The 57,671-nt window shown below is 43.8% G+C and carries 43 protein-coding genes and 3 pseudogenes (2 of these 46 cut by a window edge); 15 read left to right on the top strand and 31 right to left on the bottom strand.

Features of this window, described 5'->3' with window-relative positions; translation table 11 throughout:
- The 4 genes in view from sufD to A3K86_RS16610 are tightly spaced (at most 8 nt apart) and all read right to left on the bottom strand, a layout consistent with a single transcriptional unit that may run on beyond the window.
- Positions 1-833, bottom strand: partial view of a Fe-S cluster assembly protein SufD gene (sufD, locus tag A3K86_RS16595; RefSeq protein ID WP_068333646.1) — the 5' portion only. Its footprint begins 442 nt before the window's first position; the window shows 833 of its 1,275 coding nt (coding positions 1-833); its start codon is at positions 831-833; the stop codon falls past the left edge of the window.
- Complete coding sequence (sufC, locus tag A3K86_RS16600; protein WP_068333648.1) at positions 808-1,554, bottom strand: Fe-S cluster assembly ATPase SufC; 747 nt, start codon at positions 1,552-1,554, stop codon at positions 808-810. Before sufC ends, sufD begins: the two co-directional genes overlap by 26 nt.
- An 8-nt stretch (positions 1,555-1,562) precedes the next feature.
- Positions 1,563-3,080, bottom strand: a complete 1,518-nt coding sequence (gene sufB / locus A3K86_RS16605) for a Fe-S cluster assembly protein SufB (protein ID WP_068333978.1) — start codon at positions 3,078-3,080, stop codon at positions 1,563-1,565.
- Between the two features lies 1 nt (position 3,081).
- Positions 3,082-3,450, bottom strand: a complete 369-nt coding sequence (locus A3K86_RS16610) for an iron-sulfur cluster assembly accessory protein (RefSeq protein WP_068333651.1) — start codon at positions 3,448-3,450, stop codon at positions 3,082-3,084.
- A gap of 186 nt (positions 3,451-3,636) precedes the next feature.
- Between A3K86_RS16610 and nrdH the strand changes: the two genes are divergently transcribed.
- The 5 genes from nrdH to A3K86_RS16635 all read left to right on the top strand — a co-directional run bounded on the left by nrdH (position 3,637) and on the right by A3K86_RS16635 (position 8,462).
- Positions 3,637-3,861, top strand: a complete 225-nt coding sequence (gene nrdH, locus A3K86_RS16615; protein WP_068333654.1) for a glutaredoxin-like protein NrdH — start codon at positions 3,637-3,639, stop codon at positions 3,859-3,861.
- Positions 3,858-4,361, top strand: coding sequence for a class Ib ribonucleoside-diphosphate reductase assembly flavoprotein NrdI (gene nrdI / locus A3K86_RS16620; protein ID WP_068333658.1), 504 nt, complete (start codon positions 3,858-3,860; stop codon positions 4,359-4,361). The genes nrdH and nrdI overlap by 4 nt, the downstream gene beginning before the upstream one ends.
- A 17-nt stretch (positions 4,362-4,378) precedes the next feature.
- A complete protein-coding gene (nrdE, locus tag A3K86_RS16625) occupies positions 4,379-6,517 on the top strand; it encodes a class 1b ribonucleoside-diphosphate reductase subunit alpha (protein WP_068333661.1) in 2,139 nt (712 codons plus the stop codon).
- 11 nt (positions 6,518-6,528) lie between these two features.
- Positions 6,529-7,518, top strand: coding sequence for a class 1b ribonucleoside-diphosphate reductase subunit beta (gene nrdF / locus A3K86_RS16630; RefSeq protein WP_068333665.1), 990 nt, complete (start codon positions 6,529-6,531; stop codon positions 7,516-7,518).
- Between the two features lie 479 nt (positions 7,519-7,997).
- The gene (locus A3K86_RS16635; RefSeq protein WP_068333668.1) at positions 7,998-8,462 is read left to right on the top strand and encodes a MarR family winged helix-turn-helix transcriptional regulator; all 465 of its coding nucleotides are present in this window, start codon (positions 7,998-8,000) and stop codon (positions 8,460-8,462) included.
- Between the two features lie 96 nt (positions 8,463-8,558).
- Here the strand turns inward: A3K86_RS16635 and A3K86_RS16640 are convergent, their stop codons facing one another.
- Positions 8,559-9,179, bottom strand: coding sequence for a LysE family translocator (locus A3K86_RS16640; RefSeq protein ID WP_068333672.1), 621 nt, complete (start codon positions 9,177-9,179; stop codon positions 8,559-8,561).
- Positions 9,180-10,029: 850 nt separating this feature from the next.
- Between A3K86_RS16640 and A3K86_RS16645 the strand changes: the two genes are divergently transcribed.
- Entirely contained in the window at positions 10,030-10,944 is a 915-nt protein-coding gene (locus A3K86_RS16645) for a VirK/YbjX family protein (RefSeq protein WP_068333674.1), read from the top strand.
- Positions 10,945-11,066: 122 nt separating this feature from the next.
- Here A3K86_RS16645 and A3K86_RS16650 read toward each other — a convergent pair whose 3' ends face one another.
- Genes A3K86_RS16650 through A3K86_RS16660 form a run of 3 tightly spaced genes read right to left on the bottom strand, consistent with a single transcriptional unit; the run spans position 11,067 to position 13,199 of the window.
- On the bottom strand, positions 11,067-11,837 hold the full coding sequence (locus A3K86_RS16650; RefSeq protein WP_068333677.1) for an ABC transporter permease: 771 nt from the start codon (positions 11,835-11,837) through the stop codon (positions 11,067-11,069).
- Positions 11,834-12,556, bottom strand: coding sequence for an ABC transporter ATP-binding protein (locus A3K86_RS16655; protein WP_068333680.1), 723 nt, complete (start codon positions 12,554-12,556; stop codon positions 11,834-11,836). The genes A3K86_RS16650 and A3K86_RS16655 overlap by 4 nt, the downstream gene beginning before the upstream one ends.
- A gap of 16 nt (positions 12,557-12,572) precedes the next feature.
- A complete protein-coding gene (locus A3K86_RS16660; RefSeq protein ID WP_068333683.1) occupies positions 12,573-13,199 on the bottom strand; it encodes an HD domain-containing protein in 627 nt (208 codons plus the stop codon).
- Positions 13,200-13,405: 206 nt separating this feature from the next.
- Between A3K86_RS16660 and A3K86_RS16665 the strand changes: the two genes are divergently transcribed.
- Positions 13,406-14,407, top strand: a complete 1,002-nt coding sequence (locus A3K86_RS16665; RefSeq protein WP_068333686.1) for a S66 family peptidase — start codon at positions 13,406-13,408, stop codon at positions 14,405-14,407.
- A 242-nt stretch (positions 14,408-14,649) separates the two neighbouring features.
- Positions 14,650-15,459, top strand: coding sequence for a sugar-phosphatase (yidA, locus tag A3K86_RS16670; protein ID WP_068333689.1), 810 nt, complete (start codon positions 14,650-14,652; stop codon positions 15,457-15,459).
- 95 nt (positions 15,460-15,554) lie between these two features.
- On the opposite strand, the gene A3K86_RS16675 is transcribed toward yidA, so the two are convergent.
- The 4 genes from A3K86_RS16675 to A3K86_RS16690 all read right to left on the bottom strand — a co-directional run bounded on the left by A3K86_RS16675 (position 15,555) and on the right by A3K86_RS16690 (position 21,240).
- Entirely contained in the window at positions 15,555-17,468 is a 1,914-nt protein-coding gene (locus A3K86_RS16675) for a DUF3857 domain-containing protein (RefSeq protein WP_068333692.1), read from the bottom strand.
- Entirely contained in the window at positions 17,465-18,598 is a 1,134-nt protein-coding gene (locus A3K86_RS16680) for a hypothetical protein (RefSeq protein ID WP_068333694.1), read from the bottom strand. The genes A3K86_RS16675 and A3K86_RS16680 overlap by 4 nt, the downstream gene beginning before the upstream one ends.
- 193 nt (positions 18,599-18,791) lie before the next feature.
- The gene (locus tag A3K86_RS16685) at positions 18,792-19,883 is read right to left on the bottom strand and encodes a tetratricopeptide repeat protein (protein WP_107270275.1); all 1,092 of its coding nucleotides are present in this window, start codon (positions 19,881-19,883) and stop codon (positions 18,792-18,794) included.
- A gap of 34 nt (positions 19,884-19,917) precedes the next feature.
- Positions 19,918-21,240 carry an anaerobic sulfatase maturase gene (locus A3K86_RS16690; RefSeq protein WP_068333697.1) on the bottom strand — a complete coding sequence of 441 codons (1,323 nt, stop codon included), beginning with the start codon at positions 21,238-21,240 and terminating at the stop codon, positions 19,918-19,920.
- 235 nt (positions 21,241-21,475) lie between these two features.
- On the opposite strand from A3K86_RS16690, the pseudogene A3K86_RS16695 reads away from it, so the two are divergent.
- Positions 21,476-22,183, top strand: a pseudogene (locus tag A3K86_RS16695) (formylglycine-generating enzyme family protein); the annotation flags it as partial.
- 37 nt (positions 22,184-22,220) lie between these two features.
- Complete coding sequence (locus A3K86_RS16700) at positions 22,221-23,204, top strand: HAD family hydrolase (protein ID WP_068333703.1); 984 nt, start codon at positions 22,221-22,223, stop codon at positions 23,202-23,204.
- Between the two features lie 54 nt (positions 23,205-23,258).
- Here A3K86_RS16700 and A3K86_RS16705 read toward each other — a convergent pair whose 3' ends face one another.
- The 10 genes and pseudogenes from A3K86_RS16705 to A3K86_RS16745 all read right to left on the bottom strand — a co-directional run bounded on the left by A3K86_RS16705 (position 23,259) and on the right by A3K86_RS16745 (position 35,559).
- A complete protein-coding gene (locus A3K86_RS16705; RefSeq protein WP_068333706.1) occupies positions 23,259-24,167 on the bottom strand; it encodes a LysR family transcriptional regulator in 909 nt (302 codons plus the stop codon).
- 188 nt (positions 24,168-24,355) lie between these two features.
- Positions 24,356-25,849 carry a BatD family protein gene (locus A3K86_RS16710; protein WP_068333709.1) on the bottom strand — a complete coding sequence of 498 codons (1,494 nt, stop codon included), beginning with the start codon at positions 25,847-25,849 and terminating at the stop codon, positions 24,356-24,358.
- Entirely contained in the window at positions 25,842-27,617 is a 1,776-nt protein-coding gene (locus A3K86_RS16715) for a vWA domain-containing protein (protein WP_068333713.1), read from the bottom strand. The genes A3K86_RS16710 and A3K86_RS16715 overlap by 8 nt, the downstream gene beginning before the upstream one ends.
- The gene (locus A3K86_RS16720) at positions 27,614-28,753 is read right to left on the bottom strand and encodes a vWA domain-containing protein (protein WP_107270234.1); all 1,140 of its coding nucleotides are present in this window, start codon (positions 28,751-28,753) and stop codon (positions 27,614-27,616) included. Before A3K86_RS16720 ends, A3K86_RS16715 begins: the two co-directional genes overlap by 4 nt.
- Positions 28,750-29,352: a DUF4381 domain-containing protein gene (locus A3K86_RS16725; RefSeq protein ID WP_068333717.1), complete on the bottom strand. Its 603-nt coding sequence runs from the start codon at positions 29,350-29,352 to the stop codon at positions 28,750-28,752. Before A3K86_RS16725 ends, A3K86_RS16720 begins: the two co-directional genes overlap by 4 nt.
- Complete coding sequence (locus A3K86_RS16730; RefSeq protein WP_068333720.1) at positions 29,352-30,350, bottom strand: DUF58 domain-containing protein; 999 nt, start codon at positions 30,348-30,350, stop codon at positions 29,352-29,354. Before A3K86_RS16730 ends, A3K86_RS16725 begins: the two co-directional genes overlap by 1 nt.
- A gap of 11 nt (positions 30,351-30,361) precedes the next feature.
- A pseudogene (locus A3K86_RS23140) lies at positions 30,362-30,724 on the bottom strand (AAA family ATPase); the annotation flags it as partial.
- Between the two features lie 77 nt (positions 30,725-30,801).
- Positions 30,802-31,381 (bottom strand): annotated as a pseudogene (locus tag A3K86_RS23145) (AAA family ATPase); the annotation flags it as partial.
- Positions 31,382-31,503: 122 nt separating this feature from the next.
- Positions 31,504-33,846 (bottom strand): multiheme c-type cytochrome, encoded by a 2,343-nt coding sequence (locus tag A3K86_RS16740; RefSeq protein WP_068333726.1) that lies wholly within the window; start codon positions 33,844-33,846, stop codon positions 31,504-31,506.
- 165 nt (positions 33,847-34,011) lie between these two features.
- Positions 34,012-35,559 carry an arylsulfatase gene (locus A3K86_RS16745; RefSeq protein ID WP_068333729.1) on the bottom strand — a complete coding sequence of 516 codons (1,548 nt, stop codon included), beginning with the start codon at positions 35,557-35,559 and terminating at the stop codon, positions 34,012-34,014.
- A 422-nt stretch (positions 35,560-35,981) separates the two neighbouring features.
- On the opposite strand from A3K86_RS16745, the gene A3K86_RS16755 reads away from it, so the two are divergent.
- Positions 35,982-37,547, top strand: coding sequence for an arylsulfatase (locus tag A3K86_RS16755; RefSeq protein ID WP_068333735.1), 1,566 nt, complete (start codon positions 35,982-35,984; stop codon positions 37,545-37,547).
- Positions 37,548-37,646: 99 nt separating this feature from the next.
- Here the strand turns inward: A3K86_RS16755 and pulA are convergent, their stop codons facing one another.
- Both pulA and A3K86_RS16765 read right to left on the bottom strand, forming a co-directional pair.
- Positions 37,647-40,946, bottom strand: coding sequence for a pullulanase-type alpha-1,6-glucosidase (gene pulA / locus A3K86_RS16760; RefSeq protein ID WP_068333738.1), 3,300 nt, complete (start codon positions 40,944-40,946; stop codon positions 37,647-37,649).
- Between the two features lie 338 nt (positions 40,947-41,284).
- Positions 41,285-43,336 (bottom strand): DUF885 domain-containing protein, encoded by a 2,052-nt coding sequence (locus A3K86_RS16765; protein ID WP_068333741.1) that lies wholly within the window; start codon positions 43,334-43,336, stop codon positions 41,285-41,287.
- Positions 43,337-44,232: 896 nt separating this feature from the next.
- Between A3K86_RS16765 and A3K86_RS16770 the strand changes: the two genes are divergently transcribed.
- Positions 44,233-46,293: a TonB-dependent receptor gene (locus A3K86_RS16770; protein WP_068333744.1), complete on the top strand. Its 2,061-nt coding sequence runs from the start codon at positions 44,233-44,235 to the stop codon at positions 46,291-46,293.
- 115 nt (positions 46,294-46,408) lie between these two features.
- Here A3K86_RS16770 and A3K86_RS16775 read toward each other — a convergent pair whose 3' ends face one another.
- Positions 46,409-48,406, bottom strand: coding sequence for a methyl-accepting chemotaxis protein (locus A3K86_RS16775; protein ID WP_068333747.1), 1,998 nt, complete (start codon positions 48,404-48,406; stop codon positions 46,409-46,411).
- A 566-nt stretch (positions 48,407-48,972) separates the two neighbouring features.
- Between A3K86_RS16775 and A3K86_RS16780 the strand changes: the two genes are divergently transcribed.
- Positions 48,973-49,878 carry a chemotaxis protein gene (locus A3K86_RS16780; protein ID WP_068333750.1) on the top strand — a complete coding sequence of 302 codons (906 nt, stop codon included), beginning with the start codon at positions 48,973-48,975 and terminating at the stop codon, positions 49,876-49,878.
- Positions 49,879-49,959: 81 nt separating this feature from the next.
- On the opposite strand, the gene A3K86_RS16785 is transcribed toward A3K86_RS16780, so the two are convergent.
- The 6 genes from A3K86_RS16785 to A3K86_RS16810 all read right to left on the bottom strand — a co-directional run bounded on the left by A3K86_RS16785 (position 49,960) and on the right by A3K86_RS16810 (position 55,030).
- On the bottom strand, positions 49,960-50,214 hold the full coding sequence (locus A3K86_RS16785; protein ID WP_068333753.1) for a hypothetical protein: 255 nt from the start codon (positions 50,212-50,214) through the stop codon (positions 49,960-49,962).
- A gap of 79 nt (positions 50,215-50,293) precedes the next feature.
- The gene (locus tag A3K86_RS16790; RefSeq protein ID WP_068333756.1) at positions 50,294-51,433 is read right to left on the bottom strand and encodes a serine hydrolase domain-containing protein; all 1,140 of its coding nucleotides are present in this window, start codon (positions 51,431-51,433) and stop codon (positions 50,294-50,296) included.
- Positions 51,434-51,699: 266 nt separating this feature from the next.
- Positions 51,700-52,215 carry a GNAT family N-acetyltransferase gene (locus A3K86_RS16795; protein WP_068333760.1) on the bottom strand — a complete coding sequence of 172 codons (516 nt, stop codon included), beginning with the start codon at positions 52,213-52,215 and terminating at the stop codon, positions 51,700-51,702.
- A gap of 117 nt (positions 52,216-52,332) precedes the next feature.
- Positions 52,333-53,223: a DMT family transporter gene (locus tag A3K86_RS16800; protein ID WP_068333762.1), complete on the bottom strand. Its 891-nt coding sequence runs from the start codon at positions 53,221-53,223 to the stop codon at positions 52,333-52,335.
- Positions 53,224-53,371: 148 nt separating this feature from the next.
- A complete protein-coding gene (locus tag A3K86_RS16805; protein WP_068333766.1) occupies positions 53,372-54,139 on the bottom strand; it encodes a DoxX family protein in 768 nt (255 codons plus the stop codon).
- A 468-nt stretch (positions 54,140-54,607) separates the two neighbouring features.
- Positions 54,608-55,030, bottom strand: coding sequence for a GFA family protein (locus A3K86_RS16810; RefSeq protein ID WP_068333769.1), 423 nt, complete (start codon positions 55,028-55,030; stop codon positions 54,608-54,610).
- Positions 55,031-55,417: 387 nt separating this feature from the next.
- Between A3K86_RS16810 and A3K86_RS16815 the strand changes: the two genes are divergently transcribed.
- Both A3K86_RS16815 and A3K86_RS16820 read left to right on the top strand, forming a co-directional pair.
- Positions 55,418-55,795 carry a hypothetical protein gene (locus A3K86_RS16815; RefSeq protein WP_146145587.1) on the top strand — a complete coding sequence of 126 codons (378 nt, stop codon included), beginning with the start codon at positions 55,418-55,420 and terminating at the stop codon, positions 55,793-55,795.
- Positions 55,796-55,843: 48 nt separating this feature from the next.
- Positions 55,844-57,671 carry the start of a DUF4132 domain-containing protein gene (locus A3K86_RS16820; protein ID WP_068333776.1) on the top strand. 2,195 nt of this gene lie beyond the right edge of the window, so only the first 1,828 of its 4,023 coding nucleotides appear in the window; the start codon lies at positions 55,844-55,846; its stop codon lies beyond the right edge, outside the window.

Raw genomic sequence — 57,671 nt, forward strand, 5'->3', positions numbered from 1 at the left:
GGCAATGCCAAGCTATTCATCTCGGCATAACCATTGTCAGCAGTTAATGTACTGCTTGTTTGGTGGCGAACTTGCGCCCCGCTCAACATCACCACAGTACTTTGCATCTGACTATCACGCGCTAATGCGACATCATTATGTGCATAATGTGCTTGATGATCGCCTTCTTCGATGAGCTTGGTATGGTTTAAACTCGCATTGTCGGCCACCTTGGCGCTGAATCGCGACAGACTCACACCACCACCGTGTTGGGCACTTTGCTGCAATGATAGGTGATGCTCTATCACCTCACACTGCGCCATTTCACCAACTTCAATATGATGGCGATAGCTCGCCACTTCACCTTTATTGCCAGAACTTAAGTGGAACAAATATATCGGTTTGTCGATCTTCGCGCGCGGCTTCACTGTCATCCAAACACCCGCGCTCGCTGTGGCGTCAATCAACAGCGACAATGCATCCCCATTTACGGACTGACGCAAACCTTGTTGCGCCTCCTCTGGCATTTTCTTAACTGGCGTCACCTCAACATTCGGGATCCAATCAGACAGACGTGTACTGAACTTGCCATCGAAAAAGACCAAACGGTAACAATCAAAACTTAGGCTTAAACTTTCATAAGAGAGGCTATCAATATGGTAATGCGCGGTTTCGCTAATAGGTGACGTCGCTAAAGCAGATAAAGGGGTATACAACCAATCTTGATGCTGTTGGCTAGGTAAACCCATTGCGACCAATTGCTGCCACTGTGCTTGTTGCCAAGTGACTTCTTTCGCCAAATTCGCAAATTCAAACAATGCCATGTGATTATTCTTCACCAATGAGCCAGCCATAGCCTTTTTCCTCAAGGGTTGCTGCTAAAGTATGATCGCCTGATTTAATGATTTTTCCTTTGTAGAGCACATGTACAAAGTCAGGCTTAATGTAATCAAGAATGCGCTGATAATGCGTCACCATAATAAAGGCGCGCTTACCATCTCGCAGCGAGTTCACCCCATGAGAAACCGCCTTTAAGGCATCAATATCTAACCCAGAATCTGTCTCATCCAGCACGCAAAGTTGAGGCGATAACACTGCCATTTGCAAAATATCGTTACGCTTTTTTTCACCGCCAGAAAATCCCTCATTAACAGAACGCTCAAGCAAGTCCATCGGCATTTTGAGCAAGGCCGCTTTTTCTTCTAGCAAATCTTCAAATTCAAAACGATCGAGCTCATCTTTGCCTTGGTATTGGCGAATGCCGTTTAGTGCCGTTTTTAAAAAGAGTTTATTACTGACGCCGGGAATTTCGACCGGGTATTGGAAAGCAAGAAAGACCCCTTCTCCAGCACGTTCATCAGGATCTAATTCCGTAATGTCTTTACCGTTAAAGCTTATTTCCCCCTCAATAACTTCGTAATCCTCCTTGCCTGCTAGCGTCGCAGATAAGGTACTTTTTCCTGAGCCATTTGGCCCCATAATGGCGTGTACCTCTCCGGGTCGTACCGTTAAATCAATGCCGTGCAAGATGGGATTATCTCCAACCTGCACATGTAAATTTTTTATATTTAACATGGTGTTATTTATCCTACGCTGTGTTCTAAGCTAATTGATAGTAGCTTTTGCGCCTCAACCGCAAACTCAAGCGGCAGCTCTGAAAAGACGTCTTTACAAAAACCGTTCACAATCATGGAGATCGCATCATCTTCACTGATCCCTCGTTGGCTACAGTAGAAAAGCTGATCTTCGCCAATGCGGGAAGTGGTTGCTTCATGCTCAATTTGGGCGGTAGGGTTTTGAACTTGAATATCAGGGAAGGTATGCGCGCCACACTGAGTGCCAATTAACATTGAATCGCATTGAGTGAAGTTTCGAGCCCCTTTTGCGTTCGGCAGTACCTTGACTAAACCTCGATAGCTATTTTGGCTTTTCCCCGCTGAGATCCCTTTCGAGATAATGGTCGAACGAGTATTTTGACCAATGTGGATCATCTTAGTCCCGGTATCGGCTTGCTGATCACCGCTGGTTAAAGCAACGGAGAAAAACTCCCCTACCGAGTTATCACCTTTCAAAATAACGCTTGGGTATTTCCACGTGATCGCCGAGCCTGTTTCTGACTGCGTCCACGACATCTTGCTATTGTCACCTTCGCAAACCGCTCGCTTGGTAACAAAATTCAAAATGCCACCTTGTGAATTTTCTTCTCCAGCAAACCAGTTTTGCACCGTGGAATACTTTACTTCAGCATCTTTGTGGACAATCACTTCTACCACTGCCGCATGCAGTTGATAACTATCACGCACTGGCGCTGAGCAACCTTCGATATAACTGACATACGCGCCTTCATCAGCCACCAAAATGGTGCGCTCAAATTGACCCGTTTTAGACTGATTAATACGAAAATACGTAGAGAGTTCGCGAGGACAGCGCACACCAGGCGGGATGTAGACAAACGTACCATCGGAAGCAACTGCGGCGTTAAGGGCTGCGAAGAAGTTATCTTTAGGTGGCACAACAGTCCCTAAGTATTGTTTCAATAACTCAGGGTAATCTTGAATTGCCTCACTGAAAGAGCAAAAGATAATCCCTTGTTGCTGCAGTTCTTCACGGTAAGTCGTGGTCACCGAAACGGAATCGAAAATCGCATCCACTGCGATTTCTTTACCTTCACGAACAGGCACCCCCAGCTGTTCAAAGGCCTCTTCAACTTCCGACGTTAAATAAGCATTTGCTCCGTCATGCTTTTGCTGAGTCTGCACCTGAACATGGGATTGGCTTGAATCAGAATCTGATGACTCATCATCGCCATCACAAGAAGCGCAGCTAGGAGCTGAATAGTAACTGTAGTCTTGGTAATCAAGGGGAGGATACTCAGCTTTTAGCCAATGGGGTTCTTCCATCTGACACCACAAGCGATAAGCTTCTAACCGAAAAGCCAACATCCATTCAGGCTCATTGCGCTTAGCAGAAATAGCGCGCACGACCTCCTCGTTTAAACCTTTACTGAAGGTATCGCTCGCCAGTTCGGTATAAAACCCTTCTTTGTAGTGGCTGGAATCGATCATTGCTTCCACTTCGGGTTGGACGTCTAATTTATCCATCTCATACCCCAAAGCTTTCACCACAACCACAGACATTTTTCACATTTGGGTTGGTATAAATAAACACTTGATTAAGCCCCTGACGAACATAATCAATTTCAGTTCCATCAACAAAAGGCATCGCTTTTAGGGCAACAAAAATGGTCACCCCGTGTGACTCGAACGTTAAATCGTCATCCTTTGGCTGCTCAATCATCTTGATATCGTAGGCATAGCCAGTACAACCCGATGTTCTCACCGATAAGTAAAAGCACTGACCTGCTTTCGTTAAACTCGCCACCTGCTTGGCTGCTGACGGTGTCAGTGTGACTCCTTGCCAAGTCATACTTGCCAACGAAACCTCAGTGGTAACCCCTGCATTGTTTTCCATTTTTCCTACCTTGATGCTGGCGAAAACAACCAAATGATAATCATTATCAAAATGTATTCAACCTTAACTTTAGTATGGAAATGACCTACCAACACCACATATTGATCACAAAGCAAATTAAAACACCACATATTGACATACGGATGATAATAATTATTATTACCATGAATTTAAAAGGAGTAAATTATGGACATCATTGTGTATTCAAAGCCTGCTTGTGTGCAGTGCACGGCAACTCAAAGAGCACTGGAGAGCAAAGGGATTCAATATCGCTATATTGATTTATCGACAGACAGCGCAGCCCAAGAGCACGTACTTTCATTAGGTTATCGTCAAGCGCCAGTCGTGGTAGCAGGAAAAGATCATTGGTCTGGTTTTCGTCCTGATTTAATCAATAGGATCACACAATGATCGTTTATTACTCTAGCTCTTCTGGTAACACGCACCGCTTTGTTGAACAGCTCCAAATGCCCGCGATAAGGCTACCTGAACCGCCCGTCGGTGAACTTTCTATAATCAACCAGCCTTTTATTTTGATCTGTCCAACGTACGCCGATGGTAAAGGTATCGGAGCAGTGCCTAAAGCCGTGATCCATGCTATCAACAACACCAAGGTTCGACAGCAAATAAGAGGTGTTATTGCCTCTGGCAATCGTAACTTTGGTCACTTGTTCGCTCAGGCTGGCGATATTATTGCCAGCAAATGCCACGTCCCCATTTTGTATCGCTTTGAACTCTCAGGCACAGCAAGTGATGTCGCGACGGTACGCCGTGGGATCACACAATTTTGGCATCATCAACGCCAGACAGAGCCGCAAAATAGCGCACCGAGCCAAAGCAAACAGATACAAACTCCGCCTTTACAAGAACCTCTGACTACACACCCAGAAAGGGATCTTTCGTTGCCTTAACCGAATGAGTACTCGCTATGAACCATTTTGACCAAACGTTCGATAACAACTTGGACTATCACGCGCTAAACGCGATGCTGAACTTACTCGATAGCCAAGGGCAAATTCAGTTCGATGCCGATAAACATGCAGCGCGGCAATACTTCCTCCAACACGTAAACCAAAACACGGTTTTCTTTCACAACCTACGGGAAAAACTCGATTATTTAATTGATGAAGGCTACTACGATGGCGACGTATTAGCGCAATACTCCACCGATTTTCAAACCGCTATCTGGGCTGATGCTTACGAATATAAGTTTCGGTTTCGCACGTTCTTAGGGGCTTATAAGTTCTATGCCTCTTACGCCCTAAAAACATGGGATGGCAAACGTTACTTAGAGCGGTTTGAAGACCGAGTCGTAATGGTGGCTCTAACACTGGCGAAGGGTGATGAAACAGCGGCAAAGAAGCTGATGAGCGAAATCATCACTGGGCGCTTCCAACCCGCGACGCCAACCTTTCTTAATGCAGGTAAAAAGAGTCGTGGTGAGCTGGTCTCATGCTTTTTATTAAGAGTTGAAGACAACATGGAAAGTATCGGGCGAGCGGTGAATTCATCGCTACAGCTGTCACGACGCGGCGGTGGTGTAGCCCTGATGCTAACTAACCTTCGAGAACAAGGTGCACCAATTAAGGGGATCGAAAATCAATCGTCAGGTGTCGTCCCCGTCATGAAGCTGTTAGAAGACAGTTTCTCGTACGCCAACCAATTAGGGGCAAGGCAAGGGGCTGGCGCCGTTTATTTACACGCACACCATCCTGATATTTTGCGCTTCCTCGATACCAAACGTGAAAATGCTGACGAGAAAATTCGGATCAAAACCTTGAGCCTTGGTGTCGTGATCCCAGACATTACTTTCGAACTCGCCAAGCAAAATAAAGAAATGTATTTATTCTCACCCTATGATGTTGAGCGTATTTATGGGGTGCCTTTTTCTGAAATCAGCATCAGCGAGTATTACCACCAAATGGTCGATGATGTGCGCATCCATAAGCGCAAAATCAATGCCCGTGCCTTTTTCCAAACCTTGGCAGAGATCCAATTCGAGTCAGGCTATCCCTACATTATGTTTGAAGACACAGTTAATCGTGCGAATCCAATTGAAGGGCGGATCAGTATGTCGAACCTCTGCTCAGAGATCTTGCAAGTTAACCAAGCCTCAACCTTTAATGATGATCTTAGCTATGCCGAACTAGGCAAAGATATTTCGTGTAACTTAGGTTCGATCAATATTGCAAAAGCCCTTGATGGCAATGCACTCGCCAATACCGTAGAAGTTGCGGTAAGAGCCCTCAATAACGTGTCGGAAATGAGTGCTATCGCCAGCGTGCCTTCCGTACAACATGGTAATGACGCTAGCCATGCCATTGGCTTAGGGCAAATGAATTTACACGGGTTTCTAGCTCGTGAGCAGATCCATTACGGAAGTGAAGCCGCACTGGATTTTACTAATGTCTATTTTGCTACTGTGCTCTACCACTGCCTGCGAACCTCAAATCAACTCGCAATTGAGCGTGGCACCAGCTTTGATGGCTTTGCACAATCGAGTTATGCCTCTGGCGCATTTTTTGATAAATACCTTAAGCAAGCGTTTATCCCTCAAACATCAAAAATCAAAGCCCTGTTTGAGCGCTTTAAACTCATCCCTCCTAGTCAGCAAGATTGGCAAATATTACGCCAAAAGGTAATGGATCACGGCCTTTACAACCGTAACTTACAAGCCATCCCACCAACAGGCTCAATCAGCTATATCAATGATGCAACAGCCTCTATCCACCCTATCACCGCCAAAATTGAAATCCGTAAAGAAGGCAAAATTGGACGGGTCTACTTCCCTGCCCCATATCTTAATCATCAAAACGCCGAATATTACCGTGACGCTTATGAAATTGGCCCTCAAGCCATTATCGATACCTATGCCGCTGCCACCCAGCATGTTGACCAAGGGTTATCGCTGACTTTGTTTTTTAATGACGATGCAACCACCCGCGATATCAACAAAGCTCAGATTTACGCATGGAAAAAAGGGATAAAAACGCTCTATTACATTCGCTTACGCCAAAAAGCACTCGAAGGTACTCAAGTCGATGGCTGCGTCTCTTGCACACTTTAAAAGGAATCATCATGGAAACGAAAGCCCCTGTCAGTCAGGACAACAAGCATAGTGTTAAGGCTATCAACTGGAATCGACTAGAGGACGACAAAGATCTTGAGATTTGGAATCGCCTGACAGTGAATTTCTGGCTACCAGAGAAAATCCCACTATCTAACGACATCACTACGTGGGAACAACTGACAGACGCAGAGCAAAGCTTAACCATTCGCGTGTTTACTGGGTTAACGCTACTCGATACCATCCAAAATACTGTCGGAGCACCATCGCTTATTCACGATGCAATCACCCCTCATGAAGAAGCGGTACTCACCAATATTGCATTTATGGAAGCGGTACATGCTCGGAGCTACTCTTCGGTATTTTCAACCCTTTGTACTACACCGCAAATAGACGAGGCTTTTCGTTGGTCGGAAGAAAACCCGTATTTACAGCAGAAAGCACAGAAGATATTAGATTATTACCATAACCATGCTAGCCCACTGCATAAAAAAGTAGCCAGCGTGTTTTTAGAAAGTTTTTTATTTTACTCTGGTTTCTATCTACCTATGCATTGGTCAAGCCGTGCCAAACTCACCAATACCGCCGACCTAATACGCTTAATTATTCGCGATGAAGCCGTGCACGGTTATTATATTGGCTATAAGTTTCAAATTGGCTACAACCAATTACCTGAAACCGAGAAAACAAGAATAAAAAATACCACTTATGAGCTTCTATTAGATTTGTATGAAATAGAGGTTGCTTACACTGAATCACTTTATGATGATGTTGGTCTTACTGAAGACGTTAAACAATTCCTTCATTACAATGCTAATAAAGCATTAATGAACTTAGGGTTTGAACCTTTATTCCCCGATGAGACTTGCCAAGTCAATCCAGCCATTATGGCTGCCCTGTCACCGAATGCAGATGAAAACCATGATTTCTTTTCAGGCTCAGGCTCCTCTTATGTTATTGGGCAAGCAGTAGCGACCGAAGATGAGGATTGGGACTTTTAACTTCCAGACTTAACGTCATGATAAAAAAGAGGAATACAACAAATAGACTGTCGATAACATAACTTCATCTGCTATCATTTTTCTAGACCGATTAGGCTGCTAAATGCAGCCTAATTGCTCCTATCACTTACTCGTTGTGATCGATTTACAAACAAGACAAACACCAATCGTTATTTAATCGAGTCTTAAACAAAACAATATAATAAAGTGTTAAAACTATACCAAACACGAATAAAATCGAGTTTTGAATTACAAACCACATATTCAAAATCACAACAAACATATATTCCAAACCTGCCTTTAATATTTTACTTTCATTGTTTTTACCACCTTAGATGAAGTGAAGCATCATAAGTCATTCTTATTACTTTTTTTCAAAAACAACATAAAATAAATCATTGCAAATAATACACTAAAGGCATTGTTTAACTACAAACCTTGAGTTATTATCCTTGGCATCAGTTTTCTTGAGAATTTCTATGAGCAATTTCCCTGAGCCTCATGATACAGCAGCAGGTGCTAGCTGGATCGCTACTCGTCTAATTTATAATCGTATTTCAGCTCGCATAGCCGAAGTTCATGAGTCAGTTAACATCGAGCAGCTTTTCCTATTAATGGAATTAGATAAAGAGACAGGGCTTCGTCCATCGATGTTGGCTGATCGTATGTTACGAAGCAAAGGAACAATTTCCAGCTTAATTAAACATGCGCAGAAGAATGACTTGATCTGCTCGACCCCAGATCCTTTACACAAAAACGCAAAAAAGCTGCACTTGACTGAGTACGGTAAAAAGTTGCTTGATGAATTGAATCCGATTATTTATCAAGAACTAGAAGGAAGCATGGAAGGAGTGCCGCCTGAACATCAAGCGATGATCATCAAAGTCATGCAAAACATTATCAAAGCTGAGCATCCTGACTACCTCAGCTACTACGCTAGTTAATACAATAAGCCATTGTATTAACAGCTCTCACTTCAGGTGCTGCTATGCTTTACATCAGTTCAGCGACTGCCCATTCAATACAGTCGCTGAATTGAGTTAGCTCAGTAGTAACCACACCGCAACCCCAAACATCAAGCTGCCCGCAATACGGTTCATCATTTTGACATTCTGCTGATTCAGTAGTAATTGACGTAAGGCTTTCCCTCCTGCCGCGTAAATCGACATGCAGATAAACTCTGACAACATAATAATGCTAACTAGCAAGCTCAATTGAACAACAAAATCATTTTGCGGGTTAATAAACGGTGGCAGCAACGAAATCATAAATGCCCACCCTTTCGGATTAGCAATCGCAGTAACAAAACCTTGAAGGATCAGCCCAACATTACTGCTGGTTTCAGTTTGAGGTTCGAGATCACTTAGCGCCATTTTGCCGCGAGATTGCCACATTTCGTAGCCTAAGTAAGCCAAGTATGCAGCACCAATGATTTTAAAAATCACAAACAACCACGGCAACTTCACCATAATGGCGGCTATCCCTAACACCGCACTAACAGCAACCACAGCTACGCCTACGACTTCACCAAGCATCATCCAAAGTGTTCGCTTAAAGCCAACACTCATGCCAAGTCCCAGTGCTAATGTCATGCACATACCTGGGGTAATAGAGACAAAGAAAAAGGTGGGTATAAACACCAATAAAATTTGATAATTCAAGCTGATATCCTTTTCGCTGTTACCATTTACAAGAGCAACCTAATCAAACGTTCTAGGCTAATCCGAGTCTAATCTTTAAACATCTATCGATAAGTCACCACAAACTAAACTAACGCTTATGGCTACTGACTGTAAAGTCATCAAGCTTTGTAATTTATGGTTGTGAGTAAAAATCGCTACCACAATTTACTTCATTCTTAGTCAATGAAAGTATTAAGGATTATCTTGATTAACTAATAAATGAAGTGACATTTTTCACTCTTTCTTATTCCCAAATAAACAATTAAAAAAGAAGCATAAACCCTGAATTTAAATAAATCGCTTATGTTTATGATATTAACACCCATGCATTTTTTATTATCTACACAAGCCAGTTATTGAAATTCAATATCAATTTATAAACTTCACCATTATTGGCTTAGTGAGATGTTATTATTTTCAATGCAATCAGAGTGAAGAAGAAACTTAATTTCATTAACTATCAAACAAAGAGGTTTGACGACAATCTATTATTATTTGTTGAATTTCACCCCTCAAAATACGCAACAAAAAGCATAGCGACAAATTGCTTACAAAATGAAAATATACATATATAACCTATGCTTACCACAAAAAACGCATACAAGTGCAATAATGCTCTTATTGATCCACCCAATGATACGCAATAGAACATCCCTTAAGGATTATATTGAGATATTTTTAAAATAGTATTTGAAATAGTACAACCCCAAAAATAAAATATCGTTTTATTCCAATTAGACAAGCGAGAACGCAGTTAAATTGGAGAATGGAATTTATAAAATAAATATTACATCTTAATTTATAACTTGCGTATTTTAGAGATAAGCCGATGAATACATTACCAAACACAGCATGGGGCTTTGCCACTTGTCTATATCCAAAGAATTCCTTCAAAGAGCAACTGAACCGCATCAAGTTTGTTTCCCGAGCGACAATTCAATACTCAAACTACCGTTTGCTTAAATCTCAAATCAATAGTCATCCTTTAATTCCTACGGTACTAAAAAATTACCCTCGAATTATCGAAAAGCCACTCCGTAGCTTCCTTAATACGCAATTCTCCTCACGTGATCGTATCCACCTTATCGTGGAACACTACGATCGTTTGTGTCAGCTTGTTAGCCTGCAGCAGCTTGAGAATATCTATACTCAACGATTCAGTGTCGCCCAATTTGAATGTCGCGAAATCCCTTTTGATCTGACACTATCGTACGAAAACTTCCACGAGCGGGAAGGTGAGCTTACTCTAGCCCTACGCCAAAATGACCAACGCATTTACTCTGCGCCTGTTACTCTAGGAACAGATGAAAAACGTCAACCTTGTCTTTACTTAGGTACGGTACAAGGTTCACGTGATAAGAACGAAATTACGAAAAGCCTGACTCGTGGTTGCCATGGTCTACGCCCTAAATCACTGATGATCGAATACGTAAAAATCATGGCTCGTCACTTTGGGTGTGAAAACATTTACGCGGTATCAAACTCGCACCACGTATATCAATCAAAGCGTAAAACTCAAAGCCGTCGTAGCTTCGACCTTGATAGCCTAATCACAGAGCACGGCGGTGAAGCATATAACGCCGCTTGGTCTATCATGACTTCACAATCTGTTCGTCATGATTTTGCCGATGTCGTATCACGCAAGCGTAAAATGTATCGTCTTCGCTACGAGTTCATCGACGATTTAGAGCAACAAGTTCAAACCAATCTACCACTGCTACCGCAAAACAAGCTAAACGCATAAACCATCTTTGTTTAGCCCTCTTTGTTACCGAAAGGCAGCCAAAGCAGATACAAAAACAGCGCTTAAAAGCGCTGTTTTTGCTACTCACACTTGTATTTCTAGCCTCAACATTGGCGCAATAACTACAACCGTAATTGCCCATAAGCATTAAATGCAAAACGGTTGACCAAAGTTAAAGTTGTAGCAACAGAAAATACCGCAGCAAGAAAGATCGCAACCATGATCACTAATTGATATTTCACTGCCAGCAATGGCGCGGTTCCTCCTAGAATTTGCCCCGTCATCATGCCGGGTAAGCTCACAATCCCCAGCGTCGTCATCGAAGCAAGTTGCGGCATCAGTGCGGTTTTAAGCGCTTCTTTAACAAAGGGTTGCGCAGGATGTGGCGCTCCTAAAGCTAAATAATATTGGTATTCATTCATGCGGCTTTTTAAACTGCTATGCCAACGTTCTAATGCCAACACATTGGCCGCTAAACTGTTACCTAACAGCATACCTGCTACAGGAATCAAATATTGCGCCTGCCACCAAGGCTCTAACTGAATAGCAACCATCAACACCATTGGTAATACCACGCCAAGCGAAACAATTTGCCCTGTAAGCACCGTAGGCAGCACTTGCTTTAGCGGCAAGCCGGCACGCTTACAAATACTCGCTCCAGCCACTGTCGCCATTACGCCAAGCCACACTAGATTTAAAACTGGGCTTTGAAAATCGAACAAGGTTTGTAAATAAATACCAACCACAGCAAGCTGCAGGGTCATACGCAGTACAGCAGTCACTATGCTACGTGATAATCCAAGCTGCCAACGAGAGAATAAAGCCAATGGAATAAGTAAGAGAAGGTAGAAACTGCCCATCCCCCATGCGCTAATAGCTACGGTTTCACTCATGACAAGCCTCCCGCACGACGCGAAGTACCCTGCTGACTAGCCTCGCCTGATTTAGTATCTCTATTATCGCTAATTTCTTTCTTTTGAGTATCAGGCTCGCTATTTATCTGTTGCATGTCATACACATGATCACAATGGATCAACCAATGCGGATCGTGAGATACCGATATTTTGATCACCTCAAGATCCGCTAACAGTGCGATCACCCGATCTCGACTCGCCAAATCCAGCGCTGACGTCGGCTCATCAAGTAACCATACGGGGCGTTTCATTAATATTGCCCGTGCTATCGCCAAACGCTGTTTTTCTCCTCCAGATAACGGCTCAACGTCCTTATCTAGCCCATGCCGTAGCCCTACTTTCTCAAGAGCATGTAAACACTCAGCCTCAGAGGGAGCCTGACTTTGCATGGCCTGCATTGTCCACGGTAAACAAAGCACATTGAAGATCGTTTCACCGCCCATTACGGCTTGTTGAGGCAAATAACAAATCTGTTGCCGCCACCAGCGAATATTGTCCGCAGTAATCACTGTGTCTTGCCAGCGAAACTGACCCGACTTGGGTGCGGCAAGTCCTGCCAATATGCGTAATAGGCTGCTCTTCCCACACCCTGACGGGCCTGATATTGCCAAATGCTGAGGCGCTGATAATTGAAAGCTCGGCGCAAGAATGGCACTCGCTTCAAAGCCAGAGGTCAAGTTATCAATCACTAATGCCATACTTGTTGTTACCCTGTCACACAATTTCGCGTTCAAGTTGATCAAGATAGCACTTCATGAAGCTCACACGTTGCTCCGCTTCTTGTTTTGCTGCTTGAGTATTTAGTGTTTCTGCAATCTTGAATAACTTAACGTAGAAATGATCTATGGTAAAAGTCTTGTCGTCGGGTTGACGTTCTCGACAGAAAGGATCGTCTGAGCTATACAAGGCTGAACCCAAAATACCGCTAATTTGCATGCAACGGCTAACCCCAATCGCCCCAAGCGCATCTAATCGATCGGCATCTTGCACCACTTTAGCCTCTAGAGTTTCAGGCACAATATTGGCGCTAAAACTGTGTGCCATGATTGCATGATGGATTGGCGCCAAATACTGCTCGGGATAACCTTGTTTAACTAAGAATTCGATTGCCGCGTCAGCGGCGAATTGTGAACTTAAATGGCGCTCAGGATGATCTTTCGGCATCGTAATACAATCGTGTAACCATGCGGCGGGTAGCACGATATTAAGATCGGCCAACTCTTGCTGACCAAGTTGTCGAGCCAGTTTCACCACCCGTTGAATATGGGCTTTGTCATGCGCGGCATCGGTTTGGGCTAAGCTATCTATCCATGCTTCACACTGGGCTTCAATCGCTAACATCTTCTCTCCTTATCCATGAAGCTCCATCATAGCAAAGCCGTACAAATATATTTTATTTCGCTTGTGATAAACAAAGAAAAAACAACTGAAAAAGAGACAAAGATGGAATAGCTACTGACTCTTGACGGTGTGGCAATAACTGCAATACTGTCAGTAAGTTACTTATTTTGACATAGTAACCAAACACAAGAATAAAAGGATTTATCATGATTAAGCCACCACCATTACAACTCGGTGATACCATTGGATTTTTCTCACCTTCTTCACCAGCAACTGCCTTTGCTCCCACACGTTTCGCCCGCGCCAAAACTTTCCTAGAAAGCAAAGGTTACCAGCTTAAAGCTGGGGCATTAACGGGACAATCCGACTACTACCGTTCTGGCAATATTAAAGAACGTGTTGATGAGCTTAACGCACTAATCCGCGATCCACAGGTTCGCTGCATCATGTCGACAATTGGTGGCATGAACAGTAACTCATTGCTCCCCTACATTGATTACGATGCCTTAATTCAAGATCCAAAGATCATCATTGGATATTCAGATGTTACCGCTCTGCTGCTTGGCATTTATCAGCGTACTGGGCTTATTACGTTTTATGGCCCAGCCCTCGTAGCCTCTTTCGGTGAACTGCCGCCGCTAGTTGAAGAAACCTTTGCCGCTTTTCAAGCTGCCACTCAGCCACAACCTTTACCTTTCACTTATCAGCAACCTCAACTCTGGACTGATGCCTTTATCGATTGGGAGAGCCAAACCGAGCCTAAACCTTTAGTAGCGAACAACTGTGAATTCTTAGGCACTGGTAAGATCTCCGGACATTTGATCGGTGGTAACCAAAATACGATGACCGCAATCATAGGCTCCGATTATTTCCCTGAAATTAAGCAAGGCGATATCTTACTGGTAGAAGACTGCTTATCCGATATGGCAACCGTTGAGCGCACCACAGCACAGCTAAAACTAGCTGGTGTCTTTGATCGCGTCAGCGCCATTATTTTAGGTAAGCACGAACAATTCAAAGACCAAGGAACAGGTCGCCAACCTATCGATATTTACCGCGAGATCTTAAACGGTCAAGATATCCCCATCATCAATGGTTTTGATGCTTGCCACACCCACCCTATGCTAACGATGCCGATTGGTTGCCAAATCGAAATTGATTTCGACCAACAGCAAGTTGCCATAACAGAACCTTGGCTAAGCCGCTAGCAAGTTCTTACTACCCACTGCGACACAGCATCAAAGAAGCCACACTCGGCTTCTTTGATTTATCTAGCCTCCCTACTTTCGACCTAATTAACAAAGCATTAGCGTAATAAGCCAAAAATCCTTTACTCAAGATGACAATAATCACCGTGTAACACACATACTATGTGCTCATAAAATTGTCGTTTCTGTCACAAACTTTGGGTACTATACCGCCTCAAAATTTTCACGGTTGGAAAGGTTACATGTACAAATTAGTTGCTTTAGATATGGATGGCACTCTGCTTAACTCTCAAGGTGAAATCTCACCACGCACCAAGGAGGCCATCGCCCAAGCACGCCAACAAGGCGTACATGTAGTGCTGGCATCAGGTCGTCCACTTGAAGGTATGACCAAATATCTTGCCGAATTGGATATGAATAGCGATCAAGACTATGTGTTGAGCTACAACGCATCACTTGTTCAACGCGTCGCGAGTAAAGAAGTGATCCGTAGCCAAATTCTTAAAGGCAGTGATGCAAAAAACCTTGCCAGCCTAAGTCAAGATCTTGGTGTGAATGTTCATGCATTTTCACGTCGCTTTGGCTTAATCACACCGCAAAACAACGAGTACACTCGCCATGAGGCCGAGATTAATGGGCTGACCATTACCGAACTTGATTTTGTAGAATTAGATAACAACGAAGACATCATGAAAGTGATGATGATTGACGAGCCAGAGCGTCTATCTGCAGCAATTGCAAAACTACCGCCACACGTTTATGAGCAATACACTGTCGTGCAAAGCGCACCGTTTTTCTTAGAGTTCCTAAACCCAAAAAGTAACAAAGGCACAGGTGTTGGCATGCTAGCAGAACACCTTGGTATTGATGCGAGCGAAGTCATTTGTATGGGTGATGCGGGCAACGACAAACACATGATTGAATACGCGGGCTTAGGTGTTGCCATGGCCAATGCTACCGACGATATCAAAGCGATTGCTAACCACATTACCGACAGCAACAACGAACACGGTGTCGCAAAAGTTATTGAAGATTTTATTCTTAACCGTTAATTAATTTAGTTTTTCAGTACTTCCCTACACAAAAAAAGAGCTGATATCAGCTCTTTTTTTGTGGCTAATTTAGAGTGAATATGACTTAATCCAAATCAAGCCGACGATTCTGCCAACTTACCTTTAAACTGAATTAAAGACTCACGACGCATAACATCCAGAAAATGATTAAAAGACTGAATCTCGCTAGCTTTTATTAACTGCTGAGGGATTAATAAAAATGTCGCAATTTTCAATTTACCATCGTCTGTTACATGAATTTCACGGTGCATTGATCCAAATTTATGATCAAACCTCAATGTTGGCGATACTTTTTGAATCTTCCATATCTCGCTAAGATCATAAACATACTCTGACTGTATTTTTAACCCAGGAAAATGCTCCTCATAGTGCTTATTATCCAAGCGAAGAAGTTCAAGTTCATCCTTAAGCCATGCATCATTTTCTTCATAAATGAGATCGCTTTTCACATCCAGAAATGGGCTCAACTTAGCTTCAGATTTAATAACCAACTCTGGCGCCATATTTGCCAACTTCACAATATTAAATTGCGGATCAGCATATGTTGATACTTCGTTATGATACTGTTGAGTAAGCCATTCATCACGCTCCGATGGTGATTTTTGTAACAACAGGCGACGATACGACGAAGCATACTCTCCATAATAAGTTCGTTTTTGATGTTCTTCTTGTCCCCCTAACAAATCAAACTCAACACTCGTCGATACATGCATTTTCCAACGGTATTTATTATTCAATATTTGTGACGGTTGCTGATTGGATTTTAATACAAGAGATACTTTATTTTGAATCCAAGACGGTGTAAATTTCCAAAATGTATCTTGATCTGTAGCGTCCAAGCAATATTGCTTTCCTAAATAGTCAAAACACATCACAATATGATCAAAATACCTAAAGGTCGGAATAATAAGCTGATCCGCACGAGTTCGATCTGTTGCTATTAATACGGGATAAGACTCTATACCAATACGCTCTAGCAAAGCATGCAACAAGGCTGACTTATCCTTACAATCACCGTATCTATTTTTAATAATCGACGCGATATCATGAGGGGTAATAGTATGACCTAACTCAGACATTGAAACATAACGAATGTCTCGCGCAACAAACTCATGGATCAGTTTAATTTGATCTTCAATATTTTTATTATCACCAATAATTTGTTCTAACAAAGCTTCAAGCCCTGTAGTATCACTGAGTGCAGAATTTACTTCATCATTAATGATACTTACAACCTGCTGCCATTCTTTAGACTCACCAATTGCAACTTGACCAATGTAGTCACGCCAAAAAATAGCTTTGTCATTTTTAAAAGCAGCAATATCTTGACCAGTGCAGTAAAGTTGACTTTCCGTTTGATTGCATTCCACATTGTTACTGTTTGATGACCAATAAAGTGGTTCATCAAGTTGCCAACTGACATTAATATCTAAGTTTGCAATTGGATAACGGCCTTGTGTATAGAAGATTTGTGACCAATCACCTTGCAGCTTCAGCCTATCACTACTAATTTCATACTCTATAACAGCAAGGCTACCTTCACTTAAGCCAGGAATAGTAAGGACAACTTCTTTGTCATCAGTAAAACTCCTGTAATTATCAGTATCCAATATTTGTAATGACGATGCTTCAATTGACTTTATACTGCCTTGCTTATCAATTGATGAGGCCGATATAATCGTCAACCTTTCCACTCTATCATTAAAGTAAATTGAATGGTCTGCATGATTACCAATATCTCTTGAACTTGGGTAAAACCATATTTCTTTAACGTGTTCAGTTATATTGTCACCAACAACACTCACATTTTTAGACTGCAATATTTGTGTTACTTCTTCAGGCTTTTCTATTTGACGCTGAAACTCACGTGCTCTGTTAAACAAATCTCCCGATTCAGAAACTTTCCATTTTATTTCTTCATTAGCAAACACATTACCACAGATAAACACAGAAAAAACAAAGAAAGGAATAAAACCAGTCATCTTCATAGTGGATAAAACTCCCCTGCCATTTTATTAATTTTTTCTGCGTACTTAACATAAGAATGCTTTGATGTACTTAAATCACCTAATAACTCATAATAATGTTCACCTGATTCAAAAACAGTGATTGTATAAAGTCTAGGCCCAAAGATTTCTTGACCTTTACATGTTACATGAGTAATTACATTTGCAGTTGAGTTAAGTAATACTCTCTTTTCATGACACTTAGTAGAAGGAGTAGTAGATTGAATATCATTAACTCTAAAATTTACTATATCATTAATCGTTGTGGATTTTCCTGAGATAAACACAAGAAAATTAGCATCATTACCCATACCTGCTAACTCTAAATCCGCAGAGCCGTCCGAAAAAGTACCTGACTTAACTTCTCGCCAACTGTCACCGTGGATTTTTAATCGATAAGCATTATCCGGTGAAATATAAACATCTTGATCAGCGAAAGATTCCACTCCATCAATCGGCGTATATGGAAATATACTTGAGTAAAAGAGTATCAACATAACAAAAGGAAAGCCTAACAGTACAAGCAACCATTCCCAAAAGGCGTAACCCGATTGCTTACCTTTAAATTCGACTCCTACTAATTTTCGCTTTAGAGCGTTAAACCGTACTCCCAAAACACAATAGGCTACCGACCATAGCAAAAGCCCTACAACCCAATAACCACTACTGACTGTATACTCTGAATCCAACCACAAATAAGCCGATAGCACCATTGTAGATAGCGCCCAAATCCAAAAGGAACTCACTGGATAATAGCTATCGTTATCTTTTTCTAATTGCTGAAGCACACGATTCATTCGGCGAAAAGCGAATGGCTGAATAGGTACCAGATTTGGCACAAAAAACCATGTCCAAGAAATTAAAGGCTGTTTAGAAAGTAAAGACAATTCCTTGATACGCTTCACAAACCAAAAAGCGGTATATATACCAAAGGTAGAAAAATGAAGGAAAAATTCCCACCCAGCAGAGCGAGGAGATCGAAGAATAATTACATCGTCAATTGGAACCTGTGGCTCTTCATGTGATGATTGACTTACCAGATGCTCAGTATCGTTAAGCTCAGGTTCTGGAACGGAAATACCAGAAGTAGATGATGAGGTACTATGTGCCATTATGTTGATATTAAAGAAAATTTGAACGGCATGATATGAAACTACATCCAGTTAGAGTATCACCTCCTCTCTCGAATGTGACAAACATCGCATAATGGAGCTTTTTCGCTTTCATTATATTTATAATAACAAGCTCTAAGACAATAGAGGAGAGTTCACCTCTCCTCTAAAGTATCTATTTCATTCGCTACAGTTATTTTTTTCGCTTTGCTTCAAGCTGCTCTATCACATAATCAGGGGCGATTTTGCCAAGCTCGGTTAAGCATGCTTGGGTTTTGCTATTTTGGGTTCGAACATAAATATCGCACACCGCATAGAGTTGTTCTGGAGCCCCTGAGATTAAATACGCTTGCTCAAATGACGTCACCGACTTTTCAATATCAAGCGGCTCTTGAAGGACACCATTGAGATACCAAAAATAGCTGTTGGTTTGTGCCATTTGGGCCGCTTGCTCAATGGCCTTGGCCGCTTTTTCCTTCTGCTCTAAACGTACTAAGGTTAGCGCTTTCGAATAATAGAGATTGGCTTCATTAGGTTGTAATGCTATCGCTTTATTTAACGCATCTAAGGCTTGGCTATCTTCGTCTTGCGCACGGAGATTATCTGCCACACTCAACCAAACTTGCACATTCTGAGGTTCAGATTTAAGCAATTGCTCATACAATGATTGCGCTTTATCCCAGTCTTGATGCCAGCGATAAACATCGGCCAATAACAACATCGACTTAGGGTTCGTTTGCGCTTTTAGGTAGTTTTTCAGCTCCTCAAACGGCACAGTCATGCTCTGCTGTTGATCTGGCGTCATCTTGCCAAAGTCACGGATCAAATTCGCCGTCGTCGTCACTCTCACTTGCTGACTTTGATCTTGTAATAGTGGCGACAACATACGCCAGCGATGAGCAAATTGATAAGGTTCTGCGGCAATAACTGCCGCCTCGCGTACTAAATCACTGTCATCTTGAAGTGATCTTGCTACCGCAACCAAACTGTTCTGACTTGGATAAGGCGCCAATTGACGTAAGGCCTTGGCACGCACTTGCGCTGTTTGTCGCTTATCCTGTGCGATATAGACCCACTGTTGCACCTGCTCTGCACTTGCAGTGGAAGGCGTCATACTCGCCTTATCTGATACCGCTTGTTGTGATTTAGTGCTATCAGACGCACCTGCCCCTATATCAGCCTGCGAAAGCAACACATTTTGCTGTTGATTTATGCTGGTTTGGCTCACTTGCTCGGACACATCATTCGTAGCGGCATACGCTTGTGAGGTTAATACTGCAGCCATAGTTAATACCGTTATTAGCTTCATCACCTAACTCCTAAAACTGGGTTGGAAATACTGGTGAGCGTCGCGCATTTGCCGCCACCAACTCATCACGATATTTGCCATGAGCAACCGGATTACCTGTCATCCGCAAGATATAAGCAATCACCTTGTCTGCATGTCGGAAGAACTTATGCCAACCAGAGCACAAATAATTAAGGCCAGGTTCACCGTCTTTCGTGCGAATAAAACGATTCTTAGGACATTCTCCGTAGCAGGCAAACCGATAATCACATTGCTGGCATTGCGTAGTTAAAGTACGCGATTTCGCGAAACCAAACTTCTGTTGTTGTGAGGAATACGCCATCTCATCCAGCTTTTGATGGTGAATATTGCCCACTTTGTATTCTGGATAAACGTAATGGTCACAAGTAAACACATCCCCATTCGGCTCCATCGCTAAGCCTTTACCGCAGATCTCGCCCAAGGTGCACAACGGGTTCTTCCTTCCCATCCAAGTTTCAACGCTGGCTTCGAAATATTGCACAAACACTTTGCCGATATCTTTGCTCACCCATTCATCGAAAATAGCGATCAGGAAATCCCCCCACGCCTCAGCAGAGACACACCAAGGTTCCACCACGGATGCTTTATGACTTGGCTGTAAGCGCACATCACCTTGAACAAGTTGATCGTTCGGGTGCCACTTTTGCGGAGCGGTCGTGCGGAACGTCTTTTGCTCGACAATTGGAATAAATTGCATTTGCGGCGACTTCACCACATCGCGCAAAAAACGATAAACTTCTAGTGGGTTTTGGCTGGTTAAATTATTCACACAAGTCAAAGTGGCAAAATTCACTTGGTGTTTGTGTAGCAACGCGACCGCTTTCATTACTTGCTTAAAAGTGCCACGCCCCGCTTTATTGGTGCGATAGGTGTTGTGAAGTAATTCGGGACCATCAATGCTTAAACCAACCAAAAACTGATTTTCAGCGAGAAACTGGCACCACTCATCAGTCAATAATGTGCCATTCGTTTGCAAGTCATTGGAGATCTTGATGCCATCCGGTTGGTATTTTTGCTGAAAAGCGACAATCTTCTGGAAATACGCCAAACCAAGCATGGTTGGCTCACCACCTTGCCACGAAAAGATAATCTCTGGCGTATTTTGCCCTTCGATATATTGCCGAATATATGCTTCCAAGGTGTCGTCATCCATCATTGGCGAGCAGCCTTTCTTATACTCAAGCAAATCCTGTTTGCTCAAGTAATAACAGTAAGTGCAATCAATATTGCAGGCAGCACCAATAGGCTTTGCCATCACATGTAAGCGCTTAGACGCCTTACCATTAAACTGTGGACCTTGAGTGACTAACATATCTCACCTTTCAAGCGACATTCGAGGAGCAAGCATAATAAAACCTGCACTGCGCCAAGGCTTGTTATACCCCTTATAACCAATGGGTATGGAGGGATCACATAGAATGGGTACTCATTCGATTTGGTTATGATTTGAGGTGTTCATGTCAGTATTAGGTTCCAAATATACGCTTGCCGCGATAGTAATAACTGCCGTGTCTGCCACAGGGATTGTTGCTTGCAGCATGTCATCCACACCTCACCCCATTGCTCAGCAGATCAATACCGACATGGTGCTAATTGATGGCGGTCGCTTTGAAATGGGCTCTAATGCGGATAATGCTAAAAAAGCGGAGAAACCTGCACGCGTCGTGACGGTTGACAGCTTCTACCTCGCCAAATTTGAAGTCACTCAAGCACTATTTAACGCCGTAATGGGCTCATCACTCAGCTATTTCCAAGGTGATGACATCCCTGTTAACAACCTAAGTTGGCAACAAGCCAATTTCTTTATCAGCCAACTTAATGAACTCACTGGCGAGCACTACCGCTTACCCACCGAAGCTGAGTGGGAGTTTGCAGCGCAAGGGGGCAACCAAAGTCAAGGCTTTATCTATAGCGGTTCAAACAACATTAGTGATGTGGCTTGGTACGCAGGCAATGCTGACAACCGCGCCCACCCGGTGGGACAAAAGCAAGCCAATGAACTTGGACTGTATGACATGACAGGTAACGTCGGGGAATTCGTCAGTGACGCTTTCGATGACACCTTCTACCGCTACGGACCAACAGATAATCCCAACAATGCAAAAGATGAAAAAGCGGGCTTAGCGCATAAATCCGTTCGCGGGGGCAGCTTTGCCTATGACCCTGATGAATCAGAGAATTTCCGTCGTGACTTCGCCAGCCAGTCTATAATTATGTCCGATATGGGGCTTCGACTGGCTAAAGACGCAGATTAGCGTTCAACTTATGCACTCAAATGTAGGTACTCATGATATGAACAAAAAACACCTCTGCACCCTCGCTATTTTATCCGGACTCTCGTTTTCAACTATGGCAATGGACTGCGATCCTAATTTGCTTCCCTCATGGAAAGATGGCGATAGCAAAAATGCGATTATAAATTTTGTTAATCAATCAACAGATGATGCAAAAGCGACCTTTATTCCCGTAACCGATCGCATTGCGGTATTCGATAATGACGGTACTTTATGGTCAGAAAAGCCGTATTACTTCCAACTCGCTTTCGCCCTTGACCAGGTGAAAGCAATGGCAAAAGATCATCCTGAGTGGAAAACGCAGGCCCCTTTCAAGTTTGTATTAGAAGATGATATCGACAGTGTTTTTGCCGGTGGTGAAAAAGCACTACTTAAAATAGTAAAAGCCACGCACAGTGGGATGACAGTCGAAGAGTACCAACAAACCGTTGCTCAGTGGCTAACAACGGCGAAAGACCAGCGCTTTAACAAAGCTTATACCGAGCTCACTTACAAACCGATGCGAGAAATGCTGGCATACCTACAAGCCCATGATTTTAAAACCTACATAGTGTCAGGTGGTGGCGTCGACTTTATGCGCGTTTGGGCACCTGATATTTATAATATCCCCGCAGAGCAAATTATTGGCAGCGCCTTAAAGTACGAATACAACTTCAATGACGGTCAGCCAACTATTACCAAACAAGGTGAAATTCTCACCATTGACGACAAGGCAGGCAAACCTGAAAACATTCAACATATTATCGGCAAGAAACCCGTGCTTGCGGTCGGTAACTCAGATGGTGATCATGCGATGATGCAATGGGCCACAAGCCAAGCTAACTCGATGGCAATGATAGTGCATCACACCGATGCAGAACGCGAATGGAAGTATGACCGTAAATCGAGTGTCGGCCACCTAGATAAAGCCATGGATGAAGCCAAGACCCGTGATAATTGGCACTTAATCGACATGAAAAACGAATGGTGCAGCGTGTACTAATTTAACCTCTACTCATTTTGCTCACTCCCCGCAAAGCGCGGGGAGTATGACCAATTAAGCTCTTTTTACCACTTTTCCCGCTTGTTTAACCTGATTTCGCAACCATTTATGCGCACTTTCACTCGTGCGGCTTGGATGCCAAATAACGCATAAATCATGTTCTTTATCAGCAAAAGGTAAAGGCAGTCCTTTTACGTTGTAGGTGTGCTCAAACGCTTTGATCGTTGATTCAGGCAACATCCCTATGTATTCACTGTCGTTGATCACCGGCAGCATTTCCACGACTCCTGGCGCACGGTAAACGATATTACGCTTATCAAGATCCGCGATATCTTCATCGCTAAGTAAACTTTTTCGGCTCTGCCAACGAGACACCACCACATGTTGCTCCGCTAAAAACTGCTCTTGGCTAATACTGTCTTTAATTCGTGGGTGAGTAGCACTACACACCACCAGCAAGCGCTCAGAGAATATCGGCTCAACCTTGAGCACGGTTCGACCTCGCGGTGCTAAGTCCACAATCAAATCATAGCGCTGAAGTCGCAAATCACTTTCAAAGTCTTCGGTAAACAAAGGATGCACTTCTAGCGAAATTTGCGGTGCTTGCTCACGAATTTGTTTCATCACTTGCGGCATTAATTCGTAACTAGCGGCAGATACACAGGCAATCGAGAAAATACGATTGGAAACCTTAGGATCAAAAGCGCGCGAGGCCGACAAGGTCGAGCTGAAGTTTTTATAGGCCGCCGACATTGCCGGATAAATATCACAAGCAAAGGTGGTTGGCTCAACACCAGAGGTATTTCGATGAAACAGTGGATCATCATAAATCTCGCGCAAACGCTTTAACGCCTTACTGACCGCTGGTTGGCTGATATCCATTCGTTTCGCCGCCCGCGATAAGTTCTGCTCTTCAAAAATAGCCACAAAAATAGGGATCAAGTTCAGTTCGGTATTTTTCATTCTTCCTGCTAATAGAGCAAAACCCATTAAGCAAAATTAACACCTACAGAATACGCATCATCACTTGATGCCTGTTCCATAAGCCTTGCTTAACGGGCTGAATAAATAGATATAATGAGTGTAGAAAATCGTCTGAGTCAGAGCGAGAGTTGTGACTCAATAGTTTGATCAAAGCGACTTTCGTGAGTCTATTCGCTCTTTATCTCATTCGTTTTTATACTCGGTTTTGTGGCTGATTTTTGTAAATAGCTTCTGTTCATCATCACTTCTAATTCAGGTAAAGCCTTTGGTAACTGAATACCTTGAATGGATAGAAGGAGCCTTGTTCGAGACTGCCAGTGTTGCGTGACTTTTTTCAATTTCAACCATAGCTGGACAAAGCCAAACCGAGTTAATTTTGCTTGCTGCAACCGTTGACTTAGCACTTGCCAAGAAGATGAGGAAGAATACTGCCCCAGTTCAAGCTGCTGGCTTTGACGTCGCAACTTGCGATAAGTAAGCAAGCGGGCAACAGGCCAATCTTTGCGCCCTAATGCTGCGCTAAATTGCCACCATTGCGGCGTCGGTTTCTGACGGTAATAACGCACCATAAAGCGAACCAAGAAGCAGCCCACAATCAAAGCTACCACTACAGAGAGTAATACTGGCGCGTACAAGGCAAACCAAGAAGCTAAGGTGTGCTTAACGGTAAACGTGCGCCCTTCGAGCGTTAATGTTTGTAGCTGCTGCGTTTTGGTATTCCACCATTGCAGTTTCAAAGCGGAAAAACTGACTTCACCGCCTTGCTGTAAAACGTACACCACCTCTTCTTGGCGGCTGGATTGATAGTTGCCTCGCGATTGACTGTCTTTTAAAACATTAGGCTGCGCATACCGATGATAGCTTTTGCTGGCCGTAGTCATGGCGCTGGTATTCGTATCGGCATGGGTGTGGGTATGGATATTATTAGCCTGGCCATTGGTTTCCGATCGCGTTTGTAACGGCGGCAACAAGACAGATAACGTATCTGTCCCTTCTATCGTCACCACACGCGTAATGCTATCACCCACTTTTAATACTTCGTCTTCACTCGAGACTTGCCATTGTTGTGATAACGACAACGCACTCGCCGCAACCCAAGGTTCTTCGTTGCTTAGCATCGCAGACGGTAAATTAACTTGAAACGTCAATGGTGGCGTCATTAGCTTGGCTTTCACATTTCGCCCATTGGGTGCAGAAACTTGCGCAAAGACTGGCGTTGCCGGCACTTGATACTGTCCCGAAGCTTGCGGATAAAGCGTTAACTCCCACCGTTGAACCGACCATGTTTGACCATCTCGGCGCTGAGTGTAGTTCGTCGCTAACGGATTACGTTGCTTCACTATTACATTCGGTATTTCCATATTGCCAATCTCAGTCCCTCCGGTTAACCAGCGAGGTGTCGCGACTTCAATCACCATGATGATTTGCTCATTAATCGCAAATGAAGGTGAGCTCTCTGTAGCTTGCTTATGGCTATCGCTCGCGGTGTCTTTTATTCCTTCACCATCCAACCACGCTGAGATTTGCACCAAGTCTTGATGATTTTCGGCGTTTTGATTCTCTGTGGATGAATTTGTCGCAGCTTGCGCTGGCATCACTCCCCAAGAGCCCAGCAAAGTCAGGCAACCAACTAACAAATAACTCATTAATTGCTTATTCATTGCGATCTCCTTGCTCTATTCGTTGTAATTGAAACTTGGCACGTAGGAAATATTTAGGATCGGCTTCTACCCGACGTAGCCATTTATCGGCAAGTTCATCACTCCCTAAGATCTCATTGGCATTCAGCGTTTCACGCACCATCATGGCCGAGCTCACTTGCTCTTCTGCCCCATCTGCCGTTTGCGGCTTATCGCCTAACTCAAACGATTCTTCAGGACCATCGGTAGTACCTGATTGACTTTCGCTGGTACGATTTATTTCCTCCACAATACCTTGGATCACACCATAGTTATGTTGCGCCTGCTGGCGAATTTCTGCCGTTTGCGCATGCTGCGATAGCTGCAAAAACATATCGCGCGCAGCCAAATACTCTCGTTGACGTGCGAGTGCGTTAGCGGCATTAAATAAACCCAGTTCGCGCCCCTGTTTTTGCAATATCTGCGCTTGCTGGGCAGTGCTTCCCCCTTCCGCCGCCACTGGTACTTTCCCGACTTGTAAAAACGCACTGTGAGCTAACTGGTATTCCGCACCGTAGTAATAAGCCACGCCCTTGCGTAATGGGTCGACAAAATGCTGAGCCGCTTTAAGGTACTCCTGCTGATTAAAGTAATACTGCCCTTGTTGATCTGGCGTTAGCCAAAGATCTAACCACCACGCAGAAACTTTATCCCAAGCTGTGATTTCCTGCGCTTCAACCGTTTGAGTCGGTGCTGCTGTCGTGTGGACAGTTTGCGCGGATACTGGCGCTGAAAAAGGAAGTGAAAGCAATATCGACGCCGCTAAATAACTCGATACCAGACAGCAAGGAGCAAGACACCATTGCACTAACCACCCTTTGCGAAACCACAACAGTAAGATGATGGTAATAGGGATTAACAAGTAATACCCCATGTCTTTCCACGGCATCGCCGATTCATTATTAAGCTGCATGTGACGCTCAACATAGCGATTCAATGTTTGCACATCACTGCTATCGACCGATACGGTCACCAACTTACCATCAGCCTGATCCGCTAAGGTTTGCAGTGCCTTCAAATCAAACGGCTGATGACTCACCACATCATTGTTCCCCATCGCCAACACCAGTAGCTGATGAGGACTTGTTGCAAAATAAGCGCTAAAAGTATCAATTGTGCTGGGATTCACGCCATCGGTGATCAGCAATACCGAGCCCGCGACCTCGTCTTTCAAAAGGGTGGAAATCAGCGGTAAAGCTTGCTCCGCCGACTTACCCGCTTCCGGCATAAGACTCGGCTCTATTGCCGCTAAAAAAGGCGTGAACACCGCGCTGTCTTGAGTAGGCGGCATCGCGGTATGGGCTGAGCCGCTATACACCACCAAGCCTGTTTTCCCGCCTTGGCGCAACGCTAATAAATCACGTACTTTTTGCTTAGCGCGCGTTAGACGGCTAGGCGCAACGTCCTTTTCCAGCATGGATTCACTGGCATCCATCACCACCAGCATGGTGGCTTTATCTTCACCAAACGGTGAGGCTTCGCGCTGCCAACTTGGACCTGCACACACCACGATGGCTAACACCATCAACACAGTGAGTACCTTGAGTGGTAATTGCTTCTTCCAGCCTTTGTCACCAATAGTTAACGCGTCTCGAAGGTGCTTAGGTAACACCTGTTGCCAAGTTGATGCCTCGTCTAATTGCCAACGCCAGTACACCGTTGCAGCTAAAGGTAACAACGCCAGTAACCACCACGGGCGAATAAAATGAAATGAGGTTAGCAACTGCTGCCAAAACATAGGATCGGTCATACTTGCCCCCCAACATTATTTACTGTTGATTGACGATGCTTAGCCGCTCTCTTTGCGACAACCACACGTTGCAACGTTAAGAGAAAAAACGTCAGTAAATAAATCACCGCCACCACCGCAATAAAATAATGATGAATACTTTGCTTAGGTCGGTAGGTTGTTGCTTTATAAAGCGAAGGTTCGAGCTCACCAATAGTGGCATAAGCTTGGGTTAACTCATCTTGATTTAGCGCTTCAAACGCTTGTCCACCGGAAAGAGCCGCTACACGTTTTATGGTGTTCATATCCAATGCTTTTTCACCAACCGTTGCAGGATCTCCCATTGCCACCATGTGAATGCGCACACCTTTCGCACCAGCGACTTTCGCAGCTTCAATAGGCTCAACAAAACTGCCGGTATCATTACCATCGGTCAGAACAATCACCACTTTTTCTCGGCTAGCACTTTCTGCAACATCGCTACTTTTGGTTTGTCGCGAGTCTGTGCTTGAGTCATAACTTTGCTCAAAGACTTTAATCGCCAATCCGATGGCATCACCTAAATGAGTGCTTTGACCAGCCATCGCAACATCGGTTTGCGCCAACAAATCTAACCATGCTTGTTGATCGGCCGTAAAAGGTGTTTGTAGAAATGCAGCGTCACCAAACAAAATCAAACCTAAGCGGTCGCCTTGTCGAGTTTGCGCGAACTCCGCCAACACTTGCTTAGCCGCCGTTAAACGAGCGATACGCTGGCCTTGTTCGATACCTAATTCAGGAGCGGCTTTGCTTGCCACAAAATCGGTTTCTGCCATCGAACCAGAGAGATCCACCACCACCATTACATCGCGCCCAAACTGTTCACGCACTTGCGGTTCACCTAGAATCATGGGTTTAGCGAGTGCCGTCACCACCATTAGCCAAGAAAAGATCAGAATAATTCGCTGCCACCAGCTAGGCGCTAACTGACTTGCCCCTTCTGAAGGTGTTTCTCCAAGCACTGTCATCAAGGTGTCGAAAAAAGGAATTTTGATGGCCGCTTTCTTGGTGCGATAGGCAGGTATCAGCCAATAAACCAACAAGGGCAGTGGCAATACCAAAAAACAATAAGGATGGACAAACTCCAACGAGCCCGCCCACGAAAACAATGTGTTCATCGCTGCGCTCCTTGGCTAGGCTTATCCCTTAATCGAGCATTCCTAAATCGAGTCAACAGCGAAACGGATGGCTTTGAGGACACACCTCTAATGGCATTTTCATCTTGATGTTCAACAAGCCAACTACGAGTGTGAGTTAGCAAGGTCATCATCTCAGAGTCTGTGATAGCTGACTGTTGCGATAGCGTTGCTGCTAACCATTTGCGTCCCAATTCACTGTGATATTGAAACTGCGCCTGATGTGGCGCATCTTGAGGGAGCAAACTGTCGAGCTTTTGCAACAAAGCCTCACCGAACAATGCTGCGTTTTTAGGGTTTAGGTACACCAAAACGGCTTTTAAGATCAGCAGTAATAACTGAGCACTGTCATGAGGTGAAGATGACGGTATTTTCTGTAATGCTTGAATAGCTTCACGGCGATAGCGATTGTGCCACCAATGGTTTATTCGGCGATAACACCAAGCGAGTGCAGCGACCATGGCGAGTAATGCAAGTAATTGCCAACCATGCGTTTGCGGCCACCATGACACGGAATCAGGCACTGCCACATCAATCATATCTCGTAAAATGTAAGTGCTAGGGGGCGTATGGATACTCATTAGCGACCTCCTACCGCACGTTTAAATTGTTCGATATGTTGACCTTGAGTATCTAGCTCAACCATAGGCAGTTGTTGCACCGCCATTAGCTGCAATAATTGCTGCTTTTTAAGAGCATGATGATGTGCCAACCCTTGCTGGGCTTTTTCAAACTGGTGCTTATTAGCAAGATTAAATTGATAGTGACCATCCCCCACCACCCAAGGCGTGAAAGTACCAGTATTTGGCTGTGGCAGTGATGTAGATGATGTCGCAGTTCCCAGTGACGAGGTAGGCAAAAATGCTGTTTCTAAGGGATCGGAAATCAAAACACCTAACACATCATTATGCTTTTGCAGATGTTTAAGGTGGACCACATCATCTGCCGTTACCCCCGACCAATCACTCAGCATGATAATGGTGTGATTGCGGCATTTTAAACGTGCCAACAAACCAACCAAGGAGGAAAAGCTCACTTGCTCACTATCGCGACAAGTAACGTCCAGTTGCTGGTTAATTTGAGCGAGTTGGTTGAGCTGAAATAACACATTGGCTTGCGAACGCTTAGACAGGCTGTACTCAATATTGGCGTGACCACTAACCACAAAACCAACCCGATCGCTGTCTTTTAGCACCCGCCACGCGGTTAACGCCGCAATCTCAGCGGCAACCACAGATTTCATCACTTCAACCGATGAGAAAAACATGCTGCTACGCTGATCAACACAGATCAACACGCTCCGATCTTTCTCTTCGGTGTAACTCCGCACATGTGGCTTGCCAGTGCGCATCGTTACTTTCCAGTCAAGGTTACGAATATCATCACCTTGCTGATAATGGCGCAATTCTTCAAAATTCAAACCACGCCCACGAAACGAAGAGTGATGCCGCCCCGATAAGGCGCTGCCCGCTTTACGCTGCGGCAACAAACTAAACCCATCGACTTGGGCTTGGAGTGCCACTAAACGAGGATAATCACAATAAATGCGACTATCTAGCGGCTTGGTATGCTCAACCATATCGCCACCCTCTAACCAATCACAACATGATCAAGCAGCTCATTAATAACATCTTGACGAGAGATGCCGTCAGCAAGGGCGTCGTAACTTAGAATAAATCTGTGCCCCAACACATTCGCTGCGACCGCACGAATGTCATCAGGCTCAACAAACGTTTTACCTTTCAGCCACGCATTGGCACGTGCGCATTTATCGAGGGCAATGGAAGCTCGTGGACTGGCACCCACTTCAATCCAGCGGGCTAATCGAGAGTCGGGATAACGCTCAGGCTTACGCGTTGCCATGACCAAGCCAACGATATAGCGCTCAACCATTTCCGACACTTCCACTTTCGGCAAGTCACGACGCGCAGCAAGTATATGGTCGGGTTCGATGGTAACAGCACTTGGTTCATTAGAGTCATGTTGTTCGCTTTGAGCATCAATAGCAGACGAAGGTTCAGGCTCTACCACTTCCTCACCACGAACAAGACGAATGATATCTAACTCAGCATCATCGTCAGGGTAGTCCACCGTGACTTTCATAATAAAGCGGTCCATTTGCGCTTCAGGTAATGGGTAGGTGCCTTCCTGCTCAATTGGGTTTTGAGTTGCCAACACCATAAAAAGCGCAGGCAATTGGTGCGTTTTATCACCCACAGTGATGGTATTTTCCGCCATCGCTTCAAGCAACGCCGCTTGAACCTTTGCGGGCGCACGGTTGATTTCATCGGCAAGCACTATGCTGTTGAAAATAGGACCCGGCTGAAAATGCAGTTGCGGTTTGCCATCAAGATCTTGATACACCTCGGTGCCAGTCACATCTGAAGGCAACAAATCAGGCGTAAATTGAATACGACCAAAACTTGTATTGAGCAAATTAGCTAACGATTTCACCGAACGGGTTTTTGCCGTTCCCGGTAAACCCTCTAACAGCACGTGACCATTCGTTAACAGCCCTATCACCAAAGCCCGAACCACATGACTCTGCCCGATTACACTGCGTTCCGTTTGCTCAATTAATGTATTAATGGCTTGCTGCGCGTGGTTCATAACCTGCCCTCGTATTCAATTTTCCACTGGGTACAACCTACCTTCAAACGCCATAACTATTGGTTATATACTTAATACAAACCCTCTCGCCTTATCGATGTCTTGCTGACAGACAATCAGCCTTACGGCCTGATCATCGCGTCGAGTTGCGCGACCACTTCAGGCGGTGCGACTTTTGCCAAACGTTGACGACATTGCGCAAACGTTAGTGCCACCGCGCCTTGCTGATAGTTTCGCGCTAACACCTCACACTCGGCATACAAATGCTGAGGGTTACCACCGACTTGATAAGCAGTGTTTAATGCTTTGCTGGCAGCGACAACATCCCATTTTTCCAGCGCTAATCCATATACGTACCAATACTGCGGATTGCGCACCGCAAGTTCAGCAGCCTGTTTCAAATACTGCGTAGCTTGCTTCTCCTTCCCCATACGCAATAAAGTCAACCCCGCACTGTAAGGTAAGGCACTCGATTTCGGCTGTGCGTTAATTCCTGCTTTCAACGTTTCTAACGCCTTGGTATCGCTACCCTGAGCGCGATATACATCAGCAAGATTAGCGTAGCTATTTTCAAAATACGGCTCGATTTCAATGGCTTGCTGATAGGTTGCTATCGCTTGCTCTGTTTTGCCTAAATCACGATAAACATTGGCTAAATTGGTTCTGCCAAAGCCACGGTCAGCATTAAAGTTTTGAATTTCTATGTATTGATCTAACGGCGTTGCTATTGCTTTACGCTGCTGCTGCGTCATTTGTGGGTAACCACTCACTAAGGCCGCCGCCGCTTCGGCACGAATCGATAAAACCGGGTCATCAAGTAATGGTTCAAGAATTTGCCAACGGTCACTGAAGGCATACCCCGCAGAGCCCGCGATAGCGCCAAGCCTGATCAATTCACTGTCGTGCTTCACGGCTCTCGCTAACGCCACCAAGGTATTTTTCCCTGTGTTTCCTGCCATTCTTTCTAAGGCTGACGCCCGAATAATGTCGCTAAGTGATGCATCTTGCGCGGAATATGCCAGCGCATCCGGTGCCCCGCGATGACCAATTGCACCGGCGTAAAACGCGACCGAGAAGTGTTGTTGATTACGATATTGAGAGTCAGGAAACCACTTTGCCACTTGTTGAGATGCCCATTGATCGGTTTGATCTTGGTGACAAGACGTACACACATTTGGCGTATTGATGTGCTGGCTAAGATCGGGACGTGGTACATGCCAGCTATGATCACGTCGAGGATCAACTTGCATGTAGGTAGTCTCAGGCATATGACAAGTCGTGCATTGCGATGCTTCACTATTAGCTTGATGGAACGTGTGCTTTTCAGGCGTGTACTCCGAGGCAATATGACATTGCAAACACACGGCTTGTTCAGGCACTTTTAACTTAGCGCTATGCGGATCATGACAATTGGTGCAGGTCACCCCTTTTTGTGCCATTGCTGATTGCAAGAAAGAACCATACACATAATCTTCATCAAAAATCTGACCATCATGGTGATAAAGCTCTGGGGTGATCAAACTCAAGCGGTATTTGTCGAAAAACGACCCTTTTACATGATCTTCAGTCTCGTTAAGTTGCGTGCGTCGACTGTGGCATTGAGCGCAGGTTTGTACTTGATCGGTTTGCTCTATCGCTTTGGGTTGCAAGCTCGTATGCCCTTCCTGATAGACCCACTCTTCAACCGCCCGTGATAAATCACGCTCAAAGCCATAATGCTTGTTAGACGTAAAAAGGGGATCAAATTCAGACTCCGTTTTCGCTTGCTGCGCTAAGGTGAGGTGTTGACTGGCAGGGCCATGACAAGCTTCGCAACTCACATTAATCTCTGACCAAGTCGTCGCATAGGTATTACTTTGTGGATCGTAGTGCTTTTGCAAGTTAGTCGAGTGACAATCGGCACACATGAAGTTCCAGTTTTGTCCGGCGTTGGTCCAATAGAACTCATCGCTGGGTGTTGTTTCTGGGTATAAGTGAAACCAACGTTGTCCGCCCTGCTCCGCTGCTCTGGTATCCCACGCAAAGGGGATCAACTGTACTCGCCCATCATCTAAGGCCACCATATACTGCTGCAATGGCTGCCAACCAAAGGTATAGCTAATTTTATAATCGTGCCACTGACCGTCAGGACCTTGAATATTGACCCAATACTCCTCTCCCTGACGATAAAATCGATTTGGCTTGCCATTAAAATCAACTGTCTGATTATCAAAATCCCCCAGCACAGATTCAGTGTCAGCGTGCCGCATTGCCATATCATGATGCGAGCCTTGCCAAGCCGTCACGGCTTCTTGGTGGCAATCAACACAAGCTTCACTGCCTACATACTCCAGCCCCGCCTCTTTAAGTTGGGGCTCCGCAATTTTGGCTTCGTTGGCTAATGCTGGCGCGATAATGGATAAAACCACCAGCAACAAAATACACATAACGGAGTTAAGAAGAGTAAGCCATTGCCCTAGCGCCATAACATTCCTTGTTGATTGGTTCTCTAATCAAAGATAGAAAGAATTTTCCTTTTTAGACAATTCATTAACCACAGCAATGGCTGATTAATAACCACCAATTCCCAAACTTCCCTCATACAAATAAGGGCTCCGAAGAGCCCTGTATTGATATATGAAGCACCTAAGCTACTTGTTCGGGTTTTCTTGCAATTTCTCCATCACTTGATCGAGCGAGAAACTGGCTGCTTTTTGCCTTGGCGGGAACTCTTTGAAGGTTTCTAAGAACTTGCCTACATATGCCTGTGCAGGCACCAACATGTAAGCGCGATCTAGCATCCAATCGTAATAAGTGTTCGACGTGACGTCGGCAATTTCGTAGGGATCCATACGCAAGTTAAAGATCTTAGGTACACGCAGCGGCGTAAAGGGTTCAGCCCAAATACGCAATGTCCCTTTTGCACGCTGCTCTAGGAAGACAATTTTCCAATTGTGGTAACGCAGTGACGTTAAATCACCGTCATCGGAGAAGTAGAAAATCTCTTCTCGAGGCCCTTTTTCTTCTTTACCAGTGAGGTATGGCAGGAAGTTATAACCATCGAGGTGTACTTTAAATTTCTTATCACCTGCGGTGTAACCGTCGAGCAACTTCTGTTTGATCTGATCATCACCGGCTGCCGCCACCAAGGTCGGCATCCAATCCATGTGGTGCATGATTTCATTCGACACTGTGCCTGGTTCAATTTTACCCGGCCAACGCACCATAGCAGGCACTCGGTATGCCCCTTCCCAGTTGGTATTTTTCTCACCACGGAATGGCGTTAAACCTGCATCCGGCCATGTATTCATGTGAGGGCCGTTATCAGTGGAGTAGAACACGATAGTGTTGTCTTTGATGCCCAAGTCATCGACCTTTTTGAGCAAGGCACCAACGTGATTATCATGCTCCACCATACCGTCGGCATAGAAGCTAATGCCGGTTTTGCCTGAGTTCTCAGCTTTAACATGAGTACGGAAGTGCATACGAGTCGCATTCCACCACACGAAGAAAGGCTTCTCAGCTTTCACAGCACGATCCATGAAATCAAGCGCCGCATCGAGCGTTTCATCATCGACCGTTTCCATACGCTTGCGCGTCAACGGACCCGTATCTTCAATCTTGCCGTCAGCGTAAGATTTGATCACCCCACGCGGACCAAACTTCTTGCGAAATTCTGGGTCTTTCGGGTAATCAACATTTTCCGGTTCTTCCTCGGCGTTCAAATGATAAAGGTTGCCAAAAAATTCGTCGAAGCCGTGGTTAGTCGGAAGATGTTCGTCTTTGTCACCCAAGTGGTTCTTACCAAACTGCCCTGTCATGTAGCCAAGTGGCTTGAGCATTTCAGCAATGGTGGCATCTTCGGCTTGCAAGCCTAAGTCTGCGCCCGGTAAACCAACCTTACTTAATCCGGTTCTTAGTACCGATTGACCAGTGATGAAAGTTGATCGCCCTGCGGTACAAGATTGTTCTCCGTAGTAGTCGGTGAACATCATGCCTTCTTTGGCAATACTATCTATGTTCGGGGTTTTGTAGCCAACCAAGCCGAAAGTGTAGGCACTTATATTGGTTTGCCCAATATCATCCCCCCAAATGACCAAAATGTTCGGTTTTTCGGCTGCGATGCTGCTACCTGCTGCGCCGAGTAAAACGGCGGCAACAATCGCTAGTCGGCGTTTAACGCCTATTTTCGCTGTCATATAAACCTCTATCTCCAATAGAAATGAGCTTCCTGCACAAAAAGATATAGTTCACAAAATAGACAATTGCGAGAAGCCCGATGCTGATAAAACGCACCTCAAACCTTATACCGAACTCCAGAAATAAAAGATCACTGCCACTTTTAAACAACGCAATCTCAAAAACGTCAGCCAACTTTTCTATCATCTAAGCTCTGCTTACTCAGCCACTTTTGCGTGATCTCAATCTCGCTTTTCTCGTTTCCATCAATGGTTCACTTCTGAGATAAAACCAATAAATACATAAACTTAACAAGCAGTCATAACCAACGTTTATAACCACTATAAAGCGACAATCCCCAATACCATCATTAAGTTAGTCGTCAACAAAGCATGGTGTTATCCGTGCTTCACTCTTAACTCTCAACCAATTTGGAGTTTTTATGGCTAACCAAATGAGTAAACTGGCCGTCGGTATTGGTGTGCTAGCCACCTCAAGTGCCGCTGTTGCTGCTGACAAGCCCAACATCTTGGCCATTTTTGGCGATGACGTGGGTTACTGGAATATCAGTGCGTACAACCAAGGGATGATGGGATACGAAACCCCAAACATTGACCGCATTGCTAACGAAGGTGCATTGTTTACTGACCACTACGGACAGCAATCCTGTACTGCGGGGCGTGCTGCGTTTATTACGGGTCAAGAACCGTTCCGCACAGGCTTGTTAACCATTGGTATGCCAGGCTCCGACCAAGGTATTCCTGACTGGGCACCAACGATTGCCGATCTCTTGAAAGATCAAGGGTATATGACCGCTCAGTTTGGTAAGAACCACTTGGGCGACCAAGATAAACACCTGCCGACTAACCACGGCTTCGACGAATTTTTCGGTAACCTTTACCACTTAAATGCTGAGGAAGAGCCGGAAACCTATTACTACCCGAAAGATCCTGAGTTTCGTAAAAACTACGGTCCACGCGGGGTGATCAAATCTTACGCTGACGGCAAGATTGAAGACACAGGTCCTATGACGCGTAAACGTATGGAGCACGCTGATGAAGAGTTCTTAGAAACCTCATTGGCCTTCATGGAAAAAGCCGTCAAAGCCGACAAGCCTTTCTTTATTTGGCACAACACCACCCGTATGCACGTTTGGACTCGTCTTCAAGAGAAATACCAAGGTAAGTCCGGTATCAGTATCTATGCCGACGGTATGCTAGAACACGATGATCAAGTGGGTATTTTGCTCGATAAGCTGGACGAGCTTGGCGTAGCTGATAACACCATTGTGATTTACTCGACCGATAACGGTGCCGAAACTGTGTCTTGGCCTGACGGCGGTGCAACCCCATTCCACGGTGAGAAAGGTACCACTTGGGAAGGTGGTATGCGTGTTCCCCAACTTGTCCGTTGGCCGGGAGTGATCAAGCCTGGTACGAAAATCAACGAAATGATGGCTCACCAAGATTGGCTACCAACCCTATTGGCTGCTGCGGGTGTCGATGATGTAAAAGAGAAACTTGCCAAGGGCTACAAAGCGAATGGTAAAGATTGGCGTGTTCACATCGATGGCTACAACTTCAAGCCGTATTTCGAAGGCAAAGAAGACAAAGGTCCACGTGATTCACTGCTGTATTTCACAGCCAATGGTGAGCTAAATGCAGTTCGTTGGAATGACTGGAAACTGCACTTCGCAACCCTTGAAGGTAACATCACCGATGCCGTGCGCTTCTCACCAAACTGGCCGAAGATCATCCACCTACGTGCCGACCCATTTGAGAAAGCACCACACGAATCTGGCATGTACCTACGCTGGATGGCCGATAACATGTGGTTGTTCGTTCCAATCCAAGATGTACTAGGTGATTTCTTCAAAACCTTGCCAGACTACCCAATGCAGCAAGGGGCGATCATGAACCCTGCAAGCATCGATTATCAGTCTCTCGGTCTAAAAGCTAAGATGAATCAACTTGATGAGTTGCAAAAGAAAGTCGCAACCATGAAGTAATAACGATACCTAATAAAAAGCGCCTTTCCCTCAAGATAGGCGCTTTGTCATTATTCATACTTTGTCATCATCAACGAAAGTGACGACAAAGGACAAACATTAAGCTTTCACAGGAATACCCGTACCGCGCTGTTCACCACGAGGCAATACAAATACCACAGGTGTCCATGCAGGGATCGTTAAGGTATCACCCGAGACTTTAGCGCCTTTCGCTAAATCGGTACGGTGGAATGAGCTAACACGAAGCCCTTTCACATCTTTTAAGGTGAAGGTCTTCTCTTGGCTTGAAGCATTGATTGCAACCACGACCGCATCTTTCTTCGGATCAAGATCAATCCCAGCGCCGGCGCCGTTATCAACACTCATCACAATCAAGCCTTGCTGTTGTTTAGGACCCGTATTGTGGAAAGCCACGCGACGGTTAACTTCAGAGCCCTTACCCAAGGTTAATAATGGGTATGCTTTACGCAATGATGCTAGTTCTTGGAAGTAAGCTGCCATTTGCTGAATTTCTTCAGCGGCAGGCTGCGCATTCAAACCACTTTGATTTAACACTTCATCGATTGTTGGGTAATTTTTACCATCTTTATCTTTACGCGGTAAGCCTTTGTTCCAGTTATTATCTTGATAACTGAAATCAACATGGTTGTACCAATCACCAGAATCGTAAGAATCGCGCTGCATCGACTTCGAGCGCAACAAATCTGATCCCATATGAGTAAACGGCACACCTTGACCTAACATCGCCGTTGCTAACGATACCGCTTGCATGCGAACTCGTGTATCAAGCGACGTTGCATCTGGTGCTTTGTACTGATTGTTATCCCACAGTGTTTGGTTATCGTGCTTCGACACATAGTTTTGGATTTCTGTTGGATCATCAGCATAGCCAGCGGCTTGACCGTTATAATCCACGTCTTTACCCATCACTTTTGTGCCTGTGCTATCGACGAAGCTAAAGGTTTTTAAGTTACCCGCCATACCTAAGCGCGTAAGATCCGCAAGGTGAAGGGCATTTTTAACCACATCGGCTTCGGTTTGATCATTGATGCCATTGCCGAAACCTTTATTGGTTCGCAGTGCACCAGCATCATCAAATGGACCACCACCTCGTACCGCATCACGTAAACGGTCAGAGAAGCTACCAATTCCTGTGCCACCTAAGTGAGGCTGAGTCGCTTGTACGAACAGTTTATCGTTTTCGACTTCACCAAAGTTCCAACCTTCACCATAGAAATAGGTGTTAGGGTCAACTTGTTTTACCGCTGCCAATGATTCTTTGATTTGCGCTAAAGGATGATGGCCCATCAAATCAAAACGGAAAGAGTCGACTTTGTAATCTCGCGCCCATACCACCAGCGAGTCTTTGATTAACTTCGCCATCATGGCGTGCTCTGGTGCAGTATTTGAACAACAAGTTGAGTTCATTACATTACCAGTGACAGGATCTAAGCGGTTGTAGTACCAAGGTACAATTTTATCGAGCACTGAGGTTCTTTCAGTTGGACCAGCCGCATTGGTATGGTTGTATACCACATCCATCACCACATTCATGCCGATGTTTTCTTTCACCGCTTTAATCATCTCACGAGTTTCAAGAATACGCTGGGTACCTTCAGCATTCGTGGAATAAGAGCCCTCAGGCACTGTGTAGTGGAATGGGTCATAACCCCAGTTGAAGCTATCGGTCGCGGATACATAACGGTTCAGCTCCTGTACTACAGGGTTCGTCGGCGTGTCGTTATCGCGTTCAATGTCCAACACTTCAGCAATGGTAAGCCCCGACACGCAGTAGTTACTAAAGCGTGAAGTCGTGACGGCCTTATTAACCGCACATAACTCACTAAATGGGTCGTTAATATTGGCAACTTTGGTTGGATCTTCATTGATTGTCGCGATATCAAAAAACGGCAATAGGTGAAGGTGTGTCACGCCACTGTCACTCAGCGCTTTCAAGTGTTTTACTGGCTCGCTATCGCTGTCAGTAAAAGCGGTAAACTTGCCGCGATCTTGTTCTGGCACCGTTTGATCCAATGCCGAAAAGTCACGCACATGAGATTCATAAATCACGAATTTGGCTGGGTTATCCTGCGCATTCGGTGCTTTTAAGCTATCCCAACCATCAGGTTTTAAAGCCGGATCATTTAGATCAACCACTTGGCTATATTCAGAATTGCGTGACAAACTCAGCGCATAAGGATCAGTCACCTGATAGCTTTCAACTTTGGACGAGACTGGGTGTACCACATTTACCAAGTAGCGGTAGTAAGTGCCGGCTGGTGCTTTATCGGTATTGACCGACCATACTCCCGACGCTTCACTGTAGCGCATTTGTAGGCGACCAAATTCCTTCTTATCTTTATTGAACAACACAGCAACAATGTTTTGCGCAGATGGCGACCATACACGGAATGATGTCGTGCTACCGTCCGTCATTGCGCCAAGCTCTGCTTTCTGAGCATTAGCAGCAAACATATTATCTAAGCTACCCGCAGGCTGAACTTTGGTCGCAGCAATAACGTCACCTTTTTCATCCACCGCCATTGCCACCAATTCAGCTTTGATGATTGGTCGCATGTTGATTTTGGAATCTATGCTGTAAGCCGTTTTTCCAGCCAATGCCGGAAACTTCTTCTTCGCATCCGCTGACATTGCGCCGCTTGAGAGCACTATGTACTGGTTATCAAACTGGTAGTCTTTACCTTTAGGGGTAATATCAGAAGCGAGCGATAAATACAGGCGTACTTCTTTCGCTGTCGCAGCACCATCCCAAACGAGCGTATGTGCATCCACAAGATGTGCTTCGGCTTTAGCGATTCCCGCCAAAGATAAGAAAGCTTTTTCACGGCTATCAAACGGTTCACTCTTACCCGCAGTAATTGAACCCGTACGATCTTTGATCTGACCAAAGTCGAACTTAATATTATCCGTGATTTTATTATTCGCCCCTTGGCGAACAATGATGTTCATACAATCAAGACGGCTCTCACGTAACGGTAAACGCCAATATGGGCCATTTTCATCAACGGCTGTTGGAAAGTTATTAGGTTTATCCCAAGCCTGCGAGACAATACTTTCTTTGGCGCGTCCACATTTATCGTCATTCCAAATATACAAGTTGTAGTCACTGTAATTAGGCTTGGCACCTTCAACTGGCTTTTCAACTAAATACAAGACAGCTTCGTTATCACCCGCTTTAATCGGCTCATCCACCTTACCTGATGCTTTTAGTTTTGCCACAGGACCTGATGTATCAGGGATAACGATATTAATCTTAGGTGGGTTGGTGGTATCGAAGTAAGCGTCTTTATTATTATCGCTGTCGTTGCAGCCAACCACGACTGTTGCAGATAACAGCGGGATCATGACTTGCGCCAACTTGCTCATTGGAAATTTCACGTTACATTCCTTGGTTAACATATCTGGCGCAAGAAGGTATGAAATTTCCTATTCCACAAACTGTGATGTATGCATTTTTATACAAATAATGCCTGCATTTTTTGCCTCTTTCTGGCTGTAACTCACTGTTTGTAGGGCTACTGTGAGAGTTATCAATCAACACAAAATGCCAACCAAGATCACCATTACGACATATTGAACTATTAAGCTTCCATATTAATCAGCAATGAAAACCACCAATAAAAAAGAGGTGACGCATCACGCCACCTCTTGCCATTCACCGTAATGGGTAGAAACCCTGTTCGCTTTGGTCTTACTTCACCGCCGCGAGACTCAGATTATTTTTTCGTTTTAATCCAGTTGGTAATACTTGTTTCTACCACTTCCATTGGTTGATCACCGTATTTAAGTAGTTGGTCGTGGAATTCAACCCAATCAAACTTATCACCCAGTTCAGCCTTGGCTTTATCAAGCATTTCTTTAATCACCAAGAAACCAGATTTGTAAGATACTGCCTGACCAACATACGCCGCATAACGGAAGCTTTCAGATGCAATATCACCATCACCCAAGGCCGAGTTTGCATTCATGTAATCACGCGCTTTTTGAATGCTCCAACCTTTGGCATGAATACCGGTATCAACCGCCAAGCGCATGTTACGCAGTTGCGCTTCGTTCAAGCTACCAAAGTATTGCAGTGCATTACACTCTGCTGCATCTTTGTAGATACCACCTTGGAAGGTCGTGTAATCCACATCCGATTTACACATACCAGTGCCGTTTTTGAACGTTGGTTTACCGTCAGCATCAAGCTCACCGTAAATACCCATTTCTAAACCAAGCCATTCGGTGTATAGCGCCCAGCCTTCTGCATAAGAGGTATACCAAACATTCTTGATGTAATCTGGTTTTGCTTGTGGCGGATACTCTAGCGAGTAAGCATTTTGGAAGTGGTGACCTGGTGCTGCTTCGTGCAACAACAAGGTTGATACGTTCCATTTCTGGAGACTGTAATTAGGGTTGGTATTTAAGTTAAACGATGTTTTGCTACCACTGTAAGATGCAACGCCATCGTACAACTCACGCTCTGCCGCAATAGGTACAATTTTGTAGTCTGTCTTGATTGGCTTAAAGTATTTCACCACCACATTGTTAGCGTCGTTTTTGAACTTGTAGTAATCGGTTAACGCAGCTTCACAAGCGGTTTGAGAGGATGCCACTTTACAGGTATCTGCATACGTTGTGCCGCTAACTTTTTGACCATCGCGACCATAGAAGAAGGCTTCTGAGTTGAGGTACTCAAAGAAGTTATCTAGGTTGACGCTCTTATCTGGATTGATAATCAGGTAGCTCTTGGTTTGTGGAGCGCCACTCGCATCTTTCCATTCTGCAGTTAAGCTCTCAGAATCTCGATTTTCCGCCATAAAGCGCGCAACACGTTCCATTTCCGCTTTCGCATCAGCGACTAGATCTTCACCTAATTTATGTAATTCGTCTGCTGATTTACCTGTGGTACTGTTACGATCCAATTGCCACTGATACCAAGCTTTGCCGTTTGGTAAGTCTCCCCAGCCGATATTCGCATCGTTAATACTACCGTCAGTACCAGAGCCACGCGCAGCGCCTTTATAAGCACCATCTAGGTAAGCCACGATAGATTGGCTTGCGGCTAATGCTTCATCGACCGCTTGCTCATATTGCAGTGCCAGTAACTGATCGTCTTTATTGCTTGTTTGAGTAACCAATGATTTAAGGTGAGTTAACCCTTTTTTCAAGATTGCATCGTCAGCATCTTTAATTAATTCGGCTGAACTATCGACGTAGCGCTTAATTAATACTTTTGGCAATTGAATGTTTTCAATCTGACCTTTCATATATTGGTCATGCAGAGTCGTCACCCAACGCGTGTAGTCTTGCACAACAGCTAAATGATCTTTGTACTCTTTGATCGAGTCTAATGCTTTACCTGCGTACTCAGCATTACTTTCAATGTAATTATAGAAATGGGTACTTGGAATATTAAAAGTACCAAAGCGTTGGTTAGGTAAATCACCACCACGAATCGCTAAATCACGGTCAAATTTGAAGGTGTCGTAGTAGATCTTATCTTCATCGGAGAGCAAGCTGCGGTCGATTTTTTCGAGATCCGCAAGAGATTGACGATCTAGCTCTTGACGAGATTTTGCCATTTGATCAGTCACTTGACCAAAGCTGGTATCATCAAGAGTCTTCATTTGCTCTTGATAGCCGTCAAATACTTTTTGCATGGCAACTTTTGCTTCTTTACCAGAAGTGTCGTTGCTTGATGAGTCATCATTACAACCAGCTAATGCCAATGCTGCAATAACAGACGCGGTAACCACCGATAAGCGAGGGTAGCTCTTTTTCATGACTATTCCTTATTGTCTTTATGATCGTATCTAACCAGAGATCTTCGGTACAAAAGGAATCGTAAAAGATGTGAATTATTTATTTCGTGAATCAATTCACAGTGACCTATTAGTAAATATCTACCCTATTTCAGAATATTCCGACTTACGCCTAAATATTCTTTCATTTCATATTTCTCTGTTTATTCATCACAATATCTGAATATTGTTGCAATTTTATTGAATTTGAATCAACAATAATTAATCACGTTTTTTTGACATTATTAAACCAAGTTCTCAACTTGTTATTAAACTGTGATGTAAAGCGTCATATTCATGCATCAAGATGAATAAGCGCAACGTTTTGCGTATGAATTTATAATGACTTTTACGCATACTTTGTATTTTATAAGTTATGCACTATTTGCTGGTTATAAAGAATAGAGCTACAACAAATGAGAGATTTAACTAACTGCTACCCTATTCACAGTAAAATAAAATGAAAAAAGGCCGCTACTGCGACCTTTCAAAGTATTCAACTTTTCGATGAGGATTAAGCGAAAATAGCAATAGGTGCAACCATGCTTAGTACTAATGCAAAACCCACATAAAACATAAAAACAGACTTAAAGCTCATAACCTTCCCTTTTGATGACTTAAACCAATAAAGCGCTTTTTATCGCGAGTACGACTCACCATTAGCGTTGTTGCTTTTATCGATTAAAATTGCATTTCAGATGCAATATACATTACCTCTGGTCCCTCTTCAAATAAGTTGCATAAAAAAAGCAACTTAACTCATCCAATAAGTGTGTCTAAATGTAAATAACGTAAACAATAATGATTCTCATTGAGTTTGCATGTAAAAATGCGCGCTCAATCGACTATAACAACATACGAACCATTACTAATTACACATGAAAATTAAAGCCTTATCGTTGGCCATTGCTGCCACACTAGCCTCAACAGCTGCTTTCGCTGCTGACACTCAAAAAGAAGAAACCATTGTTGTTACGGGTACAGCCCTTGACAGCCACATCCAAACGTCAATCAACGACGAAACACTTGAGCAAAAACAAGCATCTGATATTAAAGACATTCTTAATACGATGCCGAGTGTAACCGTAGACGGTAACGCACGTTACTCTCGTAAAGTGTTTGTTCGTGGTATGGAAGATAAATACGCGGTTGTGACTATTGATGGTGCTCGTCAAGAAGGTCAGCTTTTCCACCACACAGGCGATCAAACCATTGATCCTGAGCTGTTGAAAATTGCTGAAATCGAGCTTGGTCCTAACTCTGCGCTTAGTGGCTCTGGTGTAGTAAATGGTTCGTTCCGTTATGAAACAAAAGATCCTGAAGATCTACTGAAAGAAGGCGAACGTTTTGGTGCGCGTGTTAAAACAAGCTACCAAAGTGCTTACGAACGTAAAGGTGTGAATGTTTCTGTTTACACTAAAATCAACGACCAATGGCAATTCATGGGTATTGGTAACTGGTCTGAAGATGGCGATCTTTACATTCCAGACCACGATGCTGTGACCTCTAAACAAGGTACGTTGAAATCGGGTATGGCAAAAGTTGTATTCATGCCAAACGATGATAACGAATTTAAGTTGAGCGTAAACCACTACCAAGACGGTGGTAAGCGTCAACTTTCTGGTGAGAAAAATGGCGGTCTTTACGCCCACGATGAGCACAACTACAACGCAATCAGCCGTGACACCGTTACCTTCCAGCACCACTACGATGCAGGTAGCGATCTCGTTAACCTGAAAACCCAGCTTTACTACAACCGTCAATACCTAAATCGTGACCAGCAACAAGACTCGGTATGGGATCGCGACAGCAATGGTAACTGGATTGAAGACGGTAAAGTTAACATTCCTAAACGTGAGTACAACGTAACAACTGTAGGTGGTGATATTCGTAACATCACTTGGGTTGGTGAGCACGAGCTAACTTACGGTTACGAAGCCTACCACGCAAAACAGTGGATTGACGCCGAAGACGGCACAATCATTTCAGGCTCGCGCAAAGGCGAAACTGAAAAGTACGCGATGGACGGTGGCACAGTAACGGCGCACGGTTTGTACATCCAAGACATGTTTGAACTAGACCAATTCCGCTTTACTACGGGTCTACGTTACGACATGCATAAGCTAGGTGGCGTATTTAAAGGTTCTTTCAGCCAGCTATCGCCTAAGTTCAAAGGTGAATACCAAGCGACTGACGAGCTGAAATTCCGTGTAGGTTACGGCCGTATCTTTAAAGGTGCTTCACTACCTGAAGCGCTAACTATGAAGCCAGCAAACAAAGTAAACCAGTCTGACACTAAAGCGATGACAGGTCACAACTACGAAGCGGGCTTCGACTACGACCTAACTAACCTGCTAGCGAGCGATAACGCGATCATTGGTTTCACAGGTTACCGTTACAACGTCGATAACCAAATGCACCCAACCAAAAACAACAGCACGCTATCAAATCAAAACGATGTGCAGGTTTGGGGTACAGAGACCGTATTCACTTACACGCTGAGCGACTTCGACCTATACGCGAACCACTCTTACTCTAAAGGTGAGCAAACTAACCTGAAAACTGGCGTTAAGAGCCACATGAATAAGACGGGGATTCATAACTTCAAAGCGGGTGTGAAATACCACCTAGACGAAGATATCGTATTCGGTTGGGATGCACGCTACGTACCAAGCAACAGCTACACAGACAAGAGCTTGGATAAGAAAGGTAAGCTAGTAGAAGAGAAAATCGAGCGTAAAGGCTTCTCGACTCACAACCTATGGGCGGCATACAACCCATCGTTCGCGAAAGACCTAACACTGAACCTAGCAGTAGATAACCTATTTAACGAGAAATACGCCGAGCACACTGGCTTTGGTATCTCTTGGGGTTCAGAGAAGTACACCAGCTACGAAGCTGGTCGTAACTTCAAAGCTTCTCTAGCGTACACATTCTAATCCTAATCGGTTTGATAAGGACGTCAATCCACTGCAACTAGCGTTTGGCGCTAATAAGAAAAACGGCCCATCACGGGCCGTTTATTTGTTTTATGAGTCATTAAAAGCGAACAGGTTAGGACACTCTAAACACTTGTGTTTTAGTTAGTAGCTCAGCCATTTGCGCTTCTAACCCTCGCATTTCCTCGTTGATTTCATTGACTAATGCTCCTGATGCATTGGCAAGCTCCAGCAGTTCATCAACATCGGTATCCACTACCTTGGCAGTATCTGACTGTTGCTCTGTTGCTTGAGCGATATTGGCGTTATGGCCGCTGATATCATCAACCAAAATATGAAGCTGATCGATAGACTGCTTAGTTTCGCTAACGACATCGCGAGTTTTTAAACTGAAGTCTTTGCTGTGCTGCATATTTTCAAATGATGCGGTCGCATTGGTGCAGATTTCATCAAGCAAACGACGGATATCTTCTGTCGATTGCTTACTACGCCCAGCCAATGTACGTACTTCATCAGCCACCACCGCAAAGCCTCGTCCTTGCTCACCTGCGCGGGCAGCTTCAATCGCGGCATTCAACGCCAGCAAGTTAGTTTGCTCTGAAATCGCATTAATGCTGTCGAGAATGGTCGATACATTTTGTGTTTGTTGCTCTAAGGTTTGCAGGTGCAGGTAAGTTTTATCAATGTCTTCAATCAACTCATTCACAGCATTAAACGAAGAGTCGCTCTGTTGGTGGCTGGCTTGCGCATGACGACGAGCATCATCAGCACTTTGCTGCGCTTCAACTGTGGTACTCGCCACTTGCGAGCTGGTCTGTGCCATCTCAGTCATCGCTGTCGCTATATTTTCACAGCGACGCTGCGTTCGCTCACTGGCGCTACTTGCTTGTTCAGCCGACTGAGTCACCATTTGCAGGCTTGCTTGGGTCGTATTAGCAAGCACAGTAACTCCATTGATGATTTTCGCCATGTCGCGAATAAGCCCATCAACACTCTCACAAATTTCACCAATTTCGTCTTGATGATCATCGCTAAGACGAATGGTGAGATCGTTCTGGCTCGTCATCTGATCGAGCTTTTGCGTCACATTCTTCACGCGGCGTTTCATCGTACGCACATAAATGCTGGTCATCACCATGATAGGCAGCACAATCAGCAGCAACCCAAGTAGGATGAACAATTTAGCCTGTTGCGCTTGCGCTAAATTACGATCCGAAATTTGTAAAAGTTGAGAGCTCACCTGATCACGAATCGCCTTGACCATACCAATACGATCGGTGGCTAACTTGAACCAAGTGGTCGCTTGAGGGCCTTTAATCGCATCTAGGTTCTGGCCTTGCGCTAAAAACTGCGATTGAATTTGATCCACTTGCTGCCAAATACTCGCGCCCTTAGCCTTGGTTAATGCATTGAGGTTATCGCCTTCGAACAACAGCTCCGCCTGACGCAATGCATAATCGCCTTGCGCTAAGTAATTGCTAATTTGCCCATAACGCATCGCATCGGTTTTCCCTGCCGCAAATACGCCATTTAACGCACCACGTGATTTACCCGCCTCTTCTTTAATGATGAGCAAGGACAGCAAACCAATACTACTGCGCTTGATCTCGGCATCATCGAGCTGAGAAATCACAAGACGTACGTTATCGATCGCAAGCTGATTAAGGTTGGAGTAATAAGCAAAAGGTGAGTTTCTAATATTCAGCTGATCGACTTGATTACGAATCGACGATTTTTGGCTTAATTCAGCTAACACATCACGGCTAATTGCCGCGACATCACTTGGATTAAGGAATTGTGGTGAAAAATCACGCAACGCTTGTTCAGCAGCATCCGCCTTCAATCTTTGTTGTTTTAATTGTGCAACCTGCGAACCCTGCCCTTTACTAGCGAGAACGCCCGCCGTGAGACCACGCTCAACAGCAAAATTATGCGCTACATCATCATAAAGATTGATTAGGGTTATCGCTTCGCGTGTTACCGCTGCGTTATCGCTTTTGGTCTGAGCCAAGGAAAATTGGTTAGCTAGTAGCACTAGCACCAGCAAAAGTGGGATACCGGAAATTAACACCAACGCATGGCTTAACCGGATAGACGCCAACTTTCTTAACATGAATCATCCTTTAATATTCACACATACTCACATAAGGGAGTAATAAACACATAATGACTCATATTGTCGGATAACTATTCACAAAATGCGTGTGATCCACGTCAACTATACGCTAAAAGAATGCAATATATTTATCAAAAATAACGGACAACTATGTTAACCGTCAGTAACTTGACCAAAGGTCATTTTTTTGACCCAAAACACATACCACTAAATAGGTATGCAATTGAAAATTAGACTAATTATGTCTAAAGGAATGGAGTGGAAGAAAAATGTGCACAACGAAAGGTAACAAGAAAGACACAATCAATTGTATAAACCTTTCTTTTATATGATCTACTTTAAAGCAATTCACTTAATAATTGAGGCACAATGTCATTTGGTGCGCCAACATAAACGATAACTCAGCACCAAAAACACGATTTTAGATATAAATTCACCATTTATCCTTAAAACAACACGTTACAAGCGAGATTATTACCGACCAAGATAAGGCAGTGCTCAGGCACTTATTCAGGTTGATATTTTTAGCGTGGTGAGACCATTTCAGCAGTATAGGCATAAGAATGAAAAGCAAGGCGAGTCAATCACAGGGGCTACTCCTGTTCCGATTATCACAAACACAAATGTTTGCGATGGGGACGCTCAAAGTTCAGGAAATCGTTCCTTTCACCTCGTTCACCAAAATCCCTTATTCGCAGCAACATGTGCTTGGTGCAGTGAATATCCGTGGTACGACTATGCCTGTGATCGATATGCCTGCAGCTATCGGCTACCGACCAATCACACCGGAAGAATACCCTGATTGCAGCATTATCATTACCGATTGCAGCCGCACAACAGTTGGTTTTCTCGTTCGTGGAATTGAAAAAATCACGGCTTGCGACTGGCAAGCCATCGCACCACCACCAGAAACGTTAGGGCATAACATTTACGTGACTGGCATTACGCGTACAGAAGAACAACTTGTTCAACTGCTTGATGTTGAGCTTATTTTGTCACACATCAATCCTGACGATCCAAATTCTCTCTACCCAACGTTGACTGATGTTGATCGCGAGAAACTAAAACCTATGCGTATTCTGCTAGTTGATGACTCGGGTGTGGCTCGTCGTCAATTGTGTAACGCATTGGACAGCATCAATATCCCTTATTTCGTCGCCACCAATGGCAACGACGCACTCGATATTATGCAAAAATCAGCTCAAGCTAAAACGCCAGTAGATATTCTAGTAAGTGATATCGAAATGCCGGGGTTAGACGGCTACGAATTAGCATTTGAAGTGCAAAACACGCCTCACTTAGCAAATACCTACATGATCCTACACACCTCACTATCAAGTGAGATCTGTGTTGATCGCGCACACCAAGTTGGCGCCCATGAAGCGCTAACCAAGTTTGATGCTAACGAACTCGTACACGCTATGTTACGCGGTGCCAAACAACGCCGCGAAACCGCTGTCGAAGCATAATCGAAATCGCAGTCTAATCCATTAACAACACATAAAAGCAAAGCCCGAATTTACACTGTAATTCGGGCTTTTTATTCTAATTTATGTGTTTGGAGACTGAATCCAGTCAAGCAATTCTCTGCCATAGAAAACTTCTGTTTGCATGTGCATAAACAACATAACCAAAATGAGTATCAAATAAGCCCAATTAATTCGCCGCGACCAACGCTTCCTCTGCTCATTGCAATACAACATCAGATTAATGACCACAACGGCAACAGGGTACGTCAGTAGTAAAACAATAAACACCGCCAAATAGCTAGATATCGCCATTTGCGAGGCTACACCTTCAGGCATGCTGCTATCCTTTTCATCCTTAAGAGCTGCGACTATTTTCGAGATAACTTTTCTGTTCAGCCACTACCAACAAAACAACTTATTGACTATAGAGTTCAATGACGTCTGTAACACTGACTCTTCTTGATGTGTTGTAATTACAAAGTTGTATATAACCAAGCTTCAACTTTGGTGAAAACCAAAAGTCACTCTTCATGCTATCTAACGAATAACCACCATGGGTATATACATTGGCACCTTTTATGGCGCTCACGATCAAGCCATTAGAGTAGCGATATAACCTTGAATTATTCCATGTGGGTGCTAATCCGAACTCAGGGTCATTAGGATTCAAAAACACCTCCCACAAAGCTTCGTCTTGATGAGGCTTCATCATGTGTTGTACCCATTTTGCGTAGTCTTGCAAGGTTGTGAGTACCCCACCATCCCCTTGGCTAATGATGTAGTTTTCTGATGAAAAATACTGACCATCTTCATCGGCTATATATCCTGTTGCACGCCAAGGAATTTCAGTGTCCCGCATTCCATTGATAGTTGTCGATTTCATTCCTAACGGGTGGAAAACTTCACGTTCTGCGAGTTGCCTAAACGACTCACCACTCACCTTTTCAATAATATTTGCCAACATTAGATAGCCAGTATTACTGTAGAGCGCCAAAAAGCCAGATTTAAACTCCGCTGACGATAAAGACTTCATCTGAGAAATAACCGCAGAAGTAAGAACATCGGTAGGAATCGGAACACCTGAAACAACACCGTCTATCAAATAAGGAGCATGAATTAAGGCTTTGTTTAACTTTAAGCGAGTTTTAGGGTTATTTAAGTAATCAGGAAGACCACTTTGATGGTGGATTAAATGATATATGGTTATATCTTCAAACCAATCAGGTGCATCAGGATAATAGCTTTTAAGGTTATCGCTACGGGATAGCTTACCTTCCTGTTCTAACTTTAAAACTAAGAAGGTTGTTATATGTTTACTGATTGAGCCTATATTGAAAATCGTCTTTTCTGTAATTGGCACTTTGTATCGAAGACTTGAAGATCCGTAATACTCTTCAACAGCAAGCCGATCATTTTTAATAATGCCGACAGCACACCCTGGTGTATGGCTCGATATATCACTAAAAGCATGCTGTATCTTCTGTGAAGATTGGTCTTTACAACCAATGAGGGCTGTAATAATAAGTAATAAAACAAAACATTTAGATTGGCTCAAAGTAGTTCCTTTACATAACCAAAATAAAGTCAGGTTATTGGTTATACTTAACCTAACTTCTATAACTCAGGCTTGCTTTATACTAACACTTATCACCTTGAACTAAGGTCTCAATACCACCACTTGATACGCAATTATTTCATACAAACTCAGCACGCTATCAATAATAATGTGCCCCACACCTCTTTAGATAAGCGCAGCCTTCAATCACTCTTTATGAAAAACTGCGCTTTACAACAAAACAATCAACCGATCATATATGCTTATTAGCAAGGCACCCAGTATCTTGCGATAGAGCCAGGGATGACCTTCCCTTCTACGTAATTTTCAAATTCACCATGATTCGCTTCAATCACTTTCCGTGAAGCGATATTGTGTTTGTCTGCGGTGATCAATGCTTTTTTAAGGCCCAATTTTCGTGCTTCTGCCAAGGCTTGTTTCAACATACTCTTGCCATAGCCCTTACCTCTGCAAGAGGGAGCAATATCGTAACCAATATGACCAGCCTCATTTGCAAGAAATTCGGTATCAATATTATGGCGAACACGAATAATACCTAAGATCGAATTGTTTTTATCAATCAACCAAAAGTGATTACACGGTACATATCCGTCTTTAAGGTTGATACCTTTTGCTTCATCAAGCAGGCTTTGCACATATTTAGGAAAGTTCAACTTACCATCACGATAATACTCACCATTTTCTTTGTCATTATGCTCATAATCAGCATAAAACTGTAAAAATTCGGTTTCTAACGCCAGTGATGGGTTTACTAATTCCATACTCTATCTCCATGATTATTTGAGTGCGGTAATTTGCCTTCTAGTCAAATTACCCAAAACCAGCAGTAACTGTAAACCTAAAATTCACACTTTTTTATCGGATGATAACTATTGTTATTAATACTCAATAATCGCATCTTCTGAGGCGATAGATTTCCGACTTTCGTAATATTGTGTCGCGAGGTTTATCGCTACCATAGCCACCATAATAATGATTTGCTGGGTACTGAATGCATCATTGACTAACGTCGCCCCCAAGATCATCGCAAGTATTGGATTAAAAGTACCAAAGAAACTTAGCTCTGTGGTTGTAATCAAGGGAATGGTATACACATACACACTGTAGGCTAATGATGTAAGCGCAACAACAAGCCAAAACATTGCTCCCCACTGCATTAACGAATGCGGTAATGGAGAAACATAACTCTGATGACTTTTTATATCCCACCAAGCAATAGGAATAAGCATCATGCCACCAAAAATTAGCTTCCAAGTCAGTAACTTCCACCAATGAATCGACTTCATAATATGTTTAGTGACTATGCTGCCTGTGATCAGTGTTGTCATAGCCCCTATAAGAAATAACACTGCGGATAAGCTGATATGTGGGTTATTACTCAAAAAAAGATACCCAGCACAAGCCACCAGCAACATGGCAGATACGACTTGAACCCAAGATGGCTTCTGGTGATGAATGACCCCAACAACAAGTACACCGACCACAGGTAATGCCATCATACCGACTCCAACAAGAGCACTTGGCATATGTAAGGCGCTATTAAACAGTAAGCCAAAGAACAAAGCGATATTCAAAAAGCCAACAAGAAGAATGCCTAATAATTCATGGAATCGTGGAAAACTTGGTTTTATTGCCAGTAAGAGTAGCCCTGCCGGTAATGCACGCCACACTGCTAATGCAAAAGGTGACCAATGAGTAAAATAGTTAGATACAACCACATAAGTCGTGCCCCACAATAAAGGAGCTAACATTGCGAGTATTATTCTCATATATACGCCATTAAAATAAGTTCATCTACATCGTTAAAATCACTGCGAATAGGAATTACTTTGCAGTTAAATACGATTAAAAATAATTCAAGGCATAAGCCACGAAAGACTTATGCCCTTATATCGTTAGAAATTAATCTTATTATTATTAGTTCGTTGCGTAGCGTCTTTTCATCAACATACCATCAAACGACATCGGGCCTTGATTCTTGAGGAAGAAGAATGGGTAAATCACCATTGCCCAAAAGAATGGGAACTCCCAACCACCACCAGGCAACGCCCAAGTATACCCGGTAATAAAGTGCCCCGATAACACTTCGGCTGCTGCAAGATAAGCAATAGCCCATAGCACGCCAATACGAGTGAAGAAGCCCCAGCCAATCAAGAGCGCAACCCCAATTTCAGTGATACCACCGACATAGATCATTAAGTCAGTAAACCAAGGACCTATCTGGTCAAAACCTGCGACTTGCCCAAAATAACCTCGCATACCATTGTGTACTGCTGTACCTGCGAAGATTTTTTCAGTGCCATGAGTGATAAAGTTAAAACCTACAAATAATCGAATACACATGAGCGCAAACTCATATTGATTTTCTTTATATACTTCTCTTGCGATACCAACAAACTGAATTAAAAGAGGAATAATCGATAAAGCCGTTAACCAACCTACTAAGCTAATATCGTTTTGATCAGCAACACGAATAATAACGAGTGTTGGCACTATAGTGATTAAAAAGGAAAGCCGATTATGATTTCTTAACACAAAAACTAAGATAGGTGTAATAACACCAAATATGACTAGCGATGTGCTTAACCAAACATCATTAAAAGTTCCTAATTTATACAAAATTGCAACTAACGATAAAATTGAGGTTGCTTGTAAAAACAACCAATGTTCGTTCTTACTTTTCATTATAATTTCCTTTTATTTCCGACCAGCTGACGCAACAGAGAATGGCTGTCCTACAATCATGAGTTTTCATTTTGCAAATGGACTAAATTTACTTCGTGGCACTCTCTGTTTTATTGCTACGCCATCAGTATAATCATTCACTCCAATTTTATAATTGACCTTTCTATGAAAATAGTATTCAGAATAAATGAACAATAAGAACGTGAATTTCCATCGCTGATACCTTACAGTTCAAGCCTTAACATCCTGTCATATAAGATAAACTGACGCTCAAAAACGTAACTCAAGAGGAAGAAAATCACGCTGATGTTTGTGATGATGCGTAACCGCTTTGCACCATCACAACATGCTAGGTTAGCGAGAAATGCCGGAACGGAGTGTGATACTGATACCTTGCCAAATTCAAGGTCGAAATAGACAACAGTTGTTTTCCCTTTGCTGCGCTGTATGCACTAAAGATGTACTAGCTTAAGCACCAAATAACTCCAACATTTCTTTGGTTGTCAGTACTGGGCTATCAGCATCGAGACTATAGTATGCTGGTTTTCGGTCGATAAAGTACTGCACTTCAATCTCTAAATTTTCATCTTTATCGATATCTAACGCGCCAAGTAAAATATTGTATTCGCCGGAGTGATTTAAGCGATAGTACAAGTGCGTACCACAACGCTTACAAAAGCCTCGTGTTGCCCAAGGGGATGAACTGAATACAGAGAGATGATCTTGACCTTTCATGGTGATATCGGTGCCACAAGGCATCGCAAATTGAGGGCCGCCATTCCACCTTTTGCAAGTATCGCAATGGCAAACAACAAACTTATTCGATTTCGGTTTTACTTTTAATTCAACTTTACCGCAAAGGCATTTCGCCGTATGAACAACATTTTCCATGTTAAACTCCCATCGTGCGTATCAAGTAAAAATCAAACAAACTTCACATCGGTTTATCGCTATTTTGCTCCGAAGTCACCCCAAGCGAATTTCTTAGCCGTGAATTCTGTAATCACCCTTCAATTACAGCATTAACTAACCGCATATAAGTTGACACTAAAACCCCATCATACTTATGATTGCTAAGGTTTTTTGGTTGGCTCATCGCAAATAGTTACATCAACTCTAGACAAAATGATTAGCGAAATCACTTCGCCTCAGACTGTCATTTGAACAAACTCACAATTTGTTTCCTGTATTGGATAGCAAAATCCATCAGCTTACCTTAAACACGCATTCAGCTTGCTTTCATTCTCGATAGATTAACGTAATTAAGGTCTTCTCAGCTTGAAATTTCCCCTCATTATCGAACAGCGCCAAGGCGATAATACCGTGTCTGCCGTCGTGCATATTCAACTCACCGACAAGCTAGTCTCACTCAAACAAATTATCGAATTAAAAGTTCGAGCAGAAATAGCGAACAAAGTGCATGAGGCACAGCTTCGTCGCGAAGGCAAAGAATGGCGACTCAACGCTCACGCCAAGTCTTACGTTGAGCACTACGATATTGATGCGGAAGTAAACCGTGCTATCGAACATTTTCAGCGTAATGGCTTCTTTGTTCTTGTTAATGACAAACAAATTACCGCCCTAAATCAAATGATCGTATGGCGGGAAGATCTACGCATCACCTTCTTACAGCTAGTGCCATTAATTGGCGGCTAACTAACAACTTATTACTACAAAATATATCCTGAACGCCGGAGAATAATAATGACACTAACCAGTCAGGAAAACGCATTCCTAGCGGATGTCTCATACCCTTTTGTCTGTTTTGATCAATTTACCGTCACCCAAGACACCCCACACCGCGAGCTACACCTTTTATTCCACTTTGCTTTAAGTGCCAATGCCGATTTAGAAAACAACTCATGGCAACATTATTTTGGTTACGATCAAGATGATCTGAACCGCACCAGCTTTGCTTCTAAATTACAGCAACCGGGCTGTGAATGGGTTCTTATCGAACGTATCTATGCTGAAGGTAAAATCATTGCTAACCAATGTCTCATGAACTGGTTAACCGTTACTCTTGAGCAACTTCCTTTATTAGAAGAAAGCGAATTAATCGACTTTCTTGCTAAGCTAACAGAGCTCCAAGCTAAACACCCTCTGCTGATTGAGCCTCTTCAACCTTTTATTGGCAGCAGCATTCTCGCCTTACCAACGCTTAGCGAAGCCATTGCGAATCAAGTTGTCGCGTTAGTACCTCATCTCAAAGCCAGTCAACATTGGGCAGAAAGTGTCACTAGCCATCGTTGCAGTTACCTGATTGCGCTAGCACAAGAAATTGAGCTTCATGGCTGGCAAAACGCTGACAGAATTGCCGCATTAGCAAAGGCCATTAGCCACGACGCACAATCAATGCGTGGTGTTGATTCCCTTGTTCATTACCAAGCATGGGTTGATGAAAACTATCAACACCAAGCGATGCAAAGCACCTTCAAAGATTCCGCAAGCACAGAAAGCTATGCAAACTATCACCATCGAATTTTTTGCTACGGTGTAGGTCATCAAGCCATTGCTAAGCTTGCGGGCTATGAACACGCTAGTGATGACAACTTTGCCGGATTTGGATTTGGTGAATACCCGTTATATAACAATGATCCGCTCGCTGATGCAGAAAGTTGGATAGAAAAATACTTCCACTTTCATAAATTGGATCTTTACGGACGTCGTAAATCTGAATATCCCGAAGATTTACCAACACCTAAAGACGTATTCGCCGATAGAGAAGGAATGGGCACGCAAGTCGCGCAAGCTTTGCTGCGCAGAATGCGCTATTTCCAACTAGCGCTAGATCATTACCCTAACAGCTTTCGCTCAGGTAGTTCCGTGGCAGAACCTTTAGCCGACACCTTAAAATTGCTCCGTAAGACCATGATTGAAGGGTTAATCACCCCAGACCAATGGGTAAGCTTTGTTCATAATACCACCCACGAAAAACTGTACACCATCATTGGCGATCAAGTTATTCGCAGCTTACCTATGCTGGCTGAACAAAGTGGTAATCCCTGCCAACTCAAAGCCAAAGCCATCGAAGCGCTAGCTGAGACATTTAACCTTAATTTTGGCGAGCAAAATGGCAGTCCTCGTTTAAAAGGCACTTTTGACTTCGAAACGGAAAATGAACTTGGTGCTGCTTTCGCTGCTCATTTGGCACGTTTTGCTCTTAATGTTGAAGTTCCATTTGACCAAGAAGCTATCGCTGCTATCTGCCCTGCATTAATCAACGCCCAAGAAGAAAGCTTCACATACAGCGTTCGCGGTATGCCAATTTATGATGGTCCATTTGCCGATGAACTCCATCAATTAGAAAAACAGCAGTTACTACAAGCAACAGCGAAAAACCATTGGCGTTATGCCAACACGGGCTTATTTGAAGACTGGTTAGCCCTTAAACCTAAAGAATTAATTTCAAAAATCGAGCTCGTCCGCGCCTGCCATAGTTGGGCAGAAGAGCGAGCCATACCAACGCATGGCTATGTTCAATTCATTGCCAGCAGCTTACGCAAAAAATTGGATCTTAGTGAAGGGGCTG

Source organism: Photobacterium jeanii (assembly GCF_001650345.1).
GTDB lineage: Bacteria > Pseudomonadota > Gammaproteobacteria > Enterobacterales > Vibrionaceae > Photobacterium > Photobacterium jeanii.

Bases quoted from the DNA above. Each gene is read 5' to 3' on its own strand.
- A3K86_RS16770 (WP_068333744.1), top strand. From the start codon at position 44,233: ATGAAAATTAAAGCCTTATCGTTGGCCATTGCTGCCACACTAGCCTCA.
- A3K86_RS16705 (WP_068333706.1), bottom strand. From the start codon at position 24,167: ATGAAAAATACCGAACTGAACTTGATCCCTATTTTTGTGGCTATTTTT.
- A3K86_RS16665 (WP_068333686.1), top strand. From the start codon at position 13,406: ATGATTAAGCCACCACCATTACAACTCGGTGATACCATTGGATTTTTC.
- A3K86_RS16775 (WP_068333747.1), bottom strand. From the start codon at position 48,406: ATGTTAAGAAAGTTGGCGTCTATCCGGTTAAGCCATGCGTTGGTGTTA.
- A3K86_RS16660 (WP_068333683.1), bottom strand. From the start codon at position 13,199: ATGTTAGCGATTGAAGCCCAGTGTGAAGCATGGATAGATAGCTTAGCC.
- nrdI (WP_068333658.1), top strand. From the start codon at position 3,858: ATGATCGTTTATTACTCTAGCTCTTCTGGTAACACGCACCGCTTTGTT.
- A3K86_RS16795 (WP_068333760.1), bottom strand. From the start codon at position 52,215: ATGGAATTAGTAAACCCATCACTGGCGTTAGAAACCGAATTTTTACAG.
- A3K86_RS16755 (WP_068333735.1), top strand. From the start codon at position 35,982: ATGGCTAACCAAATGAGTAAACTGGCCGTCGGTATTGGTGTGCTAGCC.
- sufB (WP_068333978.1), bottom strand. From the start codon at position 3,080: ATGGATAAATTAGACGTCCAACCCGAAGTGGAAGCAATGATCGATTCC.
- A3K86_RS16645 (WP_068333674.1), top strand. From the start codon at position 10,030: ATGAATACATTACCAAACACAGCATGGGGCTTTGCCACTTGTCTATAT.
- A3K86_RS16720 (WP_107270234.1), bottom strand. From the start codon at position 28,753: ATGAACACATTGTTTTCGTGGGCGGGCTCGTTGGAGTTTGTCCATCCT.
- A3K86_RS16810 (WP_068333769.1), bottom strand. From the start codon at position 55,030: ATGGAAAATGTTGTTCATACGGCGAAATGCCTTTGCGGTAAAGTTGAA.
- A3K86_RS16655 (WP_068333680.1), bottom strand. From the start codon at position 12,556: ATGGCATTAGTGATTGATAACTTGACCTCTGGCTTTGAAGCGAGTGCC.
- A3K86_RS16610 (WP_068333651.1), bottom strand. From the start codon at position 3,450: ATGGAAAACAATGCAGGGGTTACCACTGAGGTTTCGTTGGCAAGTATG.
- A3K86_RS16635 (WP_068333668.1), top strand. From the start codon at position 7,998: ATGAGCAATTTCCCTGAGCCTCATGATACAGCAGCAGGTGCTAGCTGG.
- A3K86_RS16685 (WP_107270275.1), bottom strand. From the start codon at position 19,883: ATGGCTGCAGTATTAACCTCACAAGCGTATGCCGCTACGAATGATGTG.
- A3K86_RS16650 (WP_068333677.1), bottom strand. From the start codon at position 11,837: ATGAGTGAAACCGTAGCTATTAGCGCATGGGGGATGGGCAGTTTCTAC.
- A3K86_RS16675 (WP_068333692.1), bottom strand. From the start codon at position 17,468: ATGAAGATGACTGGTTTTATTCCTTTCTTTGTTTTTTCTGTGTTTATC.
- nrdE (WP_068333661.1), top strand. From the start codon at position 4,379: ATGAACCATTTTGACCAAACGTTCGATAACAACTTGGACTATCACGCG.
- A3K86_RS16765 (WP_068333741.1), bottom strand. From the start codon at position 43,336: ATGAAAAAGAGCTACCCTCGCTTATCGGTGGTTACCGCGTCTGTTATT.
- A3K86_RS16745 (WP_068333729.1), bottom strand. From the start codon at position 35,559: ATGACAGCGAAAATAGGCGTTAAACGCCGACTAGCGATTGTTGCCGCC.
- A3K86_RS16715 (WP_068333713.1), bottom strand. From the start codon at position 27,617: ATGACCGATCCTATGTTTTGGCAGCAGTTGCTAACCTCATTTCATTTT.
- A3K86_RS16780 (WP_068333750.1), top strand. From the start codon at position 48,973: ATGAAAAGCAAGGCGAGTCAATCACAGGGGCTACTCCTGTTCCGATTA.
- sufC (WP_068333648.1), bottom strand. From the start codon at position 1,554: ATGTTAAATATAAAAAATTTACATGTGCAGGTTGGAGATAATCCCATC.
- A3K86_RS16800 (WP_068333762.1), bottom strand. From the start codon at position 53,223: ATGAGAATAATACTCGCAATGTTAGCTCCTTTATTGTGGGGCACGACT.
- A3K86_RS16680 (WP_068333694.1), bottom strand. From the start codon at position 18,598: ATGGCACATAGTACCTCATCATCTACTTCTGGTATTTCCGTTCCAGAA.
- A3K86_RS16740 (WP_068333726.1), bottom strand. From the start codon at position 33,846: ATGGCGCTAGGGCAATGGCTTACTCTTCTTAACTCCGTTATGTGTATT.
- A3K86_RS16710 (WP_068333709.1), bottom strand. From the start codon at position 25,849: ATGAATAAGCAATTAATGAGTTATTTGTTAGTTGGTTGCCTGACTTTG.
- A3K86_RS16805 (WP_068333766.1), bottom strand. From the start codon at position 54,139: ATGAAAAGTAAGAACGAACATTGGTTGTTTTTACAAGCAACCTCAATT.
- yidA (WP_068333689.1), top strand. From the start codon at position 14,650: ATGTACAAATTAGTTGCTTTAGATATGGATGGCACTCTGCTTAACTCT.
- A3K86_RS16730 (WP_068333720.1), bottom strand. From the start codon at position 30,350: ATGGTTGAGCATACCAAGCCGCTAGATAGTCGCATTTATTGTGATTAT.
- A3K86_RS16700 (WP_068333703.1), top strand. From the start codon at position 22,221: ATGAACAAAAAACACCTCTGCACCCTCGCTATTTTATCCGGACTCTCG.
- A3K86_RS16690 (WP_068333697.1), bottom strand. From the start codon at position 21,240: ATGTTAGTCACTCAAGGTCCACAGTTTAATGGTAAGGCGTCTAAGCGC.
- nrdF (WP_068333665.1), top strand. From the start codon at position 6,529: ATGGAAACGAAAGCCCCTGTCAGTCAGGACAACAAGCATAGTGTTAAG.
- A3K86_RS16785 (WP_068333753.1), bottom strand. From the start codon at position 50,214: ATGCCTGAAGGTGTAGCCTCGCAAATGGCGATATCTAGCTATTTGGCG.
- A3K86_RS16725 (WP_068333717.1), bottom strand. From the start codon at position 29,352: ATGAGTATCCATACGCCCCCTAGCACTTACATTTTACGAGATATGATT.
- nrdH (WP_068333654.1), top strand. From the start codon at position 3,637: ATGGACATCATTGTGTATTCAAAGCCTGCTTGTGTGCAGTGCACGGCA.